The 57,671-nt window shown below is 32.7% G+C and carries 42 protein-coding genes (1 of these 42 running past the window's edge); 28 read left to right on the top strand and 14 right to left on the bottom strand.

The window, feature by feature from the left end; all coding sequences use genetic code 11:
- Positions 1-64: the final stretch of an acyl-CoA desaturase gene (locus tag AMD28_RS05935; RefSeq protein ID WP_055443239.1), read on the top strand. 671 nt of this gene lie to the left of the window's left edge; only the last 64 of its 735 coding nucleotides appear in the window; its start codon lies off the left edge, out of view; its stop codon occupies positions 62-64.
- A 280-nt stretch (positions 65-344) separates the two neighbouring features.
- Here AMD28_RS05935 and AMD28_RS05930 read toward each other — a convergent pair whose 3' ends face one another.
- Positions 345-1,046: a hypothetical protein gene (locus tag AMD28_RS05930; RefSeq protein ID WP_055443238.1), complete on the bottom strand. Its 702-nt coding sequence runs from the start codon at positions 1,044-1,046 to the stop codon at positions 345-347.
- Positions 1,047-1,390: 344 nt separating this feature from the next.
- On the opposite strand from AMD28_RS05930, the gene AMD28_RS05925 reads away from it, so the two are divergent.
- The 5 genes from AMD28_RS05925 to AMD28_RS05905 all read left to right on the top strand — a co-directional run bounded on the left by AMD28_RS05925 (position 1,391) and on the right by AMD28_RS05905 (position 6,558).
- The gene (locus tag AMD28_RS05925) at positions 1,391-1,582 is read left to right on the top strand and encodes a hypothetical protein (protein ID WP_055443237.1); all 192 of its coding nucleotides are present in this window, start codon (positions 1,391-1,393) and stop codon (positions 1,580-1,582) included.
- Positions 1,583-1,653: 71 nt separating this feature from the next.
- Positions 1,654-3,246: a tetratricopeptide repeat-containing sensor histidine kinase gene (locus AMD28_RS05920; protein WP_055443236.1), complete on the top strand. Its 1,593-nt coding sequence runs from the start codon at positions 1,654-1,656 to the stop codon at positions 3,244-3,246.
- A gap of 3 nt (positions 3,247-3,249) precedes the next feature.
- Entirely contained in the window at positions 3,250-3,915 is a 666-nt protein-coding gene (locus AMD28_RS05915; protein ID WP_055443235.1) for a response regulator transcription factor, read from the top strand.
- A 261-nt stretch (positions 3,916-4,176) separates the two neighbouring features.
- Entirely contained in the window at positions 4,177-5,505 is a 1,329-nt protein-coding gene (locus tag AMD28_RS18350; protein WP_241492450.1) for a GEVED domain-containing protein, read from the top strand.
- A gap of 267 nt (positions 5,506-5,772) precedes the next feature.
- A complete protein-coding gene (locus tag AMD28_RS05905; protein WP_055443234.1) occupies positions 5,773-6,558 on the top strand; it encodes an NYN domain-containing protein in 786 nt (261 codons plus the stop codon).
- Positions 6,559-7,358: 800 nt separating this feature from the next.
- On the opposite strand, the gene AMD28_RS05900 is transcribed toward AMD28_RS05905, so the two are convergent.
- Both AMD28_RS05900 and AMD28_RS05895 read right to left on the bottom strand, forming a co-directional pair.
- Positions 7,359-7,994, bottom strand: a complete 636-nt coding sequence (locus tag AMD28_RS05900; RefSeq protein WP_055443233.1) for a 3'-5' exonuclease — start codon at positions 7,992-7,994, stop codon at positions 7,359-7,361.
- Positions 7,995-9,902 carry a DUF294 nucleotidyltransferase-like domain-containing protein gene (locus AMD28_RS05895; protein WP_055443232.1) on the bottom strand — a complete coding sequence of 636 codons (1,908 nt, stop codon included), beginning with the start codon at positions 9,900-9,902 and terminating at the stop codon, positions 7,995-7,997.
- A 122-nt stretch (positions 9,903-10,024) separates the two neighbouring features.
- Here AMD28_RS05895 and AMD28_RS05890 point away from each other — a divergent pair, with 122 nt between their 5' ends.
- Positions 10,025-11,095, top strand: a complete 1,071-nt coding sequence (locus tag AMD28_RS05890; RefSeq protein WP_055443231.1) for a proline iminopeptidase-family hydrolase — start codon at positions 10,025-10,027, stop codon at positions 11,093-11,095.
- A 1,057-nt stretch (positions 11,096-12,152) separates the two neighbouring features.
- Here the strand turns inward: AMD28_RS05890 and AMD28_RS05885 are convergent.
- Positions 12,153-13,364 (bottom strand): multidrug effflux MFS transporter, encoded by a 1,212-nt coding sequence (locus AMD28_RS05885; RefSeq protein WP_055443230.1) that lies wholly within the window; start codon positions 13,362-13,364, stop codon positions 12,153-12,155.
- A 121-nt stretch (positions 13,365-13,485) separates the two neighbouring features.
- Here AMD28_RS05885 and AMD28_RS05880 point away from each other — a divergent pair, with 121 nt between their 5' ends.
- The 7 genes from AMD28_RS05880 to AMD28_RS05850 all read left to right on the top strand — a co-directional run bounded on the left by AMD28_RS05880 (position 13,486) and on the right by AMD28_RS05850 (position 27,185).
- Positions 13,486-15,255, top strand: a complete 1,770-nt coding sequence (locus tag AMD28_RS05880; RefSeq protein ID WP_055443229.1) for an ABC transporter ATP-binding protein — start codon at positions 13,486-13,488, stop codon at positions 15,253-15,255.
- A 30-nt stretch (positions 15,256-15,285) separates the two neighbouring features.
- On the top strand, positions 15,286-15,732 hold the full coding sequence (locus AMD28_RS05875) for a DinB family protein (protein WP_055443228.1): 447 nt from the start codon (positions 15,286-15,288) through the stop codon (positions 15,730-15,732).
- A 100-nt stretch (positions 15,733-15,832) separates the two neighbouring features.
- A complete protein-coding gene (locus AMD28_RS05870; RefSeq protein ID WP_055443227.1) occupies positions 15,833-17,434 on the top strand; it encodes a helix-turn-helix transcriptional regulator in 1,602 nt (533 codons plus the stop codon).
- Between the two features lie 120 nt (positions 17,435-17,554).
- On the top strand, positions 17,555-20,110 hold the full coding sequence (locus AMD28_RS05865; RefSeq protein WP_055443226.1) for a hypothetical protein: 2,556 nt from the start codon (positions 17,555-17,557) through the stop codon (positions 20,108-20,110).
- 206 nt (positions 20,111-20,316) lie between these two features.
- A complete protein-coding gene (locus AMD28_RS05860) occupies positions 20,317-22,881 on the top strand; it encodes a T9SS type A sorting domain-containing protein (RefSeq protein WP_055443225.1) in 2,565 nt (854 codons plus the stop codon).
- A 136-nt stretch (positions 22,882-23,017) separates the two neighbouring features.
- Positions 23,018-25,924, top strand: coding sequence for a PEP/pyruvate-binding domain-containing protein (locus AMD28_RS05855; RefSeq protein ID WP_055443224.1), 2,907 nt, complete (start codon positions 23,018-23,020; stop codon positions 25,922-25,924).
- Between the two features lies 1 nt (position 25,925).
- Entirely contained in the window at positions 25,926-27,185 is a 1,260-nt protein-coding gene (locus AMD28_RS05850; RefSeq protein ID WP_055443223.1) for a serine hydrolase, read from the top strand.
- Here AMD28_RS05850 and AMD28_RS05845 read toward each other — a convergent pair whose 3' ends face one another.
- Entirely contained in the window at positions 27,186-30,002 is a 2,817-nt protein-coding gene (locus tag AMD28_RS05845; protein ID WP_055443222.1) for an Npt1/Npt2 family nucleotide transporter, read from the bottom strand. It abuts the gene before it with no gap.
- A gap of 6 nt (positions 30,003-30,008) precedes the next feature.
- Complete coding sequence (locus AMD28_RS05840; RefSeq protein ID WP_055443221.1) at positions 30,009-30,926, bottom strand: serine hydrolase; 918 nt, start codon at positions 30,924-30,926, stop codon at positions 30,009-30,011.
- 272 nt (positions 30,927-31,198) lie between these two features.
- On the opposite strand from AMD28_RS05840, the gene AMD28_RS05835 reads away from it, so the two are divergent.
- From AMD28_RS05835 to AMD28_RS05815, 6 genes are all read left to right on the top strand, one after another.
- Positions 31,199-32,299 carry a sensor histidine kinase gene (locus tag AMD28_RS05835; protein ID WP_055443220.1) on the top strand — a complete coding sequence of 367 codons (1,101 nt, stop codon included), beginning with the start codon at positions 31,199-31,201 and terminating at the stop codon, positions 32,297-32,299.
- A 3-nt stretch (positions 32,300-32,302) separates the two neighbouring features.
- Entirely contained in the window at positions 32,303-33,631 is a 1,329-nt protein-coding gene (locus AMD28_RS05830; protein WP_055443219.1) for a sigma-54-dependent transcriptional regulator, read from the top strand.
- A gap of 244 nt (positions 33,632-33,875) precedes the next feature.
- Positions 33,876-34,013, top strand: a complete 138-nt coding sequence (locus AMD28_RS18605) for a hypothetical protein (RefSeq protein WP_161804621.1) — start codon at positions 33,876-33,878, stop codon at positions 34,011-34,013.
- A 12-nt stretch (positions 34,014-34,025) separates the two neighbouring features.
- The gene (locus tag AMD28_RS05825; protein WP_055443218.1) at positions 34,026-35,321 is read left to right on the top strand and encodes a Glu/Leu/Phe/Val family dehydrogenase; all 1,296 of its coding nucleotides are present in this window, start codon (positions 34,026-34,028) and stop codon (positions 35,319-35,321) included.
- 20 nt (positions 35,322-35,341) lie between these two features.
- Positions 35,342-35,743, top strand: a complete 402-nt coding sequence (locus AMD28_RS05820; protein WP_055443217.1) for a GreA/GreB family elongation factor — start codon at positions 35,342-35,344, stop codon at positions 35,741-35,743.
- Between the two features lie 14 nt (positions 35,744-35,757).
- Positions 35,758-36,135, top strand: coding sequence for a hypothetical protein (locus tag AMD28_RS05815; protein ID WP_055443216.1), 378 nt, complete (start codon positions 35,758-35,760; stop codon positions 36,133-36,135).
- A gap of 79 nt (positions 36,136-36,214) precedes the next feature.
- On the opposite strand, the gene AMD28_RS05810 is transcribed toward AMD28_RS05815, so the two are convergent.
- Complete coding sequence (locus AMD28_RS05810) at positions 36,215-37,525, bottom strand: hypothetical protein (RefSeq protein WP_055443215.1); 1,311 nt, start codon at positions 37,523-37,525, stop codon at positions 36,215-36,217.
- A 22-nt stretch (positions 37,526-37,547) separates the two neighbouring features.
- Positions 37,548-39,965 carry a TonB-dependent receptor gene (locus AMD28_RS05805; RefSeq protein WP_055443214.1) on the bottom strand — a complete coding sequence of 806 codons (2,418 nt, stop codon included), beginning with the start codon at positions 39,963-39,965 and terminating at the stop codon, positions 37,548-37,550.
- A gap of 344 nt (positions 39,966-40,309) precedes the next feature.
- Here AMD28_RS05805 and AMD28_RS19005 point away from each other — a divergent pair, with 344 nt between their 5' ends.
- Positions 40,310-40,444 (top strand): hypothetical protein, encoded by a 135-nt coding sequence (locus tag AMD28_RS19005; RefSeq protein ID WP_275077397.1) that lies wholly within the window; start codon positions 40,310-40,312, stop codon positions 40,442-40,444.
- Positions 40,445-40,472: 28 nt separating this feature from the next.
- Here the strand turns inward: AMD28_RS19005 and AMD28_RS05800 are convergent, their stop codons facing one another.
- The 5 genes from AMD28_RS05800 to AMD28_RS05780 form a co-directional block, all read right to left on the bottom strand.
- The gene (locus AMD28_RS05800; protein WP_055443213.1) at positions 40,473-42,014 is read right to left on the bottom strand and encodes an acyl-CoA carboxylase subunit beta; all 1,542 of its coding nucleotides are present in this window, start codon (positions 42,012-42,014) and stop codon (positions 40,473-40,475) included.
- Positions 42,015-42,111: 97 nt separating this feature from the next.
- Complete coding sequence (gene accC, locus AMD28_RS05795; protein WP_055443212.1) at positions 42,112-43,551, bottom strand: acetyl-CoA carboxylase biotin carboxylase subunit; 1,440 nt, start codon at positions 43,549-43,551, stop codon at positions 42,112-42,114.
- Position 43,552: 1 nt separating this feature from the next.
- A complete protein-coding gene (locus AMD28_RS05790; RefSeq protein WP_055443211.1) occupies positions 43,553-44,038 on the bottom strand; it encodes an acyl-CoA carboxylase biotin carboxyl carrier protein subunit in 486 nt (161 codons plus the stop codon).
- A gap of 308 nt (positions 44,039-44,346) precedes the next feature.
- On the bottom strand, positions 44,347-45,039 hold the full coding sequence (locus tag AMD28_RS05785) for a PrsW family intramembrane metalloprotease (protein WP_055443210.1): 693 nt from the start codon (positions 45,037-45,039) through the stop codon (positions 44,347-44,349).
- 13 nt (positions 45,040-45,052) lie between these two features.
- Positions 45,053-46,309, bottom strand: a complete 1,257-nt coding sequence (locus AMD28_RS05780; protein WP_055443209.1) for an oligosaccharide flippase family protein — start codon at positions 46,307-46,309, stop codon at positions 45,053-45,055.
- 89 nt (positions 46,310-46,398) lie between these two features.
- On the opposite strand from AMD28_RS05780, the gene AMD28_RS05775 reads away from it, so the two are divergent.
- The 3 genes from AMD28_RS05775 to AMD28_RS05770 all read left to right on the top strand — a co-directional run bounded on the left by AMD28_RS05775 (position 46,399) and on the right by AMD28_RS05770 (position 48,158).
- The gene (locus tag AMD28_RS05775) at positions 46,399-47,379 is read left to right on the top strand and encodes a helix-turn-helix transcriptional regulator (protein WP_055443208.1); all 981 of its coding nucleotides are present in this window, start codon (positions 46,399-46,401) and stop codon (positions 47,377-47,379) included.
- A 189-nt stretch (positions 47,380-47,568) separates the two neighbouring features.
- Positions 47,569-47,727 carry a hypothetical protein gene (locus AMD28_RS18600; protein ID WP_161804620.1) on the top strand — a complete coding sequence of 53 codons (159 nt, stop codon included), beginning with the start codon at positions 47,569-47,571 and terminating at the stop codon, positions 47,725-47,727.
- Positions 47,728-47,795: 68 nt separating this feature from the next.
- Entirely contained in the window at positions 47,796-48,158 is a 363-nt protein-coding gene (locus AMD28_RS05770; RefSeq protein ID WP_055443207.1) for a hypothetical protein, read from the top strand.
- 401 nt (positions 48,159-48,559) lie between these two features.
- On the opposite strand, the gene AMD28_RS05765 is transcribed toward AMD28_RS05770, so the two are convergent.
- Positions 48,560-49,111 (bottom strand): NUDIX hydrolase, encoded by a 552-nt coding sequence (locus AMD28_RS05765; RefSeq protein WP_055443206.1) that lies wholly within the window; start codon positions 49,109-49,111, stop codon positions 48,560-48,562.
- A 356-nt stretch (positions 49,112-49,467) separates the two neighbouring features.
- On the opposite strand from AMD28_RS05765, the gene AMD28_RS05760 reads away from it, so the two are divergent.
- The 4 genes from AMD28_RS05760 to AMD28_RS05745 form a co-directional block, all read left to right on the top strand.
- Positions 49,468-51,411 carry a T9SS type A sorting domain-containing protein gene (locus tag AMD28_RS05760; protein ID WP_055443205.1) on the top strand — a complete coding sequence of 648 codons (1,944 nt, stop codon included), beginning with the start codon at positions 49,468-49,470 and terminating at the stop codon, positions 51,409-51,411.
- 71 nt (positions 51,412-51,482) lie between these two features.
- Entirely contained in the window at positions 51,483-52,490 is a 1,008-nt protein-coding gene (locus AMD28_RS05755; RefSeq protein ID WP_055443204.1) for a hypothetical protein, read from the top strand.
- A gap of 340 nt (positions 52,491-52,830) precedes the next feature.
- Positions 52,831-57,108, top strand: coding sequence for a PKD domain-containing protein (locus tag AMD28_RS05750; protein WP_161804619.1), 4,278 nt, complete (start codon positions 52,831-52,833; stop codon positions 57,106-57,108).
- Between the two features lie 30 nt (positions 57,109-57,138).
- The coding region (locus AMD28_RS05745; RefSeq protein ID WP_055443202.1) for a hypothetical protein at positions 57,139-57,671 on the top strand (533 nt) is incomplete at its 3' end.

Here is a 57,671-nt window from a genome sequence, read left to right as displayed (position 1 = left end):
CTATTGCATCATGGTTGTACTAGATAAACTACATTTCATTAAATTGAAAAAGGCTACTAGTTAAAAAATTTATTTATTTATTTGATGTCACTTCGAGTGATGCTGAGGCACGAAGCATTGTATCGAGAAGCGCAGTGATTAGAGAGGCACGAAGCATTGTATCGAGAAGTTGTATCGAGAAGTTGGGCATTACCTTTTGCTAAAAAAGGCAAAACGTCGGGCTTTCACTACTCGCTCTCTGCGAGGAGCTCAAACAAACCGTTCAATCCCTAATGCAAAAACAAAAAAGCAACCCTTAAAGGTTGCTTTTTTTGTTTCTAAAAAGGGTTAGTCTTAAATAATAATCAGTTTTTATAATTCTTCCAAATGTGGTTTTTTATCATATACGGAGTGATTTTTTTTAAGGTGCCATCTGTAATGGGATGTTTTCCATGACTAGTAAAATACTCCAAATCGCCAAGACTGTTTTTTCCGTACCATAAATTTTCCTTCCCATCTATTGTAAAAAAAGCATAGGTAGAATCTGGAGATATTCTTTTAAAGTTTTCTAAAACATACCTGTCTTTTAAAACGGATTGTAAATCTCCTTTTTCTTCACAAGAGACTGTTTCATAATGTGTATTATCTACCCAAATCATGCAATTCTCCTTTGTACTATCATAAGTAATATAACCAATACAAGAAACTATAATTGTAGAACCAATAAGGCTTAACTTTTTACTTAAAGTTATGGATTCCTTTTTGTTCGTACTTTTCTTTGGTGACGAAAAAGTAGAGAATTTTTCGAAACCTAAATAGACGCTAAGTACATCTAGATTAAATGGGGTTGGTCTGGTTTTTTCGTCTTCCTTTTTTAGTATGTAGCCATTATAATATCGTAATAATGTTCTTTCCGTTATTTTTTCATCTATAGCATTGTACAAGTATTTTGAAATGGCATATCCAGAAGTTGCACTAGAATCTTCAACCGTTTTTTTAAATACTAAGACCATTAATTCTTCAATTAATTCTTCATTTTTAATTTTATTTTGCTCTATTATCTTCATTTTAAATTACTGGTTAGTAGTTGTTTGGTTTGGTGTCAGCATAATGTCAAACAGATGTCATTACGCTGTCACTAATCTTTTTTTTAATCTATCCTTTATTTGCTTCAGAATTGATTTATGCCATAGACGTAATATGGTTTACGAAATATATCCATTCTAAAATGGAGTAGTAAAGTAAAATGGTATTGCCATTTAGGAAGTAACAATAACTGTTTTACTTCTACACTCCAAACTTCCTAAAAAGAGAGACGTCTCTGTAATAATATCGTGTGTTGCTATGCAATTAAGTATCGGAGTACAATCTCGGACAGCAACACTTATGTCTAACTTTTAAAGATAACAAAATGAAAAAAATATATGTAATTCTCTTTACGGTTTTCCTCAATGTGGCTTTATTTTCTTGTACACCAACTAGTTTGCAAGAAGAATCACCATCGGCTACAGTAGGTTGTTGTGGTGAAGATGGGGATTTAGATCCGCCACCGCCACCACCGCCGCCACCGCCAGGAGGAAAATCAATTAAAGGTGTTAAATAACTAAAATTAGTTACTACTTTAGAGGAATGAAATTTTTTAAAAAATCATTCCTCTTTTTTCTTTTTTGTACGATGCTATTCATTAGTAAAAATGGATTTTCTCAGCATTATGAGGATAGTACGTCATATTATGCAAACAAAATTAGTGAAAGCAAATCTACTGATGCTTTAAAAAAAGCGTATCAATTTTTTAAAAAGGATATGTCGGCCTCTCTAAAGATAGATAGCAAATATCGGGTAGTTTCCGATTTATTATATATATCGAGAATAGAATTTAAAACTGGATTCTATAATGATAGTGAGGTTTCTTCCGTTAAGGCATTATCTATACTTAGTAAATTAGAAGAAAGCGATTATAATAAAGGAGTAAGAACGGTTTTATTTAATCATTTGGGGAAATTATATAAAGAGAAAAAAATGTATCCTGAAGCGATTAAAATGTATACTGAGGCATTGGCTTTAACGGATAAATCAAAGGATAGTTTGGTGTTATATAATAATATTTCTAATATTTTTAAAAATCAAAAGCAATTTAAAGAAGCAGAAAAACTATTGCTTCAAGCGGTTAACATGTTTGATCTAGCAAAGGACACCATGGAAAGAGCTAGAGTTTTAGATAATCTAGGTTTAATAAAACTTAAACTAGGTGAAAAAGAGGAATCGCTATCTTATTTAATGAAAGCTTTAGCGCTTAAAAAGGAAATAAGTTCGAATTCCAGTTTGTACGGTAGTTATAAAAATTTAGCATTGTTTTATAGCAGTGAAAAAGATTCCATAAAAGCACTTAACTATGCCTTAAAGGCATATGATATGGCGAATATTGTGAATAGTATGTCTTATAAATTAGATGCAGGAAAAAGACTAATAGAATTAGGCGATTATTCGGTAGCCAAAGAGTTTGTCTATCTTAATGATAGTTTAAATACAGCAACAAAACTTAGCGAGAATAAATATGCTTTATTAAAATACGATGTTAGTGCTAGTGAATTAAAATCTCAAAAAGAGAAAACAAAAAAACAGCAATATCAATTTATAGCCTTTATAATTTTCCTTTTAGGAATATTTTTGTTTTTTGTTTTAAAATCGAAACATAAAAAGGAGAAAGTACTACAGGTATATAAAACGGAAACTAGAATTTCTAAAAAAGTGCATGACGAGGTTGCTAATGACATTTATCAAGTAATGACAAAACTACAAGGCGAGTCGGATACTAATGAAGATGTATTAGATGATCTAGAAGGTATTTATGTAAAAACTAGAGATATTTCTAAAGAGAGTAGTGCTGTAAATATGGAGGATAACTTTGAAGAAGCAATTACAGATTTACTTTTTAGTTATAAAAGTAATATGGTAAATGTGCTAACAAAAGGGATTTCTACTATAGATTGGCAATCCTTATCCGCAATTAAAAAAATAGCAATCTATCGCGTATTACAGGAGCTTATGACCAATATGAAAAAGCATAGTAAGGCCAATATAGTAGTGCTTGTATTTAAAAAAGAGAACAATAAAATAAGCATTGATTATAAAGATAATGGTGTAGGCTGTGCACTAAAAAAATATAATGGTTTGCAGAATACGGAAAACCGTATAGAAACTATAAATGGAACAATTACTTTTGATTCTAGTACTAATAATGGTTTTAAAGTAAATATAATAATCTAAACTATGTTTCAAAAAGTTTTAATTTCCGACGACCTTGGAAGTATCAATCAAGGTGTTTTAACAGTGTTAGATAGCTTGTCTATTAAAAATGTACAACAAGTACAATATTGTGACGAGGCGTATCTAAAGATCAAAAAAGCCATTTTAGATGATGCTCCTTATGATTTGTTAATAACCGATTTATCTTTTGTGACAGATCATAGAGAGGAACAGTTTGCTTCAGGTGAAGAATTAGTAATCGCCTTAAAGAAAGAACATCCAGAATTAAAAATAATAGTCTATTCTGTAGAAGACCGTTTACAAAGAGTAAGAAGCTTAATAGGTACGCATAAAACCAATGCCTATGTATGTAAAGGAAGAAGAGGTTTAATGGAACTTAGTGATGCGATTAAAACGGTATCTAATGATGAAATCTATGTGTCAAAACAAGTAGAATCAGCGTTAAGCCCTAAAACCAATTTAGAGATAGACGATTTTGATATCGAGTTGGTAAAGCTACTTTCTAACGGTTTATCACAAGACGAAATTAGTGCACAGCTTAAATCTAAAAATATTACACCAAGTAGTTTAAGTTCGATAGAGAAACGCCTTAATAAACTGCGCATTCAATTTAAAGCCAATAATGCGATTCATTTAATCGCAATTGTTAAGGATTTAGGTTTGATATAAAAAACATCCAATTACGGGAAACAGTAATGCACATTGTAATTCTTTTCTTAAAATTGCGTGCTTATTATTACAATCAGCATATTAGGGAAATGAAGAGGTAATCAGTAATGGTTGCCTCTTTTTTTATTTATGATTTGCTGTAATAATTATTAAAAATAGAAGCAACACCTAAACAGTTTAATGCATACTGTTAAAAATCAGTATATTAATAATATATGCATTTAATTTTATAACTTGTATAATCAATCAAACATACTATTTATGAAAAAAATTACTCAAGCACTTGTACTATTTTTTACGTTATTGGCTATTGGAGTTCAAGCCCAAACTTTTCCTGCTCCGTATTGTGAAATTGAAGAACCTGATATTGTTACAGTAGAGGAGATTACATCCGTTTCTTTTGCAGGAACCAGTATTACAAATGTAGATATCGTTTCTGTTTTAGTAGATGAAACAGCAACTATTATCAACATTACACAAGACCAAACCTATACTTTAGAAGCAACAGGAAATACCTATGGTCCTTTTGATACCGATATTGTTGCATTTATAGATTGGAACCAGAATGATATTTTAGATGATGTTGGTGAAACTTATGCAATAGGAACTCTTTTCAATTCTACAGGAAGTGATGGTACTTCTGTAACTATGGATATAACAGTACCTGTAGATGCTGTTCCAGGAAACACACGAATTAGAATTACAAAAACATATCAAGATCCAGATTCTCCTGCTGAGGTGAATCCTTGTGGTATACAGTTTAATCCATTTGGTGTAGGTATTTATTCCGGTTTCGGACAAGCATTAGATTTTACTTTAGATGTGGAAGCGTTGGTTTTTCCCGCTCCGTATTGTGAAATCACAGATGCTAGTAATGTTACAGTAGAAGAGATTACATCCGTTTCTTTTGCAGGAACCAGTATTACTAATACAGATGCAGTTTCTGTTTTAATAGACGAAACAGCTACTAATATTAATGTTTCTCCAGACCAAACCTATACTTTAGAAGTAACAGGAAATACCTATGGTCCTTTTGATACCGATATTGTTGCATTTATAGATTGGAATCAGAATGATGTTTTAGACGATGCTGGTGAAACTTATGCAATAGGAACCCTTTTCAATTCTACAGGAAGTGATGGTGATTCTGTAACTATGGATATTGCGGTACCTATAGATGCTGTACCAGGAGAAACACGAATTAGAATTACAAAAACATATCAAGATCCGGATTCTCCAGCAGAGGTTAATCCTTGTGGTATACAGTTTAATGCATTTGGTCAAGGTATTTATCCAGGCTACGGACAAGCATTAGATTTTACTTTGAATATAGCAGCTTTAAGTATTGCTGAATTTGATATTAACGCCTTATCTGTATATCCAATTCCTGCAAAAGATATTTTGCATATAAAATACAAATCCGCACTAAGTGCAGTGAAGATTTATAACCTTTTAGGACAAGAAGTATATACGCAAAAGACAAACGCTTCTAATTTACAATTGGATATATCGACGCTTTCTGCCGCTACTTATGTGGTTAAATTAATTACAGAAAAAGGCCAACATAATTTTAGAATTATAAAGCAATAGAAGTAGATTAAGATTATTTCACTACATTTAAACTATAATTTAAAAAAGAAACCTAAAAATATATAATCATGGCTAAGTCACAAGATTCAAAGAAAAACGTAAAAAAAGAAGCAGCATTATCACCTAAAGAGAAAAAGGCTGCAAAATTGGCTAAAAAAGCAGCTAAAAAATAATAACTTAAGAGAACAAAAAAACCGCTCCAATTGGAGTGGTTTTTTTGTATAATGCTATTACCTTTATACTAATTATTAAAAAGCACTAAAACCTATGGATATTAAACTTGCAGTACTTATTGATGGCGATAATATTCCTTCAGCCTATGTAAAAGAAATGATGGAAGAGATTGCTAAATATGGTAACCCAACCATAAAACGTATTTATGGCGATTGGACCAAACCACATTTGACTAAATGGAAAAATGTATTGTTAGAAAATGCCATTACGCCAATTCAACAATATGGTTATACTACAGGGAAGAATGCTACAGATTCTGCCATGATTATTGATGCCATGGATGTTTTGTATTCAGGAAAAGTAGATGGTTTTTGTTTGGTTTCTAGTGATAGTGATTTTACACGTCTAGCAACGCGTTTACGTGAAGCAGGAATGCAAGTATTTGGTATTGGTGAAAAGAAAACACCGAATCCTTTTATTGTGGCTTGCGATAAGTTTATATATATCGAGATTCTTAAAAATCAGGCGGAAGAAAGTGAATCCGAATCGTCTACCGAAAAGTCCGTGAGTAAAGAAAGTAAATACGATAAAATAACGCAGAAAGAAATTAAGTTTATTGCAGCAACTATAGAGGATGTTGCCGACGATGATGGATGGGCTTTTCTTGGTGATGTTGGTAGTTTACTACAAAAGAAACAACCCAATTTCGATTCTAGAAATTATGGTTTTCAAAAACTAACGCCTTTAATTAAATCGATTCCTGACTTTGAGATAGAGCGTCGTGAAGATAATAGAGGACGCATGAAACTTATTTATGTAAAGATTAAAGAGGTGAAGCCTAAAGGGAAAGGTCGAAGAGAAGGAAGTAAAAAGGTGTAAGGCAGAAGTGAAAAGTAAAAAGTAAAAAGGCAAAAGGTAAAAGGTAAAGTAAAAAGGCAAAAGAGAATGTCATAGCGAGGTATGAAGCAGTCTGATTAATGTATATAATAATTTTAAAATAGTTCTGGCTCTTTTCTTTTTTGAATTAGAAGAAAGAGGAGTTAACAAAAGTGCTTCGCCTTTTTCTACAAACCATCCGATTTTTGTTAAAACAAAAACCACCTTCCTTTAGCTAAAGGAAGGAGCGTCAAAACGAATATGTTTTTTATTAAATTAGAAGCTGTAAATATATCTTGAGGTTTAATACTACTTGAAATCCATGCAAAGTATGGAAACACCAAGACGAAGAATAAAAGAAGAAAAGTTCCGAAAACAGGAGAACACCGTTCGACGCGGAATTTTCAAATTGGTTTTTCAGTTTCTTAACTGAAAAAATTCCTTGGCTTGGTCGTGATTTTTTGGTTCGTTTTTCATCAAGGAAAAATGAATGATAAGAAAAAAACAGATCATAAAGTGCTTCGCCTTTTTCTACAATCCATCCGGTTTTAGTTAAAACAAATAAATCACCTTCCTTTAGCTAAAGGAAGGAACTCCAAAACGAAATTCTTTTTTTTTAGAATTTTGTATCGATAATTTTTGAGTTAGATTACTTTTCGATACCATTTGTTCATCCTTCACAAATCACTCGAAGTGACAAAAAGAAGTATGTAATATTTATCAATTTGAGTTGAATTATTTCTTGTCAGTTCGAGTGAAATTCTTTTTTTTAGAATTTTGTATCGAGAACTAAGACACGACTTCTAAAAATCACTTAACCTCAAATCTCTATTTTTCTTCTTTTTTAATAAAGCAGCAAACTTTAAAAATAAAACAGCAGTTAAATATGCATCACCAGAAGCGGTATGCCGATCATGCATGGTAATATTAAAAGTATTGCAAAGTTGATCTAAACTATAATGTGTATGATCTTTTACGTATTTCGTTTTTTTGTAAAGTTGCCCGGTATCTACTAACTTATTTTTAAGCTTTGGTAAATCCATTCGTTGTAAAGCTTGGTTAATCATAGCCACATCAAAGGCTATATGATGTGCTACCAAAACAGCTCCTTCAATATGTTTTAAGAATAGCTTTATAGCTTCTGTTTCTTCTATTTTACGAATAGATCCTGCTTTTAAAATACCATGAATTTTTACCGTATCCGCATTAAAATGTTCTTGTTGCACATAGCATTCCAAGCTGTCGGAAACGTCTATACTAAAGTTTTGTATGGTTACTGTTCCAATAGATAAAATAAGATCTTCGTTAGGATTTAACCCGGTAGTTTCGGTATCAAACACAATAAATCGTGTAGCTTCTAAAGGATTGTTTTTTCCTTTAAAACTTTCCGCGTAAGCGTTATAAAAATCCGGATATGTTTTGCGTTTAAACCAATTCATTTATAATAATTGAGAGAGTTTAAAACGAATTTTCAATAAATCTTGAATATCCTTTATAGGTTTAAAACAGCCTTTAAGTTTTAGTCTGTCGGCTTTGCTCAGGCTATTCAAATCTATAAATCTCCCAGAATCGTTATTTTTCAAACCTTGTTGGGTTCTAAAACGCAATAAAATGCGAAAGGCACTAATGCAAGATTCGTATAAATCTTTGGTTTGCGGTTCTATCTCGGCAAGTTTTTTAAAACGTGCAATAGTACTGTTGACGTCTTTTGTGTTATGTGATAAAACGAGCAGTCGTGCAGCATCTACAAGTGGCATAATAGCACGTGCTTTAATATCAAACTGATCTTTATGTTCGCCAGAATCTTCTACTAAAAAATTTCTAAAAAAGCTTAAAGGTGCTGGGTTCTTTAGAGCGTCACGACCCATAAAATTTAAGAAAATTTCATAGCTGTCAATAGCTTCAAAAATACTCGTGGACATCTCATCCACCAGCTCATGATTTCCATATACCAAATCGTAATCAAAAAAGATATTGCAAAGCATGATTTTATCTTGGTCTGGATGGGTAATCCAATTTTTAAATTGGGCTTTCCATTCGGTAACCGATAAACACCATTTGGGATTACTAGCCATCATATTAGCAGGACAAAGTTCAAAACCAACCGTATTTAGCTTGTTGTTGATCCCTTTTGCCAATTTTAAAAAATAGGAGGTAGTCGCTTCTTTTTTGTCTTCGGAAACATCTTCAAATACTAACGCATTGTCTTGATCTGTTAGTAATAATTGCTCTTTTCTACCTTGGCTACCAATGGCCAACCAAGCAAAAGGTACAGGAGGTTCTTCTTGTATTTCGGTAATACTTAATAGAATAATACGTTTAGTTATAGCATCGTTAATTGCTGAAATAATATTAGCGATAAACGAAATAGGTATATGTTGTTCAATATAGTTTTTAAGCAATTCTTGTGCTTTTTCTCTTATGAATTTTAAAGATTCGGCTGAGGTTGCACGCTTGATTTCTTTAATTAATACGGAAGGATTATTTCCATGCATTACAATAATATCATGTTCAGATAAAATACCAATCAATTCCGAATTTGGCGTGCCATCTGCAGTAATACATAAATGAGAAATTTCATTTTTTAGCATGGCTATTTGAGCCTCGGCAACGGTTATGGTTGGCGGAAACGTAATCACAGGAGCCGACATAATACTTTCTACTTCTTCGCTTATAGTATGTAATCCTGTTGCTATTTTATTACGTAAATCTTTGTCGGTAATAATACCTATCGGCTGCTTGTTTTCGGTAATAATAATCGAACCGACTTTGCGTGCACTCATCACTATACAAGCATCTTTTATAATGGTATGTGCTTGGCAAACAATAGGGTTTTTAGAAAAGTTTGCAGATTGTACTTCGGTAAAACTATTGGTATTGGGTTGTAAAAAACTTTCGTTAGCAAATAGGGTTCCTTTGTCTTCTTCCGAATACGGATTACGAGTATTAGTAGCAAAACTGGCAATTAAAAACTGATTCGCTTTTGGGTTGGTAATAATAATATCTTCCAAAACTTTAGAAGACATACTGTAAACAATACTTTCTTCAATGGCTTTGGCATCTAGCAAATATTGATCTTTCCGAATTAAAGCACGTAGGCCAAAAATATCGCCTTCATCACATTCGTCTACCAAGCTATTTCCTCTATAAATACCAATAGCGCCATCTTTTACCACGTAAAACGAATCGTGTAAATCTTCATTTTGCTTAAAAATATAGTTGTCTTTTTCAATATAATGCACTTTAACTTGGGTAGCAATGCTGAACAGTTGCTCATGCGTCAAGGCATCAAAAGGAGGAAAGCCTTTTAAGAAATCTAAAATACGTTCTGCAATAGTATTCTTCATGCTACTAAGTTATAGAAAAAGAAGCGGTAATATTCTGATAATTATCATATTGTTGCTAAAATACTATAGTTATTAAATGAGGATTTATTTCTTTAACTTAGTATTCTAAATTCTTCCGTTTTATGAAAATCAAAATAATAGTTCTAGTCGTATTAAGTGTATTGTGTTTGAATTGCAAAAAAGAACATACACAAGAACATGCTGGACATCTAGAATACGAAGCAACAAATACTTCCGCAGAAAACTATCTAAAACCGCAAGAGAAAGACCAGTTTTTAGGCGGCATTAAAATGATTCCGATTACAACTCCAAAAGGGGAATTTAAAGTATGGACCAAGCGTGTTGGTAATAATCCGACCATGAAAGTATTGTTATTACATGGCGGACCAGGAATGACACACGAGATTTATGAATGTTTTGATGGTTACTTTCCGCAGGAAAATATAGAATACTATTATTACGACCAGCTAGGATCGTATTACAGTGATCAACCAAAAGATTTAAGCCTTTGGGATTTAGATCGTTTTGTGGAAGAAGTAGAGCAAGTACGAATTGCTTTAGGATTAGATAAAGACAATTTTTATTTATACGGACAATCTTGGGGAGGAATTCTTGGGATGCAATATGCGTTGAAATACCAAGAAAATTTAAAAGGATTAATTATTTCGAATATGGTGGCTTCTATTCCGGAATATCAAAAATATAGTGACGAAGTACTTGCTCCAAAAATGGATCCAGAAGTACTAAAAGAGATCAAGAGTTATGAAGATAAAGAAGATTATACCAATCCGCGGTACATGGAATTGATTGTAAATAACTATTATACAGAACATGTGATTCGAATGCCTGTTGCCGAGTGGCCAGAACCAATAAATAGAGGTTTTAAGCATTTAAATCCGGAGGTATATGTGACTATGCAAGGACCAAGTGAGTTCGGAATAAAAGGAGATGCAACCCTGAAAAATTGGGATGTTACCGATCGATTGAAAGAAATTAAAATTCCAACATTAACTATTGGTGCAACGCATGATACTATGGATCCAGAACACATGAAATGGATAAGTACCGAAGTGCAAAACGGACGCTTTTTATTATGTCCTAACGGAAGTCATCTTTCGCAATTTGATGATCAGAAAGTATTTTTTAAAGGACTGATTGATTTTATTAAGGATGTGGATTCGGGGAGTTTTTAAGGAATAAAGACTTTTGTCAGTTCGAGTGTTTCGACGAAAGGAGAAATGTATAGAGAACAGATTTGTGTTTGTAATTGCTTCTCGATACAATGCTTCGTGCCTTAGCATCACTCCATGTGACAGCAAGGTTTAATTAGTGTTTTAAGTTTGAGGGAATTTTTTTGGAATTTTAAGAAAGCCGAGTTTATAAAAGAGCTTCGCCTTTCTCTGCAAACCATCCGATTTTTGTTGCAACAAAAACCACCTTCCTTTAACTAAAAGAAGGAGCTATAAACGAATATGTTTGTAATTATAATGACGCTGTAAATATATCTTAGCATTTGATGCTACTTGAAATTTCAACAACGTCGGAATCAACGATTTTAAGAAATAATGAGCAATTCTTAATGTTTTAAGTTAAAATCAAGGATTGAAAATATATACACCAAAAAAGGATGATTATTAATGTAACAGCGAATGGTACTTTTTAATTTCCTAATAAATCGTTTTAATTTCCTAATAAATCGTTTTGATTTTTTGGTTCGTTTTGTATCAAGACAAAATGAACGTAAAGAAAAAAGAAAAGTTTTATTAAAAGAGCTTCGCCTTTTTCTACAAACCATCCGATTTTTGTTTAAACAAAAACCACCTTTCTTTAACTAAAGGAAGGAGTCATAAACGAATATGTTTGTAATTATAATAATGACGCTGTAAATATATCTTAGCATTTGATGCTACTTGAAATTTCGACAACGTCGGAATCAACGATTTTAAGAAATAATGAGCAATTTTTAATGTTTTAAGTTAAAATCAAGGATTGAAAATATATATACCAAAAAGGATGAATATTAATGTAGCAGCGAATGGTACTTTTTAATTTCCTAATAAATCGTTTTGATTTTTTGGTTCGTTTTGTATCAAGACAAAATGAACGTAAATAGAAATATATAGAGAACAGGTTTTTGTTTGTAATCACTTCTCGATACAATACATCGTACCTTAGCATCACTCGAAGTGACAGCAATATTTATTTTGTGTTTTCAGTTCAAGTAAAATTATCAAGAACAACTAAAAGCAATTAAGCATCCACTAAACCTCTCGTATGTAAAACGCGCATACGAATAAAAATAAAGAAAGAAAGTGTTCCAAAAATAGTAAAACCTATAAATAGAGGTAAGGCAGTATCTGTAACAAATCCTCCAATAAAATTAGCAATTGGCACTGCCATAAGTGTAGAAATAAACCCCGTAATTGCAGCTCCAATTCCTGCAATATGACCAATAGGTTCCATGGCAATCGCTCTTAAGTTTCCAAAAATAAACCCAATAGTAAAAAACTGAATCGCCATGAATAAGAGTATTATTGGTAAGGATGGGTTTGCAGAATTCCAAAAAAGAAGCACATATATTAACGCATTTACACTAAATAGTATAATTGCAAAATAAGATAAACGCCACATTCCAAATCGCATAACAAAACTACCATTTAAAAAAGTAGATAAACCAACACCAGCAGCTAAGCCAGCAAAAATGTATGGAAATTCATCAATCAAACCATATTGGTTTTCAAAAATGATTTGAGATGCGCTTAAATACACAATAAAAGCACCAGAGATAAGACCCGAAATAACGGTGAATCCCATGGTTTCTTTGTGTTTTATTAATTCCTTTAAACCATCTAGAAAAACATGCTTGGTAAACTTAATTTTATACTCGGGTTTCAGGGTTTCTGGTTGTCTTTTCCAAAACCAAATACTGACTAACAAAGCCATGACTAATTGTACATAAAAAATGCCTTTCCAATTGTAATGGTTTAAAATAAATTTCCCCATAACAGGAGCGATAACAGGAACTAAAATGAAAAAAGTGGTTACAAAAGACATGATTTTTGCCATGTAATCGCCTATATACATATCCCTAATAACAGCAATAGCAATGGTTCTTGGTGCTGCTAATCCAACACCTTGTAAAATTCTACCGAAAACCATCCATTCTAAAGTAGGAGCGAGTACACAAATAACACTAGCAACAGCAAAAACAGAAAACCCAATATATACAATTGGTTTTCTTCCAAAACTATCCGACAATGGTCCAAATAATAATTGACCAAAACCTAAACCAAGAAAAATCATGGTAATTAGCAATTGGTTGTTGTTGGTATCCAGACTGTTAATTGAAATCCCAATCGCAGACATTGCAGGTAAAATAGCATCAATAGCCAAAGCAACAATAGACATTAAGGAAGCCATTAAGGCTATAAATTCAAATTTTACAGTTTGGTTTTTTTGCATTTGGCAAAAGTACGCTAAAAGTTAATATTACATCTTTCTTTTTTTGAATTAACAAAACATTAATTTATTAGGAGAAACAGGTTGTTTTTTCAGTGTATCTTCGCATAATAAATTTAATAAAATGCAGCATTTAAAACCTCAAGATAAAAGCGATAAAACAAAACCAAAAGTAACTATGGCTAAGGCGTTTAAGACCATTATTTGGCCTAGACGTAAATTGGTATTCATTGGTTTAATATTAATCATCATTAAAAGTATTTCTGGGTTAATATTACCATGGCAAAGTAAAGTGCTGTTGGATGATGTTGTGCCATCTAAAGATCCTAGTCAGTTATACACTTTAATAGGTATTGTTTTACTAGCTATTTTAGTACAAGCAGTTACTTCTTATTTACTGACCAAAATATTGAGTGTTCAGGCACAATATTTAATTTCAGAGTTACGAGCACAAGTACAAAAAAAGGTGCTATCGCTTCCTATCAGTTTTTTTGATAACACAAAATCTGGGGCTTTAGTTTCCCGAATTATGACCGATGTAGAAGGTGTTAGAAATCTTATTGGAACTGGTTTAGTACAATTAGTTGGAGGAACATTCACAGCAGTGGTATCTCTAGTTATCTTAATTAAACTAAATGCGTGGATGACTCTTTTTGTGTTTATTCCATTATCTATTTTCGGAATCATTGCATTAAAAGCATTTAAATATATAAGGCCTATTTTTAGAACTAGAGGTAAAATTAATGCAGAGGTTACAGGTCGTTTAACCGAAACTTTAGCTGGAGTTCGTGTCATTAAAGCATTTAATGCCGAAGAACAAGAAAATGTAGCTTTTGAAAAAGGAGTAGATCGATTATTTCAAAATGTAAAAAAGAGTTTAACCGCTACTGCGTTAATGACTAGTTCATCTACTTTTTTAATAGGAGTTGCAACTACTGGAATCATGGGAATTGGTGGTTATTATATGATTATTGGCGAAATGACTACGGGAGATTTTCTATTCTTCACTTTAGTTTTAGGATTTATGATTGCACCAATTATACAAATGAGTAATATTGGAAGTCAGTTAACCGAAGCATTAGCAGGATTAGATAGAACGGAAGAGCTTATGAATATGGCTGCGGAAGAGGATGATGCCAATCGTACCGAAGAATTGCAAGATTTTAAAGGAGAAATAGAATTTAAGGATGTTTCTTTTGCATACGAAGAAGGAAAGTCTGTGCTTCATGATATTAGTTTTAAAGCACCTTCGGGTTCTGTGATTGCTTTGGTTGGTAGTTCGGGATCTGGAAAATCTACTATTGCAGGATTATCTGCTACTTTTTTAAATCCGGAATCTGGCCAAATAACCATCGATGGAAAAGATTTATCTAAAGTAAAATTAAATAGCTTCCGAAGACATTTAGGTGTGGTATTGCAAGATGAGTTTTTGTTTGAAGGTACCATTAGAGAAAACATTATGTTTCCTAGACCAAATGCTTCCGAAGAACAATTACAAGCAGCAGTTAAAGCAGCTTATGTTAATGAATTTACAGACAGATTTGATGATGGTTTAGAAACACTGATTGGAGAAAGAGGTGTGAAGCTGTCTGGCGGACAAAGACAACGTATTGCAATAGCTAGAGCAATTCTTGCAGATCCTAAAGTGATTATTTTAGACGAAGCGACTTCTAATTTAGATACCGAAAGTGAAGCGTTAATTCAGAAATCTTTAGCGCAATTAACTAAGAATAGAACTACTATTGTTATTGCACACAGATTGAGTACTATTCGTAAAGCAGACCAGATTCTAGTTGTAGAAGGCGGTAAGATTGCAGAACGAGGAGACCATGATGCGCTAATAGCTTCTAAAGGAAGGTATTTCGATCTATTTACATACCAGGCTAAGATTTAATATTTTTATACGCTAATAAAAAACAAGTTTATGATTACAGATAGTTTAATGAAACTCTATAAAAGAGATTTAAAGGCTTTAATAGTAGAAGTAGAAGCGTATAAAGAGGAAAAGAACTTATGGTTGGTTACTGGTGAAATTACGAACTCCGCAGGGAATTTATGTCTGCATGTAGTTGGAAATTTAAATGCTTTTATTTGCGAATCTTTAGGGAATTCTGGTTATGTAAGAAAACGAGATTTAGAGTTTTCACTTAAAGATGTTCCTAAAGCTGTATTGATTAAACAAGTGGAAGATACTATTATTGCTGTAGAGAATACACTATTGAAATTATCTGAAACCGATTTGCAAAAAGAGTATAAACGTCGTATTTTTGAAGATACGATGACCACCGAATATTTTTTAATGCATTTAGCGATGCATCTTTCTTACCATTTAGGACAAATCAATTATCATAGACGTTTGTTAGATAAATAAAATACTTCTAGTAATATTTATAGTGATTATTACCATGCGTGATAGCGTGCATTTAATCATATTATTTTACCTTTATGCTTTATTAATTTCATCCAGATTCATGCGTAAGTACCCGTTTAATAGTATTGTTTTTTGTTTCCTCTTTTTTGTAAGTTGCATAGGTGCATTTGCACAGCTTAATAACAATCCTTTTATAAAACACATAGATTCTGCAACCAATATTATTGATGAGAACCCTAAACTAGCAAAACTTTATTTAGATTCCATTCCGCAACCTATTGAAAAAAATATAGAAGGACGTTTAGCGGAATATTATCAATTAAAAGGAATTATTAATGATGATTTGGATGAGCAAACCTTAATCTTTAAAAATTTTATGTTAGCATTAAAATATGCTAAAATAGAAGAGAATTATGATGTTGCTGGAATGAGTAGTTTAGAGCTTTTTTATAATACGCACTTAGTAAAACAAGATTCCGTTTTAGCATACAAGTATTTAAATGAAGCTAAGAAATACTATGCACTTGCAAAGAATGCAAATGGTTTAGCAGAGGTGATGCAAATGCCCGCTTATGTAGCGTTAAATAATAAAAACTACAATAAAAGTAACGCCATTGTATTAAAGGATTTAGAATATTATAAAAGCATAAAGGATGATGGCTACTATTATATGTATGCCTTATTTATGTTAACTACTAATTATACGAATTTAGGTGATATAAATAATGCGCATAAATATTTTAATCTCTTAAAAGAATTAGAGAACGACGCAACCATTCCAGAATCGCTTCATAAAAAACACATGGTAACTTTGTATAGTGATATTGCCGATTTTCATTTTGAAAATAAAGCATTAGATTCTTTACAGATGTATCTTCAGAAATTTGGAGCATTGCGATCTGCAATGAATGAACATGATACCAGAAATTACTTCAGATTAAAGTTAGATTATTATGATCAAATTAATGATGTAGCATTAAAAAAGGCTTTTAAAGATTCTTTAAGAAATTTTGAAGCCCTACAAATGAACAAAACACTGGATGCGAGTATTAAAATAAATGAAGATTTAATACAAACAGAAACGGCATTAGAATCCGAAATAAAGAAAAAACAGATTCATAGATATGTAATTATCCTATTGGGAGTGTTACTGTTAATGCTGAGTATTATTGTAATAACGAAGTACAAAAAAATTAAAGTTGCCATTTTAGAATATACAAAAAGCGATAAAGAGTTTTCCTTTTTAAAAAGTAATCACGAAAAGTTGAAAGTAAAAGTTCGTGGTTTAGAAGATTATATTATTGAAGTTAAAAAGGAAGTGAAAGCAATTTCTACCATTCATAATATTGCCGAACAAAAAGAAAAAATAAAAGAGTTATATAAAAACATTCATCATAACGCATCTACTTTTTTAGCGAAGGAAGAAAATTATTTGGAACTCATAAATGATCTTAATATTGATTTTTTTACCCAAATGAAAGCATTACATCCTAAACTAAATGATTCGGAAATCACTATTTGTTATTATCTGTTTATCGGATTTAAAAATAAAGAAATTGCCGCTTTTTTAAATTCTTCCACACGAGCAATCGAAAGCAAGCGTTATCGTATTTCTAAAAAAATGGAAGGCATAGATACCAACGCTACGCTTGTTGAATACCTTAATGAAACATTTAAGGAAACTAAAACCCGATCTATTTAATATAATATTGTACTTCTTTTCTGTTTTTTTTGAAATGCGTAGTTAATGCGTAGTCCAAAACCCCTATTGTTTCTATGGCATGTAGATATTTGTAATGCTAAATTATAAATTTACAAAGTCATGAGAAAAATCTACTTAATTACATTACTGCTTGCATCCGTATTCATGTATTCGCAAACTAAGCCGCAATCCAAAATCAATTGGACAGCAATGAATAATAATGAGGGAGCAACTTTTTATCAAGTGCAAGAAAACTTCAATAGTTATTGGAAAGATAAAACACCAGAAAGAGGTAAAGGATACAAACCTTTTAAGCGCTGGGAAGATTATATGACACCAAGAGTGTATCCTTCTGGTAATATGAATTTGCCTTCTTCTACTTATAATAATTATGTAAAATGGCAAAAAGCGAATAAAGATCAAAGAGTTGCAGGAGTAACAAGTAATTGGACAGAACTCGGACCAGTAGGATCACCAGATGGACCATCTCCTTATACCAGAACAGGAGCAGGAAGATTAAACTTTGTACGTTTTGACCCAATAAATTCTAACACCATGTATGTAGGGGCACCAGATGGTGGATTATGGAAATCTACAAACTCAGGTGCTTCATGGACTACCAATACCGACTTTTTAGCGGTAATTGGATGTTCTGATTTGGCAATTGCTCCTAATGGAACCACTATGTATTTAGCAACTGGAGATATTGAAGGAAACAGAAACAGTCTTGGAATATTAAAATCTACAGATGGTGGAACAACTTGGAATCCAACGTCGCTTGTTTTTGATCCAGCGGTTTACCCGGAAAAGCTTTCTAAACTTTTAATGGATCCAAATAACCCATTAAAAATGGTGGTAGCTTCCAGTTACGGAGCATATTATACTACAGATGGTTGGGCTACATATTCTAGTAGTGTCTTTAGTGGTTCTACACCAGATTTAAAAGACATGGAATTTAAACCAGGAACTTTAAACGCAAATACCGTGTATGCTTCTGGTACTAGCTTTTATAAATCTACAGACTTTGGAGCAAATTGGACAGAAATTACAAACGGATTACCAACATCAGGTGTTTCACGTATTGCACTTGCTGTAACGGCAGACGATGATGCTTATGTATATGCACTTTATGGTAAATCTAGTGATGAGTCTTATATGGGAACCTATCGCTCTACAGATGATGGTACTACGTTTACAACCATGTCTACAACTCCAAACTTATTAGCCTATACCGTAGATGGTTCGGATGCTGGTGGACAAGCATTCTTTGATTTAGCGATTGTAGCTTCTCCTACAGATAAAGAGAATATTACTATTGGAGGTGTCAACCACTGGAGATCTTTTGATGGTGGTGTTACTTGGGAAAACACCTCTGTTTGGGATTCTGGCGAAATTCATGCAGATGTGCACGAAATTGTTTACCAACCTGCAAGTTCAACAACCATGTATTCTTGTAATGATGGAGGGCTTTTTGTTTCTTATGATAATGGAGATCAATGGACAGATATTAGCAATAATTTAACCATCGGGCAAGTGGTTAAATTAGGATTGTCTGCATATACAGCAACAGGAATTGTTGCAGGAGAACAAGACAATGGTACAGTATTAAATGAATCTACAGGTTGGTATAATATCAATGGAGGAGATGGCGGAGAATGCTTCATCGATCCAGACGATGATAATTATATTTATGTGCAATATGTTCATGGAGCTTATGGTCGTTCAGCAGATGGTGGAGCAACCATTACTCCAATTGTTACCGGACTTCCAAGTGGTATTGATTTTTATAGTCCTTTTAAAATGCATCCCACAAATACATATACCTTATTTGCTGGTGGTACACCAACTTTATATACGTCTGTAAATTATGGAGATAACTGGTCCGCATTAGGAACAGCAACCGGTACAGACGGAATTAAAGAATTTGTAGTAGCGCCAAGCGATCCAACGGTTATTTATACCGTACAAATAGATGCTATTTCAAAATCTACAAATTCTGGAGCTTCCTTTACAAATGTTACAGCAGGATTACCAACAAGTGCCGCTTTTTCTAGTGTAACGGTTTCTACAACAGATGCCAATAAAGTTTGGGTAACCTATTCTGGTTATGATAGTGCTAATAAAGTATACAAGTCGGTAGATGGAGGTTCAAATTGGACTAATATTTCTGCAGGATTACCTAATGTGCCAATGAATACTATTGTATATAGAACGAATGGTATAGCAGATGAAGTATATTTAGGAGCAGATATTGGCGTTTTTATTGCAAATAATACGGTGACTTCATGGCAATCCTATATGACTAGTTTACCAAATGTTGCTGTACGAGATTTAGAGATTTTTTATCCAACAGGCAAACTAAGAGCAGGAACATACGGTAGAGGTATTTGGGAATCCGATCTTAATAATCAAACCTTAGGATTAGAAAGTAATACAGCAAATAATAATACGGTATTCATTTCTATGGATGAAAACGAAAACTTACAAATAAAGTCTTCTGTACAGGATATTAATAAGGTTGTGATTTTTGATATCTTAGGAAAGAAAGTATTTGAAAAAGAAAAAATTGACGCTAAAGTTTTTAATAATAAATCTATTGTGAGAAGCCAGCGTGTATTATTTGTGAAAACAACACTATCTAATGGTGCAGTGATTACAAACAAAATTTTGTTTTAGGTTAATAGCGAAATTTAAAACGTAAACAGTCTCATTGCAACAACATTGAGGCTGTTTTTTATTATTTAAAATTTGATAAAGCACACATCAGTTGTTTTACTTATTATTTAAAATAGTATCGTGCGTAGTAAGTGCGTAGTACTAATTTGCTTGGTTTGTAATGGATATTGGATATTTGTTTTGTTCAAATATTAATATAGAAAAAAATGAAAAAAACAATTACTCTTTTATTAATGGTCTTTACAATTGTGACCTATTCACAATCTATAGACTATAAAGCTGCAACAAATCTTAAAGGCAGCAATTATTATGAAATCACGAATAAGGTTAGGAAAGAATTAGGAGCATACAATAAGAATGCCTCTAAAGCAGAAATAAAAAAGCATAAACAATTTGAAAGATGGGCATACTACTGGAAAGATAGAGTAGATGTCAATGGTAATTTTCCGAATGCTTTTTCAGGATGGTATAACGCAGGAATTATTGATGCTAAAGGTAAAATATCTAAGAACTTAAATACTAACTTTAGAACTTCAGCAAGTACAGAAAATTGGAGTAATATTGGTCCGCAAGAAGTTCCAGATGCTAATGGATATCCTAACAATCCGCAATTAGGACGTTTAACTAATTTCTTAAGATATGAACATGCTACAGATGCAAACCAAAATGTGCTATTTGTAAGTGCACCAGTTGGAGGTGTTTGGAAATCTTTAGATAATGGTGCAACATGGTCGCCTAAATTAGATCATCTTGCTGGTATAGGTGTAACAGATATTAAAAGTAGCGCATCCGATATTAATAACCCAGGAACTATTTATATCTCTACAGGAGATTATGATGCAAAACATATAAACTCTATTGGTATTTATAAATCCACAGATTTTGGTGAAACATACCAACCAACAAACCTTACGTTTAGTTTAGACGATAAAGAAACTACTTCTAATTTAATTGTTATAGACGCAAGTACCGTTATTGTTGGAACCAATGAGTACATTAAGAAAACTACAGATGGAGGTGCTAATTGGACTAATGTATTTACACATAATTATAACGATGCTGTTTTAGGAAAGTTTCATAGAAATGGTAGTAATATCATGTGTTCCGATAGTTGGGGAGGATTATTCTTTTCTTCTAATAACGGAAATACATGGAGTGTATTAATTGCTGAAGGTGCAAATAGTGCACGTCACGCGATTACTACAGATGAAAACGGCGTTTTTTATGTGCAAGCAGATAACGGTCAAGTTTCTTCTTATAATCCTGCTGATGCATCTCCTGTACTTGCAACGGTTGGTGTTCCAGCTGTTGGGTATAGTACACAAGAATCGTACAACCAATGTTTAGCTGTAAAAGACGGACTAATAGTTAGTGGTGTTGTAGATGGAATTAATTCAGATGATTTAGGGAATACTTGGTATGTTACTTTAAACAACTCATGGTCAGATAATACTTCTCCTGGTTCTTATGGGCATGCAGATATTCATGAAATAGGATCTTTAGATAATGGTTACTCTTTTTGGAATGTAAATGATGGTGGTTTAAATTTTGTAACGTATGCAAATATTGCAGATGAAAAACCAGTAGTGGAATACAAATCTAACGGAGTAATAGTTACACAATTATATTCTGTAGCAATAACACCACAAACAAGTACCGATAATATTATTATGGGAAACCAAGATAATGATGGGTATAGTTTAGAAATGGTTGGCGGAAATCCAGCTTGGGTTACTGCAGGAGCTGGTGATGGTACATGTACAGCGGTAGATTACTCGAATCCGCAAATTAGATATTTAGGTTCTCAAAATGGAGGATTAACAAGAGCAGATAACGGATTTTTAGGAGACGTTTGGGGAACAAGTTTAACTACGCCAACTACCGGAGCACCTTTCGTTTGGACGTTAAAAATGCATTCTACAACTTCTACAACACTATATGGTGGTTTTGCAGATGTATATAAATCAACAAACAAAGGAGATACTTGGACGAACCTTAATTCTGGAGCAGGAGCAATTGAATACATCGAAACCTTTGGAAATAATTTATTCGTAATTGGTGAAAATGCTATTAAAAAATCAAGTAATGATGGTAGTTCTTGGAGTGCTGTTTCACAACCAGAAGCAGGAGCGAAAATGAACTCTATTTCCTTAGACCAAAATAACACAAACACATTGTATGCAACAGTGAATGGTTATGTAGATGGCTCTAAAGTTTTTAAATCTACAAATGGAGGATCTACTTGGACTAACATTACCGCAGGTTTACCTAACATTATTGCTAAACAAGTAGTTTTAAAGCAAAATCAAGGACAAGAAATTTTGTTCCTAGGAACAGAGCTTGGTGTTTATTTTAAAGTAGGAACAGGTAGTTGGACTAAATTAGGACAAGGTTTACCTAATGTTGTAGTTAGTGATATTGAAATTAATTACACACAAGATAAATTAGTTGTTGGTACTTTTGGTAGAGGTTTATGGGAAATTAGTATTGCAAATAATACGCTAGGTGTAAATGAAGTAGAAGCTAGTGAATTAGCTGCTCCTACCGTTTTTCCTAATCCAGTATTAGATGGTGTTTTAAACATTAAATTAAATAATACAAGTAACAATTATGACTATCAAATGTATAATGTTATTGGTGGTTTGGTTAAAAAAGGAACATTAAATATTGGACTCAATACTTTAGATGTAAGTCAGGTAGCAACAGGAATATATGTGGTTAGAATGACAGATGGTAAAACAGTGTCATCACAAAAGATAATTATTAAGTAGTTTTTTATTTTATTAAGGATGAAAAGAGAGTCTCGAAAGAGACTCTTTTTTTATTTGTAATATATTTTTTACCTTATGTAAATACAATTCAAATTGGCATTACATTTGAAGTATAAGTTCTTAATAACTAACTACTATGAAAAAGATAATTTTATATAGCTTAAGCCTTTTGTTTTTAGCTTCAAATGCGCAATCGCAAGAACTAAGTAACGATAAAATCAAGCAACTAATTTCCTTATATAAAAGTGATATTCGTGGGCCATATAAAGATATTCGTTGGTTTTGTACCGATGGTAGCGTAAGGCAACCAAAAGATCCTTGTCCAGATAATATTGGTCCAGGCTGGCAACACGCGCGTTACAAAGATCAAGTGGAAGCTTTAGCCAAATCGAACCACATTTATTTTGGCCAGATTTTAACCTATACAGATAAAACCGATTTTTGGGATGCAGCAAATAACCATTCCCGTTTAAAACAATACCAATTAGATAAATATTTAAGTACGATAGATAATGGTTGGATTAACCAAAAAGGACAATTTTATAGAGGTGCAATCCAAAGTGAAGATGAAGCTGCTTGGGGAATTGACTTTTATAAATGGTTATTGGCAAACGATACTTTTTTAGAGCAAGATTTCTATCTAATTAGACAATCGCTTAAAGACATCCCACATCAAGGTGACGACAATATTGCGCAATTAATGCGTAGCCAATCTAAAGTAATTTCAGATGCTTTTCCTCCATTTATGGATTTACGTGTTAAAATTCATGGACAACCAGAACTTAGCGATATCGAAGCTGTAAAAGCGTTTAAAAAAGCACAAAGCACCAAGTTAACAGCGGCTTTAAACACGCAGTTGGCAGCTTTGCTTACTACAATGGAAACCTTTTATACGCCAATAGATATTAATGCTATTCCCAAAAAACTATCCCTAAGTAAAGACTCCAAAATTGGTTCTAAAATCAATAGCTATGTGGTATCCAATGCTGCAAACCCGGAAGTTTCTAAGCTCGTTATAGAAACGGCGCAATTATTATATGATATTAGATTGTCTTTAACCGAAGAAAAAAGTGCGAAATCAAGATTACAGTTACTAGATTTATCTTTAAAACTAGAAACCATCATTTTTAAAAATGCACCACAATGGGAAGCGAATACGATGGAAGAATTACTAAATAAAATATGCTATTTAGGTATGGCAACCGCAGGAGCTGGTTATATTGAATTACACGAATGGGAAGAACTTCAATTAACCGTTTCACCAATTGCAGAAAACACCATGACTTTACAAGAACTTGCTGCAATTTTAGAAAATGCAAGACGACAAGTAGAGTGGAGTTCTTCTATGGTGAAAGCAAATTATCAGAATATTGTTGATAAATACACCGCTTTCGAGCCTTTAAGTTATGGTTTTATAGACGATAAAATTAGAGGATCTATTGCTTTACATTTAGGTAAAAGTGTCAGTGATTTAGGCGATTTTATTGCCATCGAATCTTCATTAACTAACAAAGTCATGAATGTGCCAAACCAAAGTGCATTTCGAGGGTTAAATCCTGGTTATGCCTTCGGAGAATTAGTAGTTGTTAGTGGCTCTCCAGATGAAGTAGAAGTGGATTCCGATAAAATATATATTTTTCAAAGACCTCCTGCCGACTTAAAGCCAGTAGCTGGAATTGCAACCGTTTCCGAAGGAAATATGGTTTCACATGTGCAATTATTAGCTCGTAATTTAGGGATTCCAAACGCGGCTTTATCGGATGATAACTTAGAAAGCCTTTTAAAATTTAACGGTCAACATGTTTTTTATGCAGTTTCCAATAAAGGTAATGTGATTATAAAGGCTGAAAAAGATATGAATACTGAAGAGAAGGCCTTATTTGTGAAAAAGGAGCGCAATGCAGAAAAAATTGAAGTGCCTATTGAAAATATACGATTAGACGAAACCAATGTTTTAAATCTTAGAAGTGTAGATGCTACTGATTCTGGTAAGCTTTGCGGACCAAAAGCAGCGAATTTAGGACAGCTTAAAAAAATGTTTCCAGAAAAAGTAGTGGAAGGTTTAGTAATCCCTTTCGGAATTTTTAGAACACATATGGATCTTCCAATGCCAGAACAAACAGTTAGTTATTGGGAGTTTTTAAACGCCATGTTTTCGGAAGCAGAGAAAATGCGAGATAATAATATTGCAGAAAATATAGTAGAAGCATATCAATTAGAGCAACTTGCAATTTTAAGAGTTGCTATTAAAAAAATGCCATTACAAGCAACGTTTGTAAACCAATTAGAAAAAGATTTTAAATCTATTTTAGGAAAAGAATTAGGGAATGTTCCTGTATTCTTAAGAAGCGACACCAACATGGAAGATCTAAAAGATTTTACAGGAGCTGGTTTAAACTTAACCTTGTTTAATGTGGTGGATAAATCGAAAATTTTGGATGGTATAAAAGATGTTTGGGCTTCTCCATATACCGAACGTAGCTTTAAATGGAGACAGAAATACTTGTTAAATCCCGAAAACGTATTTCCTTCTATTTTGGTTATACCAAGTGTAGATGTGGATTATTCTGGTGTATTAATTACCAAAGGAATTAGTAATGGTAACGACGAAGATTTAACCATCGCTTTTAGTAGAGGAGCGGGTGGAGCAGTAGATGGGCAATCTGCAGAAACCTATCTTATTAAAAACAAAGGAGGTTACCAGTTTTTAGCACCTTCTAGAGAACAATATTATAATAGTTTACCAGTAACTGGAGGAACAGGAAAAAAACTAGCGAGTTTTGAAACGCCAATTTTAAACGCACAAAATATAAACGATATTAGAAATTTAGCACGTACCATGCGTGAAATAATACCAAAAGAAACACAATCGGATTATGAAGGTGCTTATGATGTGGAACTTGGTTTTAAAAATAATGAATTGTGGTTGTTCCAAATCCGTCCTTTTGTAGAGAATAAAAAAGCATTAAGTTCTACCTATTTAGAATCTATTACACCAAAAACAGACCAATCAAAAGCCATTTCACTTTCTAAAAAAATATAATATGAAAAAGTTAATAGTATTAGTTTTTGTTTTTGCTATGTGTTCTGCATTTACAATAGTGAGTTTTTATCCTATTGATGGCTATTCACATACCGGAATTAAACGTTTAAAGCGCTTAGAACTTATTAAAAGTGGTGAAATTAAAGATGCAACTTCGTTGCCAGCAGGAGCCATGAAATCGTATTTAGATATTCAACTTAATCTAACCGAAAAGAAAGCAGATTCCGTTGGTGCCTTTTTACGGAAGGATGTTAATTTTCAAAATGAAATTAGTGGTTTGTTTAGAGGATTAGATAAAAGTTATTCTTTGGCTGTACTAGATATTTCAAATGTAGATAGTATTAGATATGCTAGTAGAAATGAAACTGCTGGTTACCAACCTGGAAGTGTAGGCAAATTAGCAGTGCTTGCTGGTTTGTTCGATCAGCTGGCTAAAATATATCCAGACGATTTTGAAAAACGTTTAAACCTATTGCGTAATAAGTCTGTAAGAGCTGGCGTTTGGGGATTAACAGATGAGCATACCGTTCCTATTTATAATATAGAAACACAAAAATTAGTAAAACGTCAAGTGGTTGCTAGTGATGTTTTTACCTTGTTTGAATGGGCAGATCACATGTTGTCTGTAAGTAATAATGGCGCTGCAAGTATTGTTTGGAGAGAAGTTTTATTAATGCAAATCTTCGGAGAAAAATATCCGGATTTAACCCAAGAAGAAGCAGATGCCTTTTTTAAAACAGCCAATAAAAAGGAATTAACAGATATAGCAAATGATGTGGTTAATTTGCCACTTCGTGCGTTAGGTATTACCAAAGACGAATGGCGTTTAGGGAGCTTTTTTACACGTGGAGCAAATACCTATGTTGGTGATAAAGGAGGAAGTATTGGTTCGCCTTTAGGATTAATGAAGTTCTTAATTCAGTTAGAACAAGGTAATGTCATTGATCAAGAATCTAGCCTAGAAATGAAACGCTTAATGTACATGACAGATAGACGAATTCGCTATGCACAAGCTCCTGCTTTAAAAGAAGCTGCGGTGTATTTTAAATCTGGAAGCTTGTATAAATGCGATAGAACCAAAGGAGAAGATTGCGGTAAATATATGGGGAATGTGACTAATTTTATGAACTCGGTTGCTATTGTAGAACACGTAAATAATTGTAGGTATATGGTTGTTTTAATGACCAATGTGCTTCGCAAAAACTCGGCGACAGACCACATGAACCTTGCTACTAGCTTAGATAAAATAATTAGAAAGTAATTACTTAAATCGATTAAGAATCCCTTTTGCTTTTAGCTTAACCTTCAAGTTAGCGTCTTCAAGTAAAGGCACTATTAAAGGGGTAAACTTAGCATCATGTGTAGCTTCAATAAGATGTAAAACAGCTAATTTCAGTTTTACATCTTTTCGGTGTAATAAAGCTTGGTAACATTCGGTTTCACTCAATACTTTAAGGTTTAATTTTTTTACTTTTTCTTCCGAAATGGATTCCATTAAAATAGATTCTGCAACAGGTATCAATTCTTTTTTTAGTTGAATATCTATAATGTTATCTAAAAACTCAATGGCATGAATACGCTGTTCTTCTTTACCATGCAAAATAGAATCGTAAATAGTATCTACTTCATTTGGCGGATATTTTATTCCTAAAAACCTGAAAATTCGTTGTAATTGTCGATCTAATCGAAGCTCTAATAATTGAATGAGTTTTTTTCTAGCGGTAGTTTCTTCAACAGTTTCTGTATTTTTTTTATACTGAATTACAATTTGCGAATGGATAACCGAAAGTGTGTTTTGGTACAAATGGCATTCGTCTAAAATCTTATCAATAATATAACGATCTTTAATTTGAAGGTGTGGATACTTCCATTTTAAACGTTTTAAGGCTTCAATAGAAACCATTTTAATACTATGCTCGGTATCGTCTGCTAATTTTATTAAAGTATTTATAGCCTTCTGCGACGCAAATTTTTCAATAACCAAAACCATAACCGCAACATCTTCTAAATCAAAAGTTTCTTGTTTTATTTTTTCATATAAAATATCAATAATCGGTTCGTTATAAAAATACAATGCTTCCATGGCATTTTGTCTAGAATCTTTATGGGATAAATGCGGAATAATTAAATCTATAAATGGTTTGTCTAAGGTTTTTGATGCAGCAGTAAGTGCAATATTTACGGTTTGCGAATGGTTAGATTGTAGCTGTTCTTTTATAAAATTATAGTGTTTTTTTACACGTGCATTACCAATAGTTTCTAAAATGGCATGCGTTTTATGCATTTTGTCTTCTTTGTTTATTAAAGTAGCGTAGTCTTGTAAAGCATGTTGTATTCTTTGTTCTAAACTAAATTTTTCTTGTAATACAGGATTGTTTCGTAGCTCCAAAGAAAGTCCAATAAGCGCAGCATTAGCAATAGTTTTGTCGGTACTGTTTAAATATTTATCGAAAAGCGTAACCGTATTTTGACTGTGTTTTTTTAATAAATAACGAAATGCTGTAGTGGTAACTTCTTGATTTGCATCGTGTACCATTTTTTCAATTTGAGCACTTAAATTTTCAGATTTTAAAAAGTATAGGTTTTCAATTGCTAAGGTTCTAACTTTTGGAGAAGGATGTGTTAAAAGAACTTTAATTTCTGAAAAAAAACGTTCATCTTTTACTTCTAATGTTTTTTGAAGCATATGAATAATCTGATTTTCATTTCCATTTTTAAACACTTGTAGAACCGTGTTTACAATAGAGGTAACCTTTATTTCTTCCTTATTTGTTTTTTCCTTTTTGTGGGCAGAAGTATCAAAAAGCTTTTTAAATGAAATAATATATTCTTCCTTTAATTGATAGATAAAATACAACCAAACCAGAATTAATCCAATAATAATTAAACTAATATAGGTTGGCGAAATATCTAATCCGTTAATAAAGAAAATAAGAATAAAACCTGCTAAACCAGTAGCAATACTATCTACAACCACATCTGTAAATGTCTTTGTTTTCTTTTTGATTTCTATAGGAATTGGAATGGATAACAACTCGGTAGCAGCTTTATTAATAGACTGTTTTAAGCTACCATCTACAATTTTAATAAAGATAATCACCCAAAGTTGCGGAAGGATTAAAAGTAAAATAGAACCGATAAGAATTCCTGAAGGCAACCATAAAAGCGATTTACCAACACCAAAAGCGCCAACAATTTTTTGCGTTAAAAACAATTGTATTAATAAGGATATTACACTTAATGTGGAAAACCAAAAACCAAAAAAGGAAGCGAGTTCCTCCGGGTCTTCAATAAGTTGCGATGCATAGTCGCTATATTGATAATCTACCAGTTTTGCTACTAAAACGCTAATCCCAAATACAATAGCAATTAAACTTAATAATTTAGATTGTTTTATTAATTTAATTGGCGATTCTCCTTTTGGACCTTTTCGTATCGATACTTGAAATGGATTCAATTCTTTTACTTCATTTTTCCAAATACTTCTCGTTATCGGAATGCAAACAAACAATAATAAAGCAGCGACAAAAAGTAAATCTTCTGTGTCTATAAAAGTAGTAAGTAAGGAGGTTAGGTATCCTCCAAAGATTCCTCCAGCGATAGCTCCAGCACCAATAAAACCGAAAACGCGTTTTGCTTCGCGGACGTTGTAAACCAGATTCGCTAAAATCCAGAATTGAGACGCTGTTAATAATCCGAAAATAGCAACCCAAACATAAGGTATGTATAAGATTAACCCATTAGCTAGATTAAAATTAAAGGCTATAGCAAAGAGTATTAAAGAGATTACAGAGCCTAAAAGGGTTCTGTCGATAATAATATTTAAGGCATATTTTTCGAGTGCTTTATCATAAAAATAAGAACCTATTACAGCAAATATAGCTGTTAATACGTAGCCTAATGGTAATGCATCTGAAGATAACTCTGAAAGAAATAAAGAGTTAATGGTAGGTTTTACAATTAATAATACCGTAATGATTATAAAAATATTGAGCTGAAGCAATAAGGTTTTGTTCAGCTCTTCTTCTTTTAAATCAAAGACTTTTAGAATATATTTTTTTACTGTTTTCTGCAACACTAATTTTTAATTTGAAGCGGTTTGTTGTTTAATTTTAAGTGCTTTTTCTACAGGTTTGACCAAATTTCTTATTATTTGTTCTCCAGAAGAATCATCGATTAGTGCAACTATAATATAACGTCTTTCAGGATCCTTTCCCCAAACTAAAATAGAATCGGAATGATAGGTTTGCCAAGAACCAGACTTTCTAAATAGTTGTGCTTGCGGCGCAATTTTTTCGATGGTATTCACAAATTTGTGATGTAAGTCTGGATTACCCATAATATTAAGCATTTGTTTCGATCGCTTTCTATTTACCAGTTTTCCATTGGCTAATAAGTAGTAATAACGACAAACTTGATTTACACTTGCAGCATGACTTAAGTTTTTTAAAGGTTCTCTGTTGGTGTTTCCACCGCCTCCATAACGTTTTCCAACCCATAAACCACCACCATTATTTTGATCGTAAAACATGTATTTTGGATCTGTCATTACCGCTTCAATTTTGTCATATCCTAATCGGTCAATCATTCTAGTAGATGCAGCATTATTAGATTTAGAAATCATTAATTTCATATCATACTTTATTTCTGCAGTTTCCTTTAATTCTCCTTTTTCAATGGCATCCATAGCAGATAATAATATGGCGATTTTTGGCAAACTCGCAGCATACATCATATGTTCTCCATTAATGTTTGCATATCTTACTTTATTGGGATTACTTAAATCGACAATACCAATAGCCATCTTTTTTTCAGCAATTAATTGTTTCCATTTGGGGTTAGACAAGATTTCTTTTTCAATACTAGATTGAAGCGTAGCATTTGTTAAAGCGTTTAATGGTTTGATATTTGCATCATTAATTTGCAATGGCAAACCTGTTTGCGCATGCAAAAGAGAGCTAAATAATATAATATACGATAAGATTACTAATCTTGTTTTCATGTCAAAAATGTGCTATTAAAATTTAAGCAAAAATATTCTAAATACGTAATATGGAAACGTTAAAATTTATAATAATTAGATTCTTCATTTTATAGCAATAACAAGCTAATCGAGCGTATTGAAGTTGAAATAATGTTAAATTTTATTTTTTCATTTCTAAAAAGGATTTAGCTTGGTCACAAAAGTGCGTTTTAATCGTAATTTTTATAATTCATATAGCAATATTCACTTAGCTAATTTAAATATGTATTTTTGTTTTGTAAATTAGTAATATGGCACCATTAATTACAGCAGAAGATAAATTAAAAGAACGTATTAAAGAGCTTACTTGTTTGTATGCAATAAGTTCGTATATCGCTAATTGTAATATTGAAGACATTAATCCTACCATACAAGCGATAGCAATAAGTTTAAAAGATGCTATTCGTTTTCCGGAAGATGCTTCCGTAGAAATATTGATAGAGGATGCATTATTTAAAACAGGAAAAGCCCCTGTAGAAAAAGTGTTTATTCTTTCGGCTATTAAAACCTTTAATACACCAATTGGTTCTATAAAAATTGGGTATTCTGAATCTAAATATACAGCGAATAGTTTTTTAAATGAAGAAAAACAGCTTTTACAAAAAGTAGCTTTAGAAATTGGAAATTTATTAGAACGCAAACAAATTCTTGAAAATGAAGCAATAACCAAAAGGCAAATAGAACGGACAGATCGATTAGCTATTTTAGGAGAAATTACAGCAGGAATAGCGCATGAACTTAATACGCCATTGGCAAATATTTTGGGGTATTCTGAATTATTAAAAGAACAGTTTTTAAATAATACAGAAGCTACAAACGATTTAGAAAAAATAACAAACAGTGCTATTTATTCGAGAGAAGTGGTTAAAAAACTCATGTTTTTTTCTTGTGATATGCCACAACAAATGAAACTAACCAATATAGTTCCAATTATTAAAGATGCTATCAGTCTTTTAAAACCTAATTTTATAAAAAAGAATATTGATTGCCAATTGCATATTGAGGATACAAATATTCCGCTTCGTGCAGATGCTATTCAGTTAACCCAAGTTATTTTTAACTTAATAATTAATGCGGTTTATTTTTCTCCAAAAAACGGTCTTATTCAGGTTTTTGTAAAGCAATCCGATAAGGATATAGAAATAAAGATAAGTGATGAAGGAAAAGGAATTCAAACTTCTAATAACGATAATATTTTCAATCCTTTTTTTACAACAAAACCGGTTGGAGAAGGTTCTGGTTTAGGATTAAGCGTGGTGCATGGAATTGTTAAAAGTCATAAAGGAAATATAAAACATACTCCTAATGTTCCAAAAGGGACTATTTTTACTATAACCTTTCCTAAAAATTAAAACATGGAATTAAATCGTGAAAATATATTAATCGTGGATGATGATGTTCATATTTTAGAACTCATTCAGCGTCATTTACAAGCATTAAACTATCATACGTATAAGGCGATTTCTGTAAAAGAGGCTATTGCTATCTTACAAGATAAGTCGATAGATTTATTAATTACTGACTTAAAAATGCCTGGTGTAGATGGTTTAGAGTTGGTGAAATATGTTTCCGAACACTTTCCGAATATTCCCAAACTAGTAGTTACCGGTTTTCCTTCCATTGATGGCGCTTTAGATGCTTTACGATCTGGTGCAATGGAATATCTAACCAAACCATTTACTAAAGAAGAATTAAAAACTGCAGTTACAAAAGCTTTAAAAGAACAACCCAAAAAAGTACAAGTTGCTTCTAATAAAACAGAAGATAAAAAGGCCTATGGCGAACTTATCGGACAATCTCCAGCGATAAAAAAAGTAACCGACGTTATTGATCGCGTAAAAAATAATAAAGCAACCGTTTTTATAACTGGCGAAAGTGGTACTGGAAAAGAATTAGTTGCACGCTCTATTCACTATATGGGTAAATATGCCACAGCACCTTTTATTGCTGTAAATTGTGGTGCTATTCCAGAAAATCTATTAGAATCTGAATTGTTTGGTTACACCAAAGGTGCTTTTACAGGAGCAGATAATGATAGAAACGGATTTTTTCAAGCCGCTAATAAAGGAAGCATATTTTTAGACGAAATAGGAAATGCATCTTTAGCGACACAATTGCGCTTGTTACGTGTTTTGCAAGAAAAGGAAGTAGTTCGCGTAGGATCTCAAAAAGTAGAGCCTGTAGATGTTCGCGTTATTGCTGCAACTAATGTAAATCTCAAAGACTTAATAAAAACAGGGCGTTTTAGAGAAGATCTTTACTATCGATTAACGGTTGTCGAAGTAGAAGTACCGCCATTACGAGATCGTAAAGAAGATATTCCGCTTTTAGTAAATAAGTTTTTATTTAAGTATGGGGTAGAATTTAAAGATAAGCTAATTTCTATTGCTCCGGAAGCACTTACTGCTTTAGAACGTTATAACTGGCCAGGAAATATTCGTGAATTAGAGAATGTAATCCAACGTTCCGTTATTATGTGTGATAAGCAAGTTACTATTCAAGACTTGCCAGAACAATTAAAATATACCATTGCTTTTCCTGAAGAAAGTCAGGAATTCTTATCCTTAAAAGACATGGAGAAAAATTACATCCTTAAGGTTTTAGAGGCTACCAATAATAATAAAACGAAAGCGGCGAAAATTCTTCAAATAGATCGCAAAACTTTAGGCGAAAAAATAAAATAAAGCACTTCTAAAAGTGCGTAATATTTACACAGTTGTGTAAAACCTCCTCACTTCCATAATATTCATTATTCTTGTTAATTTAGATTAATCAACTGATTATTAATTAGTTGCGCGTTTTTGTGTGAAATTATTAATTTCATGGCACAGCAGTTGCCTTTAGGTTTACAATATATAAAACTAAAAAATGAATAGTGTTATGGAAAACAGCTTATGCAGTAATTGCAAATATAACAACGACTGTAGTTTGACGACAAATAAAAATTTTATATGGTCTTGTAGTGAGCATGAAATAGCTGCTATTAATAATTACGACCAAGAAAAACGAACTACAAAAAAGGCCTTCGAGTACCAAACTACCGAGCGTGCTATTGAAATGATCTAAACAAAACAAAAGATGACTTTAACAAAAGAATTAAAAAAGAAAAAACAACCAAAACAAGGGATGCTGGCAAATGTTATGCAACAATTTGATACTGCAGCAAATATGGTTGATTTAAATCCAAACATTAGAAAAATACTAGAAGTAACTAATAACGAATTAATCATTCATTTTCCAGTGCGTATGGATAATGGAGAAGTGGAGATTTTTAAAGGTTACAGAGTACAGCACAACAACGCTTTAGGTCCGTATAAAGGAGGATTACGTTACCATCCTACAATAGATATAGATTCTGTAAAAGCATTAGCAATGTGGATGACCTGGAAAACATCACTAGCAGGATTGCCTTATGGTGGTGCAAAAGGAGGGATTCAAATGGATCCTAAAAAATATTCTAATGCAGAATTAGAACGTATTACAAGACGTTTTACGTATGCTTTAGGAGAAAATATTGGACCAGAACACGATATTCCAGCTCCAGATGTAAATACAAATTCGCAAACTATGGCTTGGATTGCAGATACCTATATGTCTACAAAAGCACCATCCGAACGTTCTAAAAACCAACACGTAGTAACCGGAAAGCCTGTAGGTTCTGGAGGATTAGAAGGTAGAGATAGAGCAACAGGATTTGGTGTGTTTTTAACCATTAAATATTGGGCAGAAAATAAGAATGTAGACCTAAAAGGGAAAACATTTATTGTACAAGGTTTTGGAAACGTTGGTTATTGGGCAGCACACTTTTTAGAATTAGAAGGCGCTAAAATGGTAGGTGTTCAGGATGCTTTTGGATCCATATCTAATACCGAAGGATTATCTGTAGAACATTTGTTTGAATACATTAAAAACAACCAAGGAAGTATTCAAGGATTTCCAGGTGCTACAGCAGTTGTAAAAGAAGATTTTTTCGCATTAGACTGTGATATCTGTATTCCTGCTGCATTAGGTAATCAAATTACTAAAGACAATGCAAATGATATTAAAGCTTTTTTAATTGCAGAAGGAGCCAACGGACCAACAACTGTAGAGGCAGAGCAGATTTTATTAGAAAAAGGAATCACTGTAATTCCAGATATCTTATGTAATTCGGGAGGTGTAATTGGTAGTTATTTTGAATGGTTACAAAACAGAAACGGAGAGCTTTGGGAGTTAGATGAAATCTTAATCAAGTTAGATAAAAAAATAAAAGAGGTCTTTAATAAGGTGCTAAATAAAGCAGAAAGTAAAGAAATAGATTTACGCTCGGCAGCATACTTTATAGCAATAGAACGTATTGAAAAGGCTTATGTACAAAGAGGAATTTTTCCTTGATAATTTAAAAAGAATAGAACATGAAGTATGGCAGTATAGTATTAGAAAAAAAGGAATATGTTACTTTAAAACAGTTACTTAATTTATCAGATAGTTATAAAGAATCTACAAGAAAAGCATCCATTTTAAGGTTGAAAGAAGAGCTGAAAAGTGCGATAATATTAGATGAAAATGAATTACCAGAAGATATTGTTCGGTTTAATTCTAATGTGGTTGTGGCAACTAAAGATGGTTGGCAAAATGATTTTCAATTAGTAGGAGCAACAGAGAGTAATTTTTCCAATAAAAAAGTTTCCATTCTAACCCCAATGGGTTTGGCTATTATTGGCTATGCAGAAGGAGACGTGATCGATTGGGAATTTCCAGGGGGTGTAAAATCTTTAGAAGTTAAAGAAGTAAGACAAACAGAAAAAGTAAAGTAAAAAACAAAATAATTATGGAATTAAATACATTTTTTAACCATGATACAGATGAGCAGATTATTCAGAAAAGAAGTGCTGAAGAATTAAATTTATGGATGAATCACATTGATTATATTATTAATGAAAGTGATAGATTATCCAAAATAGCATCCAATGTTATCAAGAATAGAGACTTTAGAGATCAATTTTTAGAAGTAATTATTAAAAACCAATCTGTTTTAAATGCATTGAACGGGTATAAAAATACCATGCCCCAATACAAAGAATGTGATAATTTTGAATGTGATTTGTATTACATCAATAAGCATGAAGATTTTAGAAAGAAATACTTAGAAACCGTTGCTAATTATCGAGCAAATAAAAATAAGTTTTATTCTGAAATACTTTCCTAAATACCTAATAACGAAATAGAAAAAAGCCAAAACAAGATCTTGTTTTGGCTTTTTAATTTTTTTAAAATGGCATTCAGTTTTAGAATAGCCCAATATAAGATGCATCAGCAGTTCCAGTATGTAGTGTTGCTCCAGTTGTAAAACCATCAGCACTAGTAGAACTTGGGTCTAAAATATACACATTCCCAGAACCTCCTAAAGAGGTTAATGCCATATATAATTTACCATCAATAACACTTGCCCATTGGTATTGACGTAACCATAAGTCTAAAGAAATATTCAATTTCACAGCTGTTTTATTATAAACATCTACACGAACAATATCCCAATTAGAACTTGCATCATCTCCTAAATCTGTATTTAAAACAGGAACATAACCAATACCATTACCTACATAGAACCAACCTGTGTTCGCTTCGGCATTATGACCTAAAAGTGATTTAATATTGAATGTATTGTATGAAGTATCATAAACACCATTACTAATTTTCATTATAGACGCATCTCCGTTAGTTACTAGTTGGTAGGTATCTCCGTTTTCATCTTTATGTGCAACTGGAGTTCTGTAACCATTAGTAGAACCCTGTGCTAAAGTAGATGTAATAGTAGTTTCATTCTCTAAAGAAGGGTAGTCAACAACTAAAGTTTCTACATTATCATAAACCATAGTTCCATTTTCACCAGTTAAAGCGTCAAAAAATCTTTTAGCAACACCATAGTATAATTTTCCATTGGTAATTACAGGAGCATCAATACGAAAGGTGTGAATTCCTTCTGCAGTTTCATCATTGTTATAAGGAAATTCAAAAGAAGTGTTTTCTAAAACAGACATGGTATTTAAATCTACTCTAGCTAAAGTAACTGTCGCGATAGTTCTTATGTAAGGAGAAGTTTCATCTGTTGGGTCTTCATAGATGTTTTCTGTATTTACATTATGCAACATGGCATAATTATCATCAATTTTTGTCCAACGCGGATATGCTGTTCCCATTACCGCTTGAATATCGGTTGTTAAGCTTAAATTATAGTTTTGTCCGCTAACGTAGTTATATTTAGAAATATCACCACCACCATAATTCAAGTTGTATACTGTTTTTCCATCATTAGATGTGTAAACTCTTGCTGTACGTGTAGATGGTACTTCATAACCAAAACCATTAAATGTAAATGTTTTGGTTGGGTCGTTAAGTTCTTCTACAGTTACTCCTTGCGTATATGTAGCCGAATTTCCTGTTGCGCTAGATCCTATTACTAAATGGTATGGTCTATAGGCAGATTCTCCTTCTGTGCTTCCAGAAGAAATATCATCATCACTACCACAAGAAAATGTAACTAAAGTTATAGCCGATAAACAGACTATATTTAATAAAGATTTGAAATTAAAATTCATAATGTTTAGATTAAAATTGGTTTTATAAAATTGTAAATGAAAGTTTGCTATAAAAACCTCTTCCTGGTTTTTGCAGCGCGTAATTATCGAATATTTGATTGTTCAATATGTTTTTTACATCAAAACTTAATGTGATTTTCTTTTTCGGAAAAGTATAAGCAAATCCTGCATCGAAAGATGTTTGACTAGGAATCGTTGTTTTTCCTGCTCCACCAAGCGTACTACCATGTCTGAAAAATTCATGAACATAAAGTAAATTGGTGTAGCTAGATAGTTTAGATCCTTTTTGAATAAAATCCGAAGTATCGAATTTTAAATTATAATTCATTGTAAAATATGGCGTATTGGCTAATCGCTCATAGCTTGGTGTAATTGGGTTTCCGTCTACATCATAGGTTACATTGTAATCTCTAGCATTAAAAAAAGAGGTATTACCACTAAAGTATATTTTTTCGTTATAATTATAGTTTAGGGTAAAGTCGAAACCTTCTGTGTATATTTTTCCGATATTCGAATTTTCGAAGAATTCCTCATTACTTCCTGTAGGGAATTGCATAATTAAATCTTCAGTATCTCTAATAAACACGTTAGATGTAACTCCAAAAGTGTGTTTTTTATACGCTATATTATCATAGGAAAAACCTAAATTATAGTTGTTACTATGTTCTGGTTTCAGATTTACAGAAGCATTTACATTGGCTGCAACATTACCAAATACCTCGTTAGCTTCTGGTAAACGAATCGCTTTTTCAGCAGAACCAAATACGGTGAACTTTGGAGAAAAGGTATAAGAAATGGAACCTCCATACCCCAAATCGTTCGAGCTTATATTGTTTTCTTCAATCACAATAGTTGCAGTCGATGTGTTAGAAGTTCTAGTTCTTAATTTAGAAGTTCTGTCTATATAATAGGATTTCGCAAAAATAGAAGTCCTTAGTTTATCTTTAAATGCTACGTTTTCAAAGGAAAGTGCTAAAATCGATTTACTGTATTCACGTTCTTCTTTTAGTGCATTTTCTACAGCGGGAAGCATCGGATCATCCGAATCTCTTGTAAACGTATTTAACAAATGGTTTAATTGAATGGTGTTATTTTCGTTTAGATGGTATGCTAAGTTTGTTCTTGTGTTAATGGTTTGATCTATATCTTTTTGTAGGGTTGGATCACCAGCTTCCGCTCCCGAAGCCCAAACGTCTGGATCGTTATAATAACTGGTAGGATGGCCTAACCAACTGTATTGCGTAGCAATAGTATCTATCGTTTTTCGGTGTAATTTGGAGAAAGAAGCAAAAGCACTAAAATCTAGATTTTTAATAAAATCTTTTTTTGCATAATCCAAACTGTACATATTTGTCCTTTGTTCGGTAAATCTATTACCATAAACAATTTCCATAGTAGCACCTGTTTGTATTTGCTGATCCATATTGGAAAGCAATACACTCGCTAGTAATTTATCTGCCCATGCTACATTGGTATAACCAAATTCTGCTTTACCACCTTGCGATCTGTATCTGTCATGAAAACGTTCTGCTTCAATATAAACATCTGGAGTACCAGCAGAAAGTGCTACTGCAACTTGATCTCCAGAAACTTTATAATTGTTATCGGCATAATTTACAAAAGCAGAACCTCTTGCGGTAAAACCATTTTTGTTGTTTCGGTATCCACCATTTATATCTGCACGATAGGTTCCGAAAGACCCAGCAGAAATGGATGCTTTTAATTCGTTTTTAGTAATGCTATTTAATACAATATTAATAGCGCCTCCCATGGCATCATCCGATAAATGCGGAGGCACAACACCTTTGTAAACTTCTATTCGTTTGATTAAAGAAGGAGGGATGCTGTTTAAAGAAAAGGAAGGTCCGAAATTTCGAATAGGAACACCGTCAATAAAAACTTTAACAGAATTTCCGGTCATTCCATTTAAGTTATAATGTGCATGAGAACCTAAACCACCTGATTGTCTAACGCGAACACCAGCAGATTGATCTAATAATTCATTTACCTGAATGGATTGTATTGCTGCAGCTTTGGTTTCAATGACATTAACTGCAAACCCTTTTTCTTCTATTTTTTGTTGTACTGTTTTCGATCGAACAAGCACTTCGTCTAATTCTTGAAATTCGGATATTTCTAATACAATATTTACTTCTTTGCTTTTAGAATCTAGCAATACCGTAATCGTTTTAGGTTTTGCATCTAAGGAATAAAATGCTAGGGTATAAGTGCCAAACGGAAGGTTCTTAAAATTAAAAGCACCGTTTACATTTGCGCTTGTTTCTTTTTCAATGGATTTACCTTTAAGCATGATATAGGTAGCAACAGCGGGTTCTTTGGTGTTAAATTTTACTTTACCGTAAAAGTCTCCTTGCTGAGCGATAGCAGAAATACTAAAAAATAGAAATAGATAAATGGATAAGGTTTGGTTTGGAAACACGTCTTAAATTTTTTACAAAAGTATCCTTATTTATATTTATTCCAAATAAAAATAAGGATTTTTTTAAAATATTTTTTAACTCCTTTTATAACAAAAACATAGTGCTTTTTTGGAGGTGTTTAGGTGGAGTGATTTTAAAGTAATTTTATTTTAATAAAATATTTGAGGGTTTAAGGGAATGCCTAAATGAAGATTTTCGTTTTAGAACATTCGTATTTGCTAAAAATGGGGATTTAGATTTCGTTTTTTTAAAATACCAACCAAGTAGATTTAGCATTGCATATAAAAAAACGCATAAAAAAACGCATATAGAAATGGATTCGAAAATCATTTTATAGGTTGTAATGATTTTCGAATCTATCTCTTTTCTTTTTAAAGTAGAAGTAGTAGATGTTCTTGAAACATCTAGATTATATGGCACTTGTAGCGATTATGAAAGGTATTCTAATGACATGATATCGCTAATAGTAGGAGGATAGTCCTGCCATTAAAGGATTTGCAATTATTTTACAACGGAATATTACCATGCTTGCGTTTTGGTCTAACAACCTCTTTGTTTTCTAGCATTGCAAACGCTTTAATAAGCTTTCGTCTGGTGTCCTTAGGAAGTATTACTTCGTCAATAAAACCTCGTTCTGCTGCACTATACGGATTTGCAAATAATTCGGCATATTCTGCTTCTTTTTCTTTCCATTTGGCGTCTTTATCTTCCGCAGCATTAATTTCCTTTTTGAAAATAATTTCAGCAGCTCCTTTTGCTCCCATAACGGCAATTTCGGCACTTGGCCAAGCAAAATTCATATCGCTTCCAATATGTTTCGAATTCATCACATCATAAGCACCACCATAAGCTTTTCGCGTAATTACCGTTATTCTTGGTACGGTTGCTTCACTAAACGCATATAATAATTTTGCGCCATGAATAATAATACCGTTCCATTCTTGATCGGTTCCTGGTAGAAATCCGGGTACATCTTCTAAAGTCAATAACGGAATATTAAAAGCATCGCAAAAACGGACAAATCGAGCCGCTTTTTTAGAACTATTTACATCTAGAACTCCAGCTAAAAACATAGGTTGATTAGCCACAATACCAATACTTCTTCCGCCTAAGCGTGCAAAACCAACTAGGATATTTTCTGCGTAGTCTTTATGTATTTCATAAAAAGAATCTTCGTCAATAATACCAGAAATAACTGCGTGCATATCATACGGTTTATTCGCGTTATTTGGAACAATATCTGATAAGCTATCTCGTACTTCGTCTTTTAATTCAAAAGGCAATAGGGCAGGAGTTTCTGTGTTGTTTTGTGGTAAGTAACTTAATAGTTTTTTTACATCCTCTAAGCATTCCACATCATTAGATGATGTTTTATGTGCTACTCCAGATTTGGTAGAATGTGTGCTTGCGCCACCAAGTTCTTCGCTAGTAACTTCTTCGTTAGTTACTGTTTTAACAACGTTTGGTCCAGTTACAAACATATAACTAGTATCTTCTACCATAATGGTGAAATCGGTCATTGCAGGCGAATATACTGCTCCTCCAGCACATGGACCCATGATTGCAGATATCTGCGGAATCACTCCAGACGATTGCACATTCTTATAAAAAATGTCTGCATAGCCACCAAGAGAACGAACTCCTTCTTGAATACGTGCGCCTCCAGAATCGTTTAAACCAATGATTGGAGCACCAACTTTAAGCGCTAAATCCATAACCTTGCAAATTTTCTCTGCATGTGTTTCAGATAAAGAACCACCAAAAACAGTGAAATCTTGCGCAAATACGTAAAGCAATCTTCCGTTTACAGTACCATAACCAGTAACCACACCATCGCCATAAAACTGTTGCTTTTCCATGCCAAAATCTTTGGTTCTGTGGGTTACCAAAGCACCAATTTCTTCAAAAGAACCTTCGTCTAGTAAATACATTACGCGTTCTCTAGCAGTAAGTTTTTTCTTTTCGTGTTGTCTATCAATACGTGCTTGTCCGCCACCTAAAAAGGCTTTAGCAAGTTTTTCGTTAAGGTTTTTTATTTTGGATTCCATATTATTTTCAATTTTGTCATTCTGCGCTATGATGCAGAATCTATTTGTTTCATTGTGGATTCCGTAACCAGTACGGAATGACAACTTAGATTTTAAATTAATGAGGTAATCTTAATGTTTTTTGATCTTCTATGTATTGTTTTACAGCAATTAATGCTGCTATTTTAGCTTCTTCTTCGTGCTTTTCTTTTAACGCTTCCGCGGAATAATATTTCTTTACAAAATGGGTATCGAAATTTCCAGAACGAAATGCTTCATGTTCACAAACAAATGTTCCAAAAGGCAAGGTAGTTTGAATACCTTCTACATGATATTCTTGTATTGCTTTTTGCATGAGTTGTATTGCTTCCGCTCTTGTTTTTCCGTAGGTGATAAGCTTTGCAAGCATTGGATCGTAATAAATAGGAATATCCATACCTTGTTCAAAACCATTATCTACTCTTATATTTTCCCCAACAGGCAATTGGTAGACTTCTAAATTCCCTACGCTTGGTAAAAAATCGTTTAAAGGATCTTCGGCATATACACGTAATTCTAGTGCATGACCTGTAATCTTTAAATCTTCTTGTTGTATAGGAAGTGTTTCTCCTCTTGCAACACGAATTTGCAGCTCTACTAAATCGGTTCCGGTAATTAATTCGGTTACCGGATGTTCTACCTGCAAACGGGTATTCATTTCTAAGAAATAGAAGTTAAGGTCGTCATCGAGTAAAAACTCCACAGTTCCTGCGCCAACATAATCACAAGACTTGGCTACTTTTATAGCAGCTTCGCCCATTTTTTTACGCATTTCTGGAGTTAAAACTGCAGAAGGTGCTTCTTCTACTACTTTTTGGTGACGACGTTGTACACTGCATTCCCGTTCAAATAAATGAACAACATTACCATGGGTATCTGCCATGATTTGAATTTCTATATGTCGTGGAGAAGTCACATATTTTTCAATAAAAACAGAACCATCACCAAAAGCATTTACAGCTTCGCTAATTGCTCTGTCCATTTGTGATGTAAAATCGGCTTCTTTTTCTACAACACGCATTCCTTTTCCGCCTCCTCCAGCAGATGCTTTAATCAAAATTGGAAACCCAATCTTAGCAGCAATTTTTTTGGCTTCCGGAATATCGGTAATCGCTTCGTCTGTACCAGGAACCATTGGGATGTTGTACGCTTTTACAGCATCTTTTGCTGCAAGCTTAGATCCCATAATTTTAATGGCTTTCGATTTCGGACCAATAAAAAGGATGTTGTTTTTTTCGCAAGCTTCCGCAAAATCTGCATTTTCAGAAAGAAATCCGTAACCCGGATGAATCGCATCTACCTGTAAGCTTTTTGCGACTTCTATTATTTTATCTCCTAATAAATACGATTTGTTGGATGGTGCTTCTCCAATTAAAACAGCTTCGTCTGCAAACTTTACATGCGGTGCATTTCGGTCTGCAGTAGAGTAGACCGCAACGGTTTTAATGCCCATTTTATTTGCAGTTTTCATAACACGAATTGCAATTTCCCCTCTGTTTGCTACTAGTAATTTTTTCATGTTATTCAAATTCTATTAGTAATTGGTTTTTTTCAACGGCATCACTTTTTGCAACAGCAATTGATTTTATAATTCCGTCTCTTGGTGAAGTTAAAACGTTTTCCATTTTCATGGCTTCTAATATTAAAAGCGCGTCATCTTCTTTAACTTCTTGACCAACTGTTACATTAATTTCTAAAATTAATCCAGGCATTGGAGCTTTAACATCGTTTACTTTTTTTGTTGCTCCAACTTCAAATCCCATTTGTTTTATTAATGCATCTAAGTCATTAAGAATGTTAATGTTATAGGTGTTGTTGTTGATTTTTACTTTATATGTTTTTTCGTCGAAATGAGCTTCTGTAATTTCAGCTTTAAACGAAGTGTTATTCTGAAGTACATGAAATTTAGATGCAGATGTTTTAATAGAATCTAATGAAGAAATTTCTTTGTCAGTAATAGCTATCTCGCTAGAATTATTGACTTTAACCGTATAGGACTTGTTCATTTTATTTAATTTAAATACAAGCAAATATATGTATAATTACGAAAACGATTGAGTAGAATAATTGAATTTATGCTAATTTGCTATAGTTTAAATTTTTAGGTGTATGAATTGATTGGTTTCTAAATAAGGATGGCATTCGTATAGCACGCACACTTCATCTAAAACATTATGGTTTTGTTTTTATGAAAATAAAGTTACTAATAAAGGAAAAAAGTACTTGTATTATTTTCTGTTAATAAAACAAGAATAAGATAGTTAAAAGGTCTTTGTTAGATTTCATACGGATGTAAACACGTAAACATTTCGATTTATATAGTAAAGGAATCTTTAAATCTCGAGTTTTTAGAATGTGTGTGGATTGCTTTTCTGGATAATAGTATGCCTAGAAATAAAGAAACAAAAGCGCCAACCCAAATACCTGGTATAAACTCTAGAAACAGAAAAAAGTCATAAGTACCATGAAATATAACGGCTAGAAGTAAGCCTAGTAAATTGAGTCCTCTTCTGTTTTTTGAAAACTTTGCTTTCCCCATGAAAAAGCCCATTATTATAGCGAAAGTTGCGTGTGCTGGAACGGCTGTGAAAGCTCTTAAAAGTGCAGTTTCTATACCACCTTGCAGTACATACATGATATTTTCTGTAGCAGCAAATCCCATAGAAACCATTACTGCGTATATAATACCATCAAACTGTTCATTAAACGCTTTATTAGATTGTGCAAAATAGCGCACAATAATGTATTTGCTAAACTCTTCAATTAGGCCAACAATAAAAAAGGCTTTAATAAAAAGCTGTAATACACTAGTGTTTCCCTTAATAACAATAGGAATTGTGTAATCTGAAATTACATAAAGTACGGTTGTAACTAGGATACTAACAATGGCACCAAGCAAAAAACTATACAGCAATAAACGTTTGGGTTCTTTGTCGTATTTATCTTTATAATAAATATATAAGATGATTATAAAAACTGGAGCTATTGCTAAGGCGAGTAAATGCATAATTCAAAAATAATTAAAAAATAGAGACTACTTGCTTTCTGCTTTCTTTATCTATAAAAACATAGGCAATATTTGTGATAAAATGACTGGCTAAAACAGCAATTGCAGCGCCATTAACGTAATAAATAGGAATTAATACATAGCACAAAATTACGTTTACTGCACAGCCTATTAAAAAGCGATACACGTTTTTATGCAAGTCCCCTGTATTAATGAGGTGTTTTTCATAAATCATACCTATAAAAACAAATAGAGGAGCCCAACAGAATATGAATAAAGCTGTTTTTGCTTGGGCAAAAGATGCTGCGAAAAAGCGGTCTAAAATAAGGGTTCCAAAAAAAGTATAAAAACCTCCAATAGCAAGACCTAAAACGAGCATGATTTTTATAAGCATTTTTATTTTTTGGATATATTGCGTTTTGTTTTTCTGAAAGGATTTGGCTAAAGAAGGATATAAGGCATTGATTATGGAGAATCCAATATTCCAACTTAGTCCAATCACTAAAAACTGTACTGTTGCAAAAATTCCGTTGGCATAGTCGTCATAAAAATATTTTAAAAACAACTCATCAATAGAAATATAAAACATTATCAAACTGTTAGAAAGTATTAAGGGAAAAGACATTTTTAATAATGATTTTCCTAAAGGCCATGAAAAGGTCCATTTCTTAAACAGAAGTGGTTTTTTGTGTTTCAAAATGATACCATAAATACATCCTTGAATTATAAAATCAAGAATAATAAGTTTGGCAAAATAGTAAACATCCAATTGCTTTTTTACTCCGTAATACTGTAAGGAAACTATAATGATTAAGCTTATTATTTTGCTAATAAAAATATATTTTGTCCATTTTTTTGCTAGTAAATAATACTCGAAAATATCGGTTAGTTTAAAAAAGTAACTACAAGCGATAATGAGGTATAGGCCTGTTAATGGGCTTTCTTTAACAATGCTAAAATAGATTAAAATGGCAATGAATAGAATAAACCAACTTGTAAGTCTAAGGTAAAAAGCTGTAGCTAGAATTTGGGAGCTATTTTTGGGCTTATATACTATCTCTCTTATGCAAATAGAAGATAGGCCTAAAAAATACAAAGGGGTAAGCATGCCTAAAATGGATTCTACAAACTTGAGTTTTCCTAGATCAATAGCACCTAGGACATTAAAAATTTGAGGAACTATAAAAACACCAGTAATAAGCTGTATTATTTTTTCTAGAGTAAACCATTTGGTAGCAATAAAATCTTTTTTACTAAAAACCGATGTCATGAAATGTATTTAGTTTTCAAATATATAAAAACAGATTCCTTTTATTCATTTGAAAGATTATTATTACATTCGTTTTTACAAATAGAAATATGACTCCAGAGTTTCTTAGGCGCTATTATGTATTACGTATTATTTCAAATCCTAAAGTATATGGAATTGAAAAAAATGGTTATGTACCACTTTCCGATCTGCAAAATGCTTTAGATCAGTTGCATTTTAATAATATAGAAGATTCTCTTTATGATAAATTGAGTCAATCCTCACAAAAAACAATTAAACGGGATCTAAATAAAATAAAGTCCTATTACCAGGTAGTTGTTTTACACAAGCGTAACTATGGTTATTATATAGACGAATTTGAGATAAGTCCGGTATTAAAAGACGTTTATGAAAAAACAGAACTCTATCTTTTGCATCATCATGCGCATGCATGGAAAACACATGTAACAACAGCGCGTAGCTCTTTAAGTTCTCGCGTAGATTTAGTGCCGTTAATACAGGCGATTGAGCATAATATAATTATAGAGATTACTTATCAAGGATGGTATGATGATAATGGTTTTCAAACTATTACTGGTTTTTTTCAGCCCTTACATATTAAAGAAATTAATAAGGCTTGGTATTTAATGGCTCATAATGAGCAGTTTGGTATATATGCTTTTTGCTTGGATGACAGAATTAAAATGCTACAGATTACCAAGCTACAAGTGAAAAATCCAATAGATTTTAATCCAGAAGATTATTTTAAAAATGCAATAGGTATATTAAAATCGAACATAGCTCCAGTATGGATTTATATGCAAGTTGCTAATCATCATTTTAAGTATTTAGAGACAAACCCGTTACATCACTCTCAAGAAATTGTATCGTTTCCTAAAAGACAAGACACAAAGGATTTAGATTATGCTAATCCAGATATTTGGGGAGAAATTAAAGTGTTTGTAGAACCAAATTATGAGTTTTTAATGGATGTATTAAAATACAATCTTTGGGTAAAAGTGGTTAGTCCGTTACCTATTAAAAATTATGTAAAGCACCATTTAGAGCTCATGTTGGGCTACTATAAGTAATCTCCAGCCTTAACGGCAATTATTCTTTTTTTCAATTTTATTTTTAGTTAATGTATGTCCATTTACATGGAGAATCTCTGTTTTATTGTTACATAATGATTGTAATAAAATTTAAACGGACAGGTTTTGTCTGTTTAGAATATAGATTTACAATTGAAATTAAAACCAAACTACTTTACCTATTAAATTATGGCTACCTACAAATGCAAAATCTGTGGCATTCAGAAAAATGACACGGTATCTTCTCAATTAAAAACTACTATAACTTGTAAAGGGACAGAAGAGAATCCTGAGGTTGGTTTTCATAATTGGGAACAGGTTTCTTGTGAAGATTTGATTTGTAATTGAAAAACAACCCCAACCGCCCATACCGCCGCGCTGAAATAGACCTGCTTTTCACCAAAGTAAAAGCAAAAATGCATCAACAAGCTTTGCACAGAGGTGGAGATGGCATAGCCCTTTATAGCGATTGTTACACAGGAGAAACTTTACGTGGTGGCGATAGATATGATTATGAGCACATACGTTCTTCCGAAGAAGTCTTTATGGCGTATCGAGATCGCTTAACCAATGCAGAAATAGCAGAAGTGGTTAACTGTCCAGAAAATGTTTCGGTTACTTTGCGAACCATCAATCAATCGAAAGGTAAAATGCGAATGGAAGATTGGATGTCAAATGCAGATAATATCCATAAGTACAGCATAAATGTTGCATTAACTAAAAAAGTGTTGGTTAAAGCAGATAGAGGGATTCAGCAAAAGGCTAGTACATTTATATAAAACTATGAATCAAAGTATGTTGCAATAAACATTTAATAAATAGACTTCAATTTATGTGTTTCTTTATAGTAAGTTTCATGCCCTATAAACTTAAGAAAAAATTCTATTTTTTATTGTCAAATATTTAAAACGGACACGTATTGTCTGTTTAGGAGTTAGTTTTGTTTCATAATAAAAAGATATTCAGTAGAAAATCTTAATTATTATAATTATTGTAATCGATAATTCACGATTTGTAACCATAAAAAATGACATGTAGGGGTGTCATTTTAGCTATTTAATCAGTCAATTAGGGGCTTAAAGTCTTCAGTCGTGATAATTTAAAAAACTCAACCATAAAGGTTGAGTTTTTTGTTTTCATAATTAGTGGTAACTAATAAAATGATTTTATAGTATAATCTTTAGTGTCTTTTATAACGAATGGCATCTATAACTTTCATATAATAGTTATAATTACTAGCAACAAAATGATTATTCGTTTCGCTATTCTTTAGTAGATCTTTAAATTCGGAAATAGAAACTAATTTTAGCGCTTCTACTTCTTCTATTTGAAATATTAAGCTGGAAAAATCTACTTGTAATTCGGTAATAAATGTATGGTGAAATTCGTTATCTGTAATGCCGTTCGGGTAGGATTGAAAGCATTCAAAAACGCCAATTTTTTCTAAATCGGTTTCAGAAATGGTAAGTCCGATTTCTTCTTTTACTTCTCTAATAGCACCTTGTTTTATGGTTTCGCCAGCATCAATATGTCCGGCAACTGAAACATCCCAAAGTAAAGGATATATGGTTTTGGAAGCAGCGCGTTGTGCTAATAATATTTCACCTTTTTTTGTGTAAAACCAAATATGCGCGGTATTATGGTAATAGCCTTTTGTGTGTATTTCCGATTTCGGAGCAGTTTTGCCTGTTGGTTTTCCTGTTTTGGTGAAAATATCTATATACTCGTTCATACCGTAAAAATACCTGTTTTTATATTATTTTTCAGTAATACTTGTGATTAAAGGTATTAAAGTATAAATTTCCGTTTTTAATGGTTTACGAGAGAATAAAACCTTATTAACTAACTAAATACCCCAAATATTATGAACAAAAAGTACTTTTTATTACTATGCATATTTTGCATGAGTAATTTCCTATAGCGCAAACTGCTAATGAAACCTTAGGAACAACGGTAACCGAAGATGACGGAACTGGAACTGGAACTAATATCACCTATACCACAGGGTCAAGCATCACCACTGGAGACTATAATGTTTTAATTGGAGATGGAACAGGTGCTTCTTTATCTTCTGGTAATAGTAATACGATGTTAGGTACATCTGCTGGAGCCAATCAAACGACTGGCCTTGAAAATGTGTTTATTGGACGTTATGCGGGTTTTTCAAATATAAATGGAACCGATAATACTTTTATTGGTACAGAAGCAGGACGTTTAAATACAGCGACCGATAATACTTTTATAGGTACAGAAGTTGGAGAAAATAATACAACAGGGTATGACAATACTTTTATTGGTGAAGAATCTGGAACAAGTAATACAATAGGACGTGACAATGTTTTTATAGGAGAAGATGCAGGTTTTTCCAATACGGAAGGAGACGATAATACTTTTGTTGGAAGCACTGCAGGAAGGACGAATACTACAGGAGAAGGTAATACGTTTGTAGGAGGTGAATCTAATTCAGGAATAGGAATAGCTATAGATGAATCTTTAGGAGGTAATGGAGCTTATGAATTAACGTCTCTCTATGGAGGGGTTGGATATGATAATACCACTGGGCATGGAAATTCTTTTTTCGGTTCCGGAGCAGGTGCAGATAATGGTGTTGGAATTGCTAATACCTTTTTAGGTTATGGGGCAGGAGCAAGTACTGAATATGCGGACTTAAATACTTTTGTTGGATATGGAGCGGGCTATGATAATAATCGTACAAATTCTACTTCAAACGCGAATAGAAATACGTATTTAGGAGCTGTAGCAGGTGGTGTTAACCGTGAAGGAAGTGATAATGTTGGTATTGGACATGATGCAAATTTTTCTGCCAATACAGGAGGAGAGAGAAATGTGTTTATTGGGGGAGGCTCAAGAGTTAGAGGTACCGATAATATTGTTATAGGCTACAATGCGAGTACAAGAACAAATGATAATAGAAATAATCAAATTGTTATTGGAGCTAATAGTAGTACAACGGAAAACAATGCTATTGTTATAGGAAACAACGTAACATCAACAACTGCAAATACATTAACTTTAGGTGGAGATACAGTTACAAATCGTTATAGTGTAGGTATTGGTACGCTTGCTGCAAATCCAAATGCATCCTTAGAGCTTGCAGATACAGACAAAGGTCTATTAATTAATAGATTAACCACTGCAGAGCGTGTTGCATTAGAAACTGCTGCGGCAGATGGAAACCCTATTGATGCAACGCACCAAGGATTAATGGTTTATGATACCGATTTAGATGCCTTAGTTACTTGGGATGGAACTTTATGGAATGTAACAGAAGCAAATACAGATTCGCAAGCTATATCGGTAACTTCCGATGTACTAAGTATTACTGGAGATGCAGGAACTGTAGATTTATCTGGATATTTAGATAATACCGATGCACAGGGACTAACTCTATCTGGAACTACATTAGGAATTACAGGAAATGCTACAACAATAGATTTATCTACTTTACAAGATGGAGCAGGAACAGATGAACAAGCAATATCTTTAGCAACAAATACTTTAAGTATTTCAGGAAATGCTTCTACTGTAGATTTATCTGGATATTTAGATAATACCGATGCACAAAACTTAACTTCTGCAACCCTTTCAGGGAATACACTTACAGTTGCTATTGAAGGAGGAAATTCGGTAATGGTTGATTTATCACCTATTCTATCTGATTTAACAACTAGAATGGAAACTTTAGAGGCTTGTGCTTGTCAAACGTTATCTGCCGAAACACCAGGATTAGATGACCATACAAGTAAAAGTGTCGGTCCTATTTTATATCAAAATATACCAAATCCTTTTAACGGAACCACTTCTATTAAATATTATGTGCCTACTTCTAATAAAAGTGCTGCCATTGTATTTAGTAATACATCTGGACAAATAATAGATAATGTATCGCTTACCAAATTAGGAGATCACGAACTATTTTTTAATAGCGATTCTCTTGCTTCTGGTATGTATTATTATACGTTATATGTTAACGGAAGAAAAATAGATACTAAGAAGATGGTTATAGATTAATAAACTTAATTCCTAAACATAAAAAGCTACACTTTACGTGTAGCTTTTTATGTTTTTATAAATTACAATTAATGAAAATACTTAATATCGATAAGTTAAATTTAATTTTAATACTCGCTAGTTTTACCCTTGCTTGTTTTTTACCTTTTGAATTTTTCCTTTTCGCTTATGCATTTTTAGGGCCATTGCACTATCTCACAGAAACCAATTGGATTGCTGATAAAAATTATTTTGTCTCCAATTCGTATTGGAAATATTTAGTGTTAGCTGCAGCTATTATTTATTCCATTCCTTACGTTTTTAGTCTTTCTATCTTGTCAAAACTTATAAACGAATCTGCCATTGCATTTCTAATCTATAAAATTGGAGAATATTCAAATTTCGTTCTGTTTTTTATACTAATTTCGGCTGTTTTGGCTTTGTTTTATAAAACGTATAAGGTATTTGTTTTTAGTTTTATAATTGCAATACTATTATCTTTTTGGACGTATACAACAGAAGCTTATCTTTTAATTAATGGCGTATTATTGCCAACAATTATTCATGTATATCTATTCACGCTACTTTTTATGATGTACGGCGTAAAGAAGAAAAAATCTATATATGGAATACTTAATATTATTTTAATTATTGCATTGCCTTTAAGCTTAATCTTTTTGGATACTGGGATCTTTAATTATCAGTTTTCTGAAGGAGTTAAAAACACCTATTTAAATAATAATTTTCACCTACTAAATGCTAATCTTGCTAAACTTTTTGGTGTTTATGAAGATTTAAAGTTCTTTTTCTACGAGAAAATAGATTTAAAAATTCAAATATTTATTGCCTTTGCATACATTTATCATTACCTTAATTGGTTTTCAAAGACAACAATTATTGGTTGGCATAAGCAATTAACAACCAAGAAGGCATTAGGTATTTTAGGAATCTGGATTGTAATATTATTATGTTATTTATATGACTACAGGTTAGGTCTGGTAATCTCAATTTTTCTAAGTGTATCTCATGTGATGCTAGAGTTTCCTCTTAATATTATAACTATAAAAAGTTTGTTTTCTAAAAGGAAAAAAACAACTTAAATAATTACTTTACTAAAACGGAGGTTTTTCATTCTTGAAGTATACACGCATTAAAAAGGAAGCATTCAGAATGTATTCTCTTTTTATTTACCGTTTTAATAGTCGCATTGTATTTTTTCATTACATTTTTGTAGGAAAAATAATAGATTGAAAATTACTCTTCAATGATTAGAATTTCTACTCTTTAAACTAAAGTGGTATCCATTGATTATGAAATAATTTGGTATCTTTAAGGAACTTAACCTAAAACCAACTTATTATTATGATTAAAAAACACTCTTTTTTATTGACAATATTAGGGATTTTATTGTCGATTTTTTCTCACGCCCAGAATACAAATTTGCAATGTAAATCCGTTATTGAGGATTTTAATTCCGTGGAGTTTTGTGAGAATAACAACCATTTTAGCAATGATAAATCCGGGCATCGAATACATAGTCCAGAGAATGAATTTGTAGATCGCTTTGGTAACCGGTTTCATAAAACCATAAATAAAGATTTTGATGAAACTGGAAGAGCAATCCCAAACGCACCTGATTATATTAGTCCAGATGGGCTTTTTGCCTTATACATTGCTAGTCCAGATGGTGCTGTGAATGAAGATAATTTTACCTCCTTAAATAGTCAAGGGGAAGCGTACAGAAATGTATTAGCACAATTATTTGCCGATATAGAGAAGCTCCTCATTGAAAACGGAGCTGCAAGTACAGAGCCTGTTAAGTTTGAAATTAGGTCTTTCTCCTCCACAGGAGGCCCATTAGGTGCCGCATCCTCTTACTATGATGGTGCAGGTTTTACAGAGGGATCTGTGATTGAAGGGAATGTTTGGAAAGCTATTAATTCTGGAACAAATCAGCCTAATGATTGGGATGGTTATATAAGAATGAATTTTAGTTATAACTGGTTTACCGACTTTAACAATCCTAGTAGTATAGGTAGTGAAGTAGATTTATATGGTGTACTATTACATGAGCTTATGCATGCTCTAGGTTTTGCATCTGGGATAGATGTAAATGGTGCGCCAAAACTTGGTTTTTACTATCCTTTTGATACGCTTTTAAAAACGGAGTCTGGAACGGATGTTATTGTTAATAATGGAAGCGTCTGGAATTTTAATCCAGTACTAAATACTAGTCTTTTAACCTCTGGATGTGAATCGGCTATCACTGGTATTAGACTTGGAAGTGCAAATTTTTCTATTTATGCCCCTCCAACATATGTTACTGGAACTAGTTTAAGCCATATTGATCTAAATGATGATTGTTTAATCCCTTCAAATGAATACGTAATGGGACCTGCAACATTACCAGGAGTCTCAAAACGCTTAGATGTAGATCAGATTAATGTGTTGTGCGATTTAAATTATCTAGTTTCTAATAGTTATGGCCACGCTAATGTTGTACAATTTGGTAATCCGGCTATTGTAACTAATATATCTAATGTAAATGTATTTGGTTTACCAGGATGTAACCCCGTAGTTTTTGGTGGTGATGATGTACCTAATGTTGCAATCTCAGATAATTGTGATGATTCCGTTGTTCTTATTAATGAGTCCGATTTACTAAATAATGATACAGGTTCCAACCTTAGTGTTTCCAATTTTACAGATTCTAATGGAAATGAATTAGCTGTTATTAGTGGTGTTGCACCTAATCGAGTTTTTGAGTACAATCCAACTTATCAAAATATAGGAACCGTGCAATTGCGTTACCAACCTATGGATAACCAAGGTGATTTTGGTAATTATACATATGTAGATGTTGAAATTGTTGCTTGTCCGGGAGCAGAGTTTGGTTGCACTAACACAGATCCTTGTAATTTAATTTGTAATCCAGATGTGATACATGATAGCATAAACGCACCATATAACTCTTGTTTATATCTTAACACCATGCCTCCTGGATGGAGAGATGCGTTTACAAACTCAGATTGGATGCCTAACGATCCGTCGTGTATTAATAATACGCAAATAAGAAGTTTTGATGGTTTACCTGGAGGAATAGGTGGCCGACTAAGTTTTAGTGCACAAGTAGGAGCTCCTGATGCAAATGGTGATTTTACAACTTTAACAGAAGGAGTTTCTACATCTGTAAGTAATATGGAACCAAATGTCACTTATATTTTATCATACCATAAAAACGATGGTACTAATCCTGCTAGACTTGGAGTGTCATATAATGCAAATATGGATATCATGCCTAATATTGGAATTAATGTAACGTTGAGCAAAGATTTTTCAGGGTTTCCTGGATCTGTTTCATATTCACATAATGAAATAACGCAAACGGTTACAGGAAATAATCCTACTTCTAATAATTTTGAAGCGAACCACGTTAATATAATAACAGATAGTTCTCCAACAATTCCATGGTCGCAGACTGTACTTAGTTTTACTTCTCCATCAGACCCAGATTATGAGTTTTTAAACTTTTCGCATCCAATTAATGGTTCGTTTTATGATTTAGGTATTGCTGCACCATCCATTCGTAATTTATACGTGTTAGCTATTGATAGAATTGAACTTATTGAAGATCGTCTGCAACAAACACCAAATAGTTATGCAGTCGATTGTGGAACCACGCACACTATTGGGATAGATTTATGTGATGTAGCTAATATGCAATATCAATGGTGGGATGTAACAAACACTGCGGCACCAGTGCAACTTACAGACTTGGCCGATGCATCCGGAGCATACGATGCAAATGGTATTCTTATGAGCAATCCTGCTTCTCAATATAGTGTAGATAGCGTTAATGCAAATGGTTCACAAATAATTCTATCCAATATATTAGGACCTGTAAATTTACAATTAAGACGTGTATTTCCTGCTACATTTGGTAGTCAAAACTTAGTGGTAAATAACAACCTTAATGCAGTAAACTCTACTGCAGATGTTGCTATTTCTGTTAATTCAGGAGGTATTCCTTCAGATTCCGGATTTTCTAGTAATCTAAATGCTAGTAATTGTTTATTTAGCTTTCAATCTAATGAGACCTATGATGTACATGAATGGGATTTTGGAGACGGTACTATTATTTCAGGAGTTGGAACGGATACTAATTTTTCAAACCCTACACATGGATATGCATCTCCTGGTTTCTATCAGGTAACACATACGGTGAGCAATGCATGTGGAAGTATTTCAAGTACTAAATATGTATTTGCTTCTTGTACACCTCCACCTTGCCTAAATTGTCAAACTATTTTTAATCAAATGGATAATTCTTTTACTGAATCTGGAGGAGATTGTGGCGAATATGCTTTTGTTATTGCGCCATCTACTTTTGATTGTTATAGTGTACAAGTAACTGTAGACGGACAACAATTACTAATTCAAGAAGGAACAAACCTTATTAATTTTGATATTAATGGTGCTTACGACATAGAATTCTTATTGACAAATGTATATTCTAATGAAACTTGTACGGGAATAATCAATGTGGATGTAGATTGTCATGTTAATTGTAATAATTTTCAGCCAAATTTCTCTTTTTTACAAGACGAAGTAACAGGTTGTCCTTTAGGTTTTACTGGTGTTAATGATGGAGATGATTGTCCTGGACAAACGTACTTATGGGAAGTTTTTGATGATGAGAATGGTAATGGTATTATCGATAGTGGAGATACTTTAGTTTTTCAAACAACAGAAATTAGTTTTGATAATGGCGATTTTTCATTTCCAGATCCTTATGCAAACTATATCATTGAGTTTACCATTTTGGCACCAAATAGTGATTATTCTGAAACGCTAACGGTTCTTTGGCCTATTCCAGATACCTGTTTTGATAATCCATGTACCGATTTTGAATTAGATTTTAGCTTTTTACAAAGTACAGAAGGCTGTCCTCTAGAGTTTATCGGACAAATATTTGGAGATGATTGTCCTGGACAAACATATCTGTGGCAAGTATTTGATGACGCTAATGGTAACGGTATTTTAACTAATGACGAAGAATTGTATCATACAGATAGTATTAGTTTTGATGTTAATGATTTCGCATTTCCAGACCAAGATGCTAATTATTATATTCAGTTTACTGTGTTTGATCCTAATAGCAGTTATTCAGATACAATTACTACAGCATGGACCATTCCTGCAACATGTTATCAAGGTCCGTGTATGGATTGTGATACCGTGAATGAGATCGTATTAAATGGTATTTCTACAATAATTGATTGTAAAATTTTACAAATTGTTATTCCGGAAGAAATTTTGAATTGTTATGATATTCTAGTGATATTAGACGATAATCAAACGCAAATTGAATCGGGTACTACTCATATTGAAATTGATGAATCCAATCATTATACTTTGTATATAGCGAATGCTTTCGATCCTAAAAAAGTTTGTTTAAAGAAAGAATTTGAAATTGTTTGTTGTCCAACATGTGAAGAGGCTTTTGAAACAGTAGCTAGTTCTGTAACTACTATTGAAAATTGTCATCTTGTTGAAATAATGGTTCCTCAAAATGAGGATAATTGTTTTAATTTCACTGTAGATATGGGCAGTGGAGAAATACCTTTGGAAGAAGGACTAAATACTTTTGAGAATAATGGGAATGGACAATTAACCATGTTTGTGTATGATGTAAATAATCCTGAGGATCATGTATGAAAGAAGAATAGCAATTACTTGTTGTCCAACATGGAAGAGGCTTTTGAAATTGTTGCTAATTCTGTAACTACTATTGAAAACTGTCATTTTGTTCAAATAACAGTTCCAGAAGATATAGATAGTTGTTTTAATTTTACTGTAGGAGGTCTAGGAGATGGAGAATATCCTTTAGAAACGGGAATAAATACCATGGAAAATAATGAGAATGGAGGATTAACCTTACTTGTTTATAACCTTAACAATGCAACAATGCCATGTGCTAAAAAAGAGGTGGAAATTGTTTGTTGTCCAACATGTGAAGAGGCTTTTGAAACTGTAGCTAGTTCTGTAACTACTATTGAAAATTGTCATTTTGTTGAAATAATGGTTCCTCAAAATGAGGATAATTGTTTTAATTTCACTGTAGATATGGGTAGTGGAGAAATACCTTTGGAAGAAGGACTAAATACTTTTGAGAATAATGGGAATGGACAGTTAACCATGTTTGTGTATGACGTAAATAATCCTGAGGATTCATGTATGAAAGAAGAAGTAGCAATTACTTGTTGTCCAACATGCGAAGA

Source organism: Lacinutrix himadriensis, from assembly GCF_001418105.1.
GTDB classification, from domain to species: domain Bacteria; phylum Bacteroidota; class Bacteroidia; order Flavobacteriales; family Flavobacteriaceae; genus Oceanihabitans; species Oceanihabitans himadriense.
The sequence above is the reverse complement of the archived record's forward strand: the minus strand, read 5'-3'. Positions and strand labels throughout refer to the sequence as shown.

Excerpts from the sequence above, each read along its gene's own strand:
- AMD28_RS05930 (WP_055443238.1), bottom strand. The coding sequence starts at position 1,046 with ATGAAGATAATAGAGCAAAATAAAATTAAAAATGAAGAATTAATTGAA.
- AMD28_RS05925 (WP_055443237.1), top strand. The coding sequence starts at position 1,391 with ATGAAAAAAATATATGTAATTCTCTTTACGGTTTTCCTCAATGTGGCT.
- AMD28_RS05920 (WP_055443236.1), top strand. The coding sequence starts at position 1,654 with ATGCTATTCATTAGTAAAAATGGATTTTCTCAGCATTATGAGGATAGT.
- AMD28_RS05915 (WP_055443235.1), top strand. The coding sequence starts at position 3,250 with ATGTTTCAAAAAGTTTTAATTTCCGACGACCTTGGAAGTATCAATCAA.
- AMD28_RS18350 (WP_241492450.1), top strand. The coding sequence starts at position 4,177 with ATGAAAAAAATTACTCAAGCACTTGTACTATTTTTTACGTTATTGGCT.
- AMD28_RS05905 (WP_055443234.1), top strand. The coding sequence starts at position 5,773 with ATGGATATTAAACTTGCAGTACTTATTGATGGCGATAATATTCCTTCA.
- AMD28_RS05900 (WP_055443233.1), bottom strand. The coding sequence starts at position 7,994 with ATGAATTGGTTTAAACGCAAAACATATCCGGATTTTTATAACGCTTAC.
- AMD28_RS05895 (WP_055443232.1), bottom strand. The coding sequence starts at position 9,902 with ATGAAGAATACTATTGCAGAACGTATTTTAGATTTCTTAAAAGGCTTT.
- AMD28_RS05890 (WP_055443231.1), top strand. The coding sequence starts at position 10,025 with ATGAAAATCAAAATAATAGTTCTAGTCGTATTAAGTGTATTGTGTTTG.
- AMD28_RS05885 (WP_055443230.1), bottom strand. The coding sequence starts at position 13,364 with ATGCAAAAAAACCAAACTGTAAAATTTGAATTTATAGCCTTAATGGCT.
- AMD28_RS05880 (WP_055443229.1), top strand. The coding sequence starts at position 13,486 with ATGCAGCATTTAAAACCTCAAGATAAAAGCGATAAAACAAAACCAAAA.
- AMD28_RS05875 (WP_055443228.1), top strand. The coding sequence starts at position 15,286 with ATGATTACAGATAGTTTAATGAAACTCTATAAAAGAGATTTAAAGGCT.
- AMD28_RS05870 (WP_055443227.1), top strand. The coding sequence starts at position 15,833 with ATGCGTAAGTACCCGTTTAATAGTATTGTTTTTTGTTTCCTCTTTTTT.
- AMD28_RS05865 (WP_055443226.1), top strand. The coding sequence starts at position 17,555 with ATGAGAAAAATCTACTTAATTACATTACTGCTTGCATCCGTATTCATG.
- AMD28_RS05860 (WP_055443225.1), top strand. The coding sequence starts at position 20,317 with ATGAAAAAAACAATTACTCTTTTATTAATGGTCTTTACAATTGTGACC.
- AMD28_RS05855 (WP_055443224.1), top strand. The coding sequence starts at position 23,018 with ATGAAAAAGATAATTTTATATAGCTTAAGCCTTTTGTTTTTAGCTTCA.
- AMD28_RS05850 (WP_055443223.1), top strand. The coding sequence starts at position 25,926 with ATGAAAAAGTTAATAGTATTAGTTTTTGTTTTTGCTATGTGTTCTGCA.
- AMD28_RS05840 (WP_055443221.1), bottom strand. The coding sequence starts at position 30,926 with ATGAAAACAAGATTAGTAATCTTATCGTATATTATATTATTTAGCTCT.
- AMD28_RS05835 (WP_055443220.1), top strand. The coding sequence starts at position 31,199 with ATGGCACCATTAATTACAGCAGAAGATAAATTAAAAGAACGTATTAAA.
- AMD28_RS05830 (WP_055443219.1), top strand. The coding sequence starts at position 32,303 with ATGGAATTAAATCGTGAAAATATATTAATCGTGGATGATGATGTTCAT.
- AMD28_RS05825 (WP_055443218.1), top strand. The coding sequence starts at position 34,026 with ATGACTTTAACAAAAGAATTAAAAAAGAAAAAACAACCAAAACAAGGG.
- AMD28_RS05820 (WP_055443217.1), top strand. The coding sequence starts at position 35,342 with ATGAAGTATGGCAGTATAGTATTAGAAAAAAAGGAATATGTTACTTTA.
- AMD28_RS05815 (WP_055443216.1), top strand. The coding sequence starts at position 35,758 with ATGGAATTAAATACATTTTTTAACCATGATACAGATGAGCAGATTATT.
- AMD28_RS05810 (WP_055443215.1), bottom strand. The coding sequence starts at position 37,525 with ATGAATTTTAATTTCAAATCTTTATTAAATATAGTCTGTTTATCGGCT.
- AMD28_RS19005 (WP_275077397.1), top strand. The coding sequence starts at position 40,310 with ATGATTTTCGAATCTATCTCTTTTCTTTTTAAAGTAGAAGTAGTAGAT.
- AMD28_RS05800 (WP_055443213.1), bottom strand. The coding sequence starts at position 42,014 with ATGGAATCCAAAATAAAAAACCTTAACGAAAAACTTGCTAAAGCCTTT.
- accC (WP_055443212.1), bottom strand. The coding sequence starts at position 43,551 with ATGAAAAAATTACTAGTAGCAAACAGAGGGGAAATTGCAATTCGTGTT.
- AMD28_RS05790 (WP_055443211.1), bottom strand. The coding sequence starts at position 44,038 with ATGAACAAGTCCTATACGGTTAAAGTCAATAATTCTAGCGAGATAGCT.
- AMD28_RS05785 (WP_055443210.1), bottom strand. The coding sequence starts at position 45,039 with ATGCATTTACTCGCCTTAGCAATAGCTCCAGTTTTTATAATCATCTTA.
- AMD28_RS05780 (WP_055443209.1), bottom strand. The coding sequence starts at position 46,309 with ATGACATCGGTTTTTAGTAAAAAAGATTTTATTGCTACCAAATGGTTT.
- AMD28_RS05775 (WP_055443208.1), top strand. The coding sequence starts at position 46,399 with ATGACTCCAGAGTTTCTTAGGCGCTATTATGTATTACGTATTATTTCA.
- AMD28_RS18600 (WP_161804620.1), top strand. The coding sequence starts at position 47,569 with ATGGCTACCTACAAATGCAAAATCTGTGGCATTCAGAAAAATGACACG.
- AMD28_RS05770 (WP_055443207.1), top strand. The coding sequence starts at position 47,796 with ATGCATCAACAAGCTTTGCACAGAGGTGGAGATGGCATAGCCCTTTAT.
- AMD28_RS05765 (WP_055443206.1), bottom strand. The coding sequence starts at position 49,111 with ATGAACGAGTATATAGATATTTTCACCAAAACAGGAAAACCAACAGGC.
- AMD28_RS05760 (WP_055443205.1), top strand. The coding sequence starts at position 49,468 with ATGTTAGGTACATCTGCTGGAGCCAATCAAACGACTGGCCTTGAAAAT.
- AMD28_RS05755 (WP_055443204.1), top strand. The coding sequence starts at position 51,483 with ATGAAAATACTTAATATCGATAAGTTAAATTTAATTTTAATACTCGCT.